This is a genomic window from Solibacillus sp. FSL W8-0474 (assembly GCF_038004065.1).
GTDB classification, from domain to species: Bacteria; Bacillota; Bacilli; order Bacillales_A; family Planococcaceae; genus Solibacillus; species Solibacillus faecavium.
The window spans coordinates 2,706,690-2,764,015 of sequence record NZ_JBBOQJ010000001.1 but is presented as its reverse complement, the minus strand read 5'-3'; the positions used below and the strand labels follow the sequence as shown (position 1 = coordinate 2,764,015).

The following is a 57,326-nucleotide window of genomic DNA, read 5'->3' as shown; positions in this document are numbered from 1 at the left end:
TTAGCGGAAAATGATATTAATGTTGATATTATTGTGCAGGCAGTTATTGACGGGATTAAGCCTACAATTTCTTTTACAATTTCAAAAGAAGAATTTGCTGATGCTTTACGTGTATTAGAGTCGAGTAAATTGTCACTTGGATTTAGTTTTGCAGATTTTGAAATCGGGTTGGCTAAAGTATCGATTATTGGATCAGCAATGGCTTCAAACCCTGGAGTCGCAGCACGTATGTTTGCGCGTCTGGGACGTGAACATATTCCGGTTAAAATGGTTAGCACATCTGAAATAAAAGTGTCTGTCGTCGTGCCACAAGAAGAAATGGTGCGCGCTGCAAATGCTTTGCATGAGGAATTTAATATAGCAATGAAGGAAGTTCCCGCTTCTTAAAGTGGAGAGCCATTACTAGTGCTAATCAAGAATGATATAACTATTTTTCTATGTTAAAAAAACTAAAAACTGCTAGCTTTTATAAAGCAGCAGTTTTTATTTGCGCTCAAATCTTCTCTTTTAAATCCCACTTTAAAATGAATTTGACGTAATTCTTCTTTTCAATTTTTTCTTCATAGCATTCTGTTAAATAGCCAAGTTGTTTTTGCTTTTGCTCAGCCAAAAAGCCTGCTTCTAAACGAAAACAGCGCTGCTCAATATTAATCGACATTTCCTCGGTCGTCATAAGTATGTAATGAAGTTCATCCTTTATTTCTTTCTCCAAAATTAACTGACCCCAGCCGGCCTCCCCGAAAAATGAAGGAAGCTCATCCATGGAAAATAGCGGAAATTTACGTGCTAGTTCTTTCCCTGCCCAATATAAAACATCTTCCTCATGCTTACCTAAAATCGATGGTAGAAGATGATCGCGAAGGATTTCATATCCAAAACTTGGAATCGTTTTCATTTTGTACCCCTCCATATTAAAAACCTCTTTCATAAATTTTCTTATAATTTTCATTCTTTCAGGAAGAAAATAGTTATAAGTAGAAAAAACTGGACTTAAAATAGCAAAAATCCGTCTTTAAAATGATTATAAAATATCCCTCGTTACCTTGACGCTAGTATCTGTTGAGAGTACAATGGACATGTCATAATATTGTACCATGATGAAATGCGCAGTCAATAACACAACGTTTACAAATTTGAGGCGTTGCACTTGTGTATTTCAAGTACTAAGGGGGGTAACAGTTTTGTCGAAAGATCGTGAATTTTTATGGCGCCGCTTACACTCGTTATTAGGTGTAGTTCCTGTCGGGTTGTTCTTGGTGTTCCACTTGTCTTTGAACTTCACTGCAGTTGGTGGTGAAGAGGTTTACAATAACGCAACAGGTATGATGGAATTAGTTCCGCACTCGTTATTGTTAGCAATGGAATGGATTATTATTTATATTCCATTAATGTTCCACGGATTCTATGGTGTGTTTATTGCATTTACATCTACACACAATACGGGCCGTTTCAGCACATTCCGTAACTGGATGTTTGCTTTACAACGTTTCACAGGAATCTTCCTTGTAATCTTCATTGCATGGCACATTTTCCAAACGCGTGTTCAAAAAGCATTTGGCGCTGAAGTTAACTTTGATATGATGGTAGAAATCGTAGATAACCCATTAATGTTGGCATTCTATATTGTCGGTATCGTATCAGCAGCATTCCACTTAGCGAACGGTCTATGGTCATTCTTAGTGAGCTGGGGTATTACACAGTCTAAAAAATCTCAACAGATTACAACTTATGTTACGTTATTATTCTTCGTAATTTTAGCAATCATAGGTGTTGCAGCTATCATTTCATTCGCTGTTTAGTTTAACTTGACCACTAATATACAGTTATTAAGACAGTTCAGATGAATTATGAGTAAAAGTAATTAGCAATTGATGAGGAGTGAGAAATAATCATGGCAAAGAGTAAAGTAATCGTCGTTGGTGGCGGTTTAGCAGGCTTAATGGCTACGATTAAAGCAGCTGAAGTTGGTACTGCAGTTGAATTATTCTCGTTAGTTCCAGTAAAACGTTCACACTCTGTATGTGCACAAGGCGGAATTAACGGAGCAGTAAATACAAAAGGTGAAGGGGATTCTCCATGGATCCACTTTGACGATACAGTTTACGGTGGAGACTTCTTAGCGAACCAACCACCAGTTAAGGGTATGTGTGATGCAGCCCCTGGAATTATCCACTTAATGGACCGTATGGGTGTAATGTTCAACCGTACGCCAGAAGGTTTACTTGATTTCCGTCGTTTCGGCGGTACGTTAATGCACCGTACAGCATTCTCAGGTGCTACAACAGGTCAACAATTATTATACGCACTAGATGAGCAAGTTCGTGCACAAGAAGTTGCTGGTTTAGTTACAAAATATGAGCACTGGGAATTCCTTGGTGCTGTGCTTGATGATGAAGGCGTTTGCCGTGGTATCGTAGCACAAGATCTAAAAAGCGAAGAAATCCGTTCATTCCGTGGTGATGCAGTTATTATGGCTACTGGTGGACCTGGTATTATCTTCGGTAAAACAACGAACTCTGTTATTAACACAGGTTCTGCTGCATCGATTGTTTATCAACAAGGTGCAACATATTCAAATGGTGAGATGATTCAAATTCACCCAACTGCAATTCCTGGCGATGACAAAAACCGTCTAATGTCAGAATCTGCTCGTGGTGAAGGTGGACGTGTTTGGACTTATAAAGACGGTAAGCCATGGTACTTCCTAGAAGAAAAATACCCTGCTTACGGTAACTTAGTACCACGTGATATCGCAACACGTGAGATTTTTGATGTGTGTGTAAATCAAAAACTGGGTATTAATGGCGAAAACATGGTATACTTAGACCTATCCCACAAAGATCCACATGAATTAGATATTAAATTAGGTGGTATCATTGAAATCTACGAGAAATTCGTAGGGGATGACCCACGTAAATTACCGATGAAAATCTTCCCGGCAGTTCACTATTCAATGGGTGGATTATGGGTCGACTATGACCAAATGACTGAAATCCCTGGATTATTTGCTGCGGGTGAATGTGATTACTCACAACACGGTGCAAACCGTTTAGGTGCTAACTCACTATTATCAGCAATTTACGGTGGTATGGTTGCGGGACCAAATGCTGTGAAGTACATTAAAGGACTTCAAAAGCATGCTGAAGATTTACCAGAAGAAATCTACACTCGCCGCGTACAAGAAGAAACAGAAAAATGGGAAGCTATCTTAAACATGGATGGTACAGAAAACGCTTACTTACTTCATAAAGAGCTAGGTGAGTGGATGACTGACAACATGACTGTTGTACGTGTGAACGCAAAATTAGAAGAAACTTATGCGAAATTAACTGAGCTACAAGAGCGTTGGGAAAACATCAACATTAACGACACTCAAAAATGGTCGAATCAAGGTGCCCACTTCACTCGTCAGTTAAAGAACATGCTATATTTAGCTAAAGTTATGACTAAGGGTGCATTATTACGTAACGAATCTCGTGGTGCTCACTATAAGCCAGAATTCCCAGAACGTGATGATGAAAACTTCTTAAAAACAACTATGGCGAAGTTCGACCCTGCAACGGGCGAACCAATTATTTCTTATGCAGAAGTAGACGTTTCGTTAATTCCACCACGTAAACGCGACTACTCAGCGTAGAAAGGGGAACTAAAAAATGGAAACAGTAAATACTGAAAGAACAGTTAAGTTAGAAATCGTTCGTCAAGATAGTGAGAACGGTGCTACACGCGTTGAAAAGTTTGAAGTTCCTTACCGTCCAGGTATGAACGTTATCTCTGCGCTAATGCATATTCAAAAATACCCTGTTACTGCTGACGGTCAAAAAACGACACCGGTAACTTGGGATATGAACTGTTTAGAAGAAGTTTGTGGTGCATGTTCAATGGTTATTAACGGACGTCCACAACAATCTTGTTCAGCATTAGTAGATAAATTAACTCAACCAATTCGCCTAGAGCCAATGAAAACTTTCCCAGTTGTACGTGACTTACAAGTAGACCGTGAGCGCATGTTCAATGCACTTAAGAAAGTTAAAGCATGGGTACCAATCGATGGTACTTATGATTTAGGTGAAGGTCCACGTATGCCTGAGCGTAAACGTCAATGGGCATATGAGCTATCTAAATGTATGACTTGTGGTGTTTGTATGGAAGCATGTCCAAACGTGTCTGAAAAAGCTTCATTCATGGGTCCAGCACCATTATCACAAGTTCGTTTATTCAACACTCACCCAACTGGTGCAATGAATAAAGACGAGCGTTTAGCAGCAATTATGGGCGACGGTGGTCTTGCAAACTGTGGTAACTCTCAAAACTGTGTAGCTGCTTGTCCAAAAGGAATTCCTTTAACAACATCTATCGCTGCACTTAACCGTGCAACAACAGTTCAAATGTTCAAGAACTTCTTCGGTTCTGACCATATGGTTGACTAATCTAATAGATTTAAAAGACTCCCGCTTTGGTGGGAGTCTTTTTTTTTACTTCTGTATGAATAACTCCTTTTATCGTGCTCTCGTATTTAAACGAAATTACAAATTATGCTATAATGAATGCATATTCATTATCAGGGGATGATGATTTATTTAAAAAGGGGGATGTTTTTATGCGAGCTACATATATTCAAGATGTGAAAGAGTGGATGGCTGGATTTTCTTTTTCGACAAAAGTACGTGTCCGCTTTTCGGAAACAGACATGTATGGTCATGTAAATAATACGAAAGTGTTTGCATATTTAGAGTATGCAAGAATTGAGTACTTTAAAGCAATGGGTTTTAATTTCATAGAAGGATCAGATGATACAAGTATGTTTGTAGTAGCAGATATTCAATGTGATTATTTGAAGGAAGTGTTTTTTGATGAGGAATTGACAATTTTCGTTAAAACGGCATCAATCGGCACATCATCACTTGATTTGCATTATATGGTGACGAATAAAAAAGATGAAATATGCTACACAGCACGTGGAACGCTTGTACAATTGAATCATAATACGGGGAAAGGTGTCCCTTTATTAGAGGACCAAAAAAAATTATTGCTCGGGAAATAGTTAAATGCCCTCACCTGCTTTGTATATTCGACATAATGTACAAGGAAGAAGATAGGAGGGTGTTGCAAAATGAATCGTCCGCAGCATCGTTCGCTGTTAACAAAAAGAGAACGCGAAATTTTTGAGCTTTTAATAAAGGACTATTCAACTCGGGAAATCTCGGCAAAGTTAGGTATTAGTGAGAAAACTGTTCGAAATCATATTTCCAATACGATTCAAAAGCTGGGTGTATCAAGTCGTACTCAAGCAATTCTGGAGCTGTTAAGACTTCAAGAATTGTCAATATACTGATTGAAGACTTGCTATTTCACAAAAAAAACTTCAAAATAGAACTATGAAACGCATCGAGGAGTGAATGGAGTAGATGAAAGATCACAGCACACATAGCTCTGAATCTGTAGCAATCCTAGAAAAAGAATTAAGATATATTTCACACTTAATTAAACAAAAAGGTCGCGAAATACTAAGCAATTATACAATTACCCCACCGCAGTTTATTGCATTGCAATGGTTGCATGAATCTGGTGATATGACGATTGGTGACTTGTCGACGAAGATGTATTTAGCTTTTTCGACAACGACGGATTTAGTAGACCGGATGGAAAAAAATGAATTGGTACAACGTGTGCGTGACGAAAATGACCGCCGTGTTGTACGTATTCATCTTTTATCCGAAGGCGAGCGAATTATTCAAGAAGTGATTCTTAAGCGTCAAGATTATTTACGGGATATTACAGAGGAATTTAACGAAGAAGAATTCGAGCAATTATCACGAACTTTACAAAAACTACATTTATTAATGAAATAGGATAGAGGCGGTACAAGTGAATGCCCCAATTGGTGTAATCGATTCTGGAGTTGGCGGTTTAACAGTGGCAAAAGCGATTATGGAGCTATTGCCAAATGAAACAATATACTATATAGGTGATACGGCGCGCTGTCCATATGGACCTCGCACGAAACAAGAGGTACGTAATTTTACATGGCAAATGGCAAAAGTACTTGAAAAGAAAAATGTGAAAATGCTTGTCATAGCATGTAATACTGCGACAGCCGTTGCATTGGAAAGTTTACAAAAGCATATGCCATTTCCTGTTCTAGGTGTAATTAATGCTGGGGCACGAGCTGCAATAAAAAAGACAAAGCGTAATGAAGTAGTAGTACTCGCAACAGAAGGCACGATTAAAAGTGGCGCTTATGAACAGGCGGTAAAATCGTTAGCAACAAAAGCAACGATTATTCCACTCGCCTGTCCGACATTTGTTCCTCTTGTTGAAAGTGGCGAGTATGAAGGTCAGTTTTCATATGATCTTGTCGCAAAAGGATTAAAGCCATTGGAAGATGAGCGATTTGATACAGTCATTTTAGGCTGTACACATTATCCTATTTTACAAAAACAAATTGAAGCAGCAGTTGGTCCACATGTTCATGTTTTGTCATCTGCTGAAGAAACTGCCAAAGATGTCGAAGCAATTTTAAGCTATAAAGGGCAGTTGCGAACAGATGAGGAACCACCAAAACATATATTATATGCTTCCGGTTCCGTTCCGATTTTCCGTTCCATTGCAGAACGTTGGTTGGAGAATGATGAACTGGATATACGCAAAATTACATTTGAAAAGTAATTAAAGGTTCAGATTAGGCATTTTGTCTAATTTGGGCCTTTTTCCTTCTATGTCTTGCGTTTACACTTTTGACCGTTCTGAAAGTGTGTTAAGATTAGTGCGCGAACAAATTGAGGAGGTCAAGAATGACTAGACATGACTTACGAGCTGTGAATGAATTACGTCCAGTTCAAATTGAAAATAATTATTTAATGCATCCGGAAGGCTCGGTACTAATTACGGTTGGACAAACGAAAGTAATTTGTACAGCTACGATAGAAGAAAGAGTACCAGGTTTTTTACGTGGACAAGGTAAAGGCTGGATTACGGCTGAATATTCAATGTTACCACGCGCTACAGAGCAACGCACACGCCGTGAAAGCTCTGCAGGGAAGGTAAGTGGTCGCACAATGGAAATTCAACGCTTAATCGGCCGTGCATTGCGTGCTGTCGTAGACTTAGAGGCATTGGGCGAAAAAACAGTTTGGATTGACTGTGATGTTATTCAAGCCGATGGTGGAACTCGTACAGCTTCGATTACTGGAGCATTTGTAGCGATGACACAAGCGATAGCCAAATTAGATGCTGAAAAACCATTCGCAAAATTCCCTGTGACTGATTACTTAGCTGCTACAAGTGTAGGGAAACTAGCTGAAATTGGTGCAGTATTGGATCTAAACTACATTGAGGACTCAGCAGCCCAAGTCGATATGAATATTATCATGACAGGTGCTGGCGAATTTGTTGAATTACAAGGTACTGGAGAGGAATCGACATTTACTCGTTCAGAGTTGAATGAACTGCTTGATTTAGGCGAATCAGGAATCTCAGAATTGATTATTATTCAAAAAAATACTTTAGGTGAAATCGCACAACTGATTGGGAAGGTGGAACCAAAATGAAACAGGTAGTCATTGCAACGAAAAATAAAGGTAAAGCAAAAGACTTTGAAGCGCTCTTTGAACCATTCGGCTATAAGGTTGTTACAATGTTTGATGTAGCACCAGATGTGGAAATTGAAGAAACAGGAACAACATTTGAAGAAAATGCGATTTTAAAGGCGGAGACATTAGCCAACCTATTAGGTCAAATTGTGATTGCAGATGACAGCGGTTTAGCTATTGATGCATTAAATGGTGAACCGGGTGTCTATTCTGCACGCTATGCTGGAGACCATGACGATGAGGCGAACATGGTAAAAGTACTGGAAAACATGAAAGATGTACCGGAAGATGAGCGTACAGCTCGTTTTTGCTGTGCGTTGGCGATTGCAGGTCCTAATTTAGAAACGAAGACAGTATTTGGAACATGTGAAGGTGTGATTGCGCATGAGAAGAAGGGAACTAACGGTTTTGGTTATGACCCGATTTTTTATGTACCTGCCTTAGAAAAGCATATGGCCGAACTTTCAGCCGAAGAAAAAGGCGCTATATCACACCGTGGTAATGCGATTCGCAAGCTTGCTTTACAGTTAGCTGAATTTCTTAAATAAGTAGTACTTTTCTTGCATTGTAAACAACTGTTAATAGAATTGTGCAATAACGATTGAATTTTTGATTCATTCCTGTCACAATATGTATATAAATGGAAAGGATGTGGTTACGAAATGAAGCTATTGATAATGAGTGATACACATGGTGACGAGGATATCATTGAACGTGTAAAGGGCTACCATCCAGACGCATATAAAATAATCCATTGTGGCGATAGCGAATTACCGTATACCCATCCATCGATGCAAGAAATTGAGCGTGTGAAAGGTAACTGTGACCATGATCCGAATTATTTAGAGGAGATTCTATTCCAAGTAAATGGAGACCGTGTGTATGTGACACATGGACATTTATATGATGTGAAAAACTCTCCGATGAAGTTAGTCTATCGGGCTCAGGAAGTTGGTGCCCAAATAGTGTGCTTCGGTCATTCACATGTGTTAGCCGCGGAGTATATAGAAGATACTTTGTTTATTAATCCAGGTAGCTTATTAAAGCCTCGGGGCATTAAAGAAAAATCCTTTGTTACACTAACAATTACTCCTACACACTTTACTTTAGATTGCTATGATGATAATAATAATTTAATCGATCAAATGTTTTTTGAACGTTAGATTGAAGAAGCGAAGTCCACTTTTTATCAAGGGGGCTTCACTTTTTTATAATTACTCCTGGAAAGTGAATTTTATTTTAGTTGAATAATAATTTTTATGAAATTGATTGTTGACTTTCTAGTTAATGTACCATATAATAAAAATTGTCTTTAATACCAATTACGTTATTGAAGCAGTTGTCTCCATAGCTCAGCTGGATAGAGCACACGCCTTCTAAGCGTGCGGTCGTAGGTTCGAATCCTACTGGGGACGTATATAATTTGTGGTTTAGACCACGCAAAATTAACCTTCTAACTTAATGTTAGGGGTTTTTTTGTGTTTACAAAAAGAAGGTACGAATGATCGTTTAAAACGTACTTAATCAAAATCTTTAATGAAGAACAACAAACATTATTTAGATCGATTTAATGCTTATATCACTCCAAAAGCATTATCTAATCTATTTGCTATAGTTGAAATGTCTTCATTAACTAATATGAATGTGAATGCATCTCTAATCCTTACATAACTTTCAACAGCTTGTTCTAGGTCCTCGTCTTCTTCAAGTATCTCTTCTAACTCTTCACTAATATCATAACTATTAGAAATTTGATCATAAATACAGTCTTCTACTTCACTATCAATGCCCATTTCTGTAAAATATTCAGCCATTTGTTTCATTAAAAAATCTAATTTTTTATCAGAATAAAAATTATATAAATTGCCATCACGCATCTCAATATATAAATATTTGAAACTATATTCACTCCAAAGTTCATCCTGATTAAGCAATATGAAAAAAAAACGTTCCTCTTCCGTATCATTTCTATGATACAGTTCATCAGAATTTATCTCGTACCTATTAATTCCTTTTAGAAGAATTCTTTTGTTGTCTAGTACCATAACACTCATTTAATAATCATCCTTTTTACATTGATTTATAAATTATGAGTATTCTAACCTTAAAAGGTTTTTTTTATTCGTTTCATAAATTAACATATGTCGAATATAACGGATTAAATACTTAATAATTATAGAGCACTTATTATAGATGATTAACGCTTTTCGCCTTGGTATAACATTCAATTCGTTTTTTCAACTTCTTTCGCGTTTTATTGAATTGTGCCACGTTATAGAAAAGGGAAGTTAATTATATTTTCCGTTAAATGGAATATAATTGATTAGAAGGATTGGCTAATACGAATAGGTAAGATAAAACTTTGAACAAGAGCCGCTAAAAACAGCTAATGTATTAAGGGGAGGGATACAAAATGAAAATTGCATTAATCGGTGACAGTTTAACTGAAGGTCGTCCAGGGGTGCCTTTTCATACGATATTAGAAGATAAATTTCCAAATATCACTTTTGTTAACCTTGGTAAACCAGGGGAAACAGTGAAAAGTTTATATACGCGCCTTTTAGAAAAAAAGTTAGAGGATAATTATGATCTTTCTTTCCTATGGATTGGGGTAAATGATGTCTATTCAAAACTGCTTAGCGTTCAAGCGCAGCCGATTGCGAAAGATTATGATGAATTTCAGACTTACTATGAGAAAGTCTTAGAGCTAGTTATAGAATCGTCAAATAATGTCGTAACAGTTACCCCGACTATAGTTGGTGAAAATACTAATAATGCTCCCAATAATGAAATTAAAGAATTGAATCACCTTATCCAATCCATTGCACATAAACAGACAAATGTTGGTTTTCTAGATGTCCAAACAGCTTTCCTGAATCATCTTTCAGCAGTGAATAGCTCGAATTACATCAGCACAAAAGTATTGAGTGTTATGACCGACGTTCTTTTTTATAAGAAACCTTCAAAAATTGATAAAAAATCCAAAAAACGAGGGCTACATCTTACGTTAGATGGTATACACCTTAATAGTACTGGGGCACAACTTGTTGCAGACATATATGCGACTGAAATAGAGCGCTTGCTTTACAGTGATTAAAATTTTGTCGAAATGTGTAATTTTTTACGGAAAATAAATAATCAGTACTTGCAATTAAATTAGTAAATATATTAATATATAAACAGGAACAATAAATTTAATAAATGCAAGACAAGGTGGAGTCGTAGTCAGCTACGGCACCGCCTTGTCTTTTTTGCATTTGAAAGGGGAAATTTATGTTTATTTTACAAATTGTTATTATTTTATTTGCTACAAAATTGGCAGGGCACTTAGCTGCTAGGTTAGGCCAACCATCAGTATTGGGAAAAATAATTGTTGGTATCATTCTAGGGCCGGCATTACTTGGATGGATCCACGATACAGAATTATTAACGGTATTTAGTCAAATTGGAGTTTTATTATTAATGTTTTTGGCAGGACTTGAAACAGATCTTCAGGAAATGAATAAAAATAAAAAGGCAGCGATATTTGTTGCATTAGGCGGTATTATTTTACCGATTATTTTAGGTTACGCGGGAGCCCAATACTACGGAATGTCTGTAGGAGAATCTATTTTTATTGGACTATTGCTTTCTGCTACATCTGTAAGTATATCTGTTCAAGCAATGCGTGAACTAGGTTGGTTAAATAGTAAAGAAGGTTCAACGTTACTGGGCGCTGCTGTATTGGATGATATAGTAGTCGTAATTTTAATTGCCATTGCAATGAGTTTCTTTGCAGGTTCGGATACGAATATTGGATTATTAATAGGGAAAAAAATACTGTTCTTTGTAATTTTAATCGTACTTGCAAAATGGTTTATTCCACATTTTATCCGTACATTTAAGAAATTTAGAGTTACAGAATCAATATTGAGTGCAGGTTTGATTATTTGCTTTGGTTTATCGTACTTTGCAGAATTTTTAGGTATAGCGGGAATTATCGGTGCATTCTTTGCCGGAATTGCCATTGCACAAACAGAATTTAGAAAAGAAATTGAGCACAAAGTTGAACCAATCGCGTATGGAATTTTTGTACCGTTCTTCTTTGTAAGTATCGGATTAGCGGTTTCATTTGATGGAATTGGAAATCAAATTGGGTTTATAGTCGTATTTTCAATTATTGCAGTTGTTTCCAAATTTGTTGGTTCAGGATTAGGTGCCAAACTAGCTGGTTTCAATACGAAATCATCGATGGGTGTTGGTGCAGGAATGGTTTCCCGAGGTGAGGTTGCACTTATATTAGCTGCAATGGGACTTGAAGGTGGATTATTACCAGCAAATTATTATACTTCCGTTATTATCGTCATTATTGTAACGACAATTGTTACTCCGCCTTTACTAAAAGCAATTTTTGGAAAGAGAATTGTCATAGAGTAAGAAGAGGCCAGGACATAATTAGGCCGTGCCCGTGAGTAATCAAAACGAAAAACAATTATCCTACAAAATACAATTTTTCTCTCCGGAGAAAAATTGTATTTTTTTTACACACCTAGATTAAAAAGATCAGAAATAAAAATGAATTAATACTAACTCGCATAGTATGTTAAAAACATTAGAAGAAAGGTGGGAGGTATGTATTATCCACAAATGAAGTATCAGCCATTACCTACTTCACGGGAAATGACAGTTTCGGGTAATGGGGAAATAACGCTTCAACCAGATTATGCGCAAATTCAAACTGAAGTGCGTACAGAAGGAGATAATGTCAGTTCTGCTCAACATGAAAATGCGATTATTATGAATCGGGTTATTGAATCGCTCTTGAATTTAAATATTCGGAGAGATGAAATGCAAACGTCAGCTTATAATATATTTCCAACCTATGACTATATTGATGGAAAACAAGTATTAAGAGGCTATGAAGTTCAAAATGCAATTACTGTAAAAATAGTGAATATTAATCAAGTTGGTACGGTTATCGATACAGCGACACGAAATGGGGCGAACCATGTATCGGGCATACAATTTAAAATAGAGCACGTAGATACTTACTATCGTCAGGCACTTCAGTATGCCCTGATTGACGCGTTAGGTAAAGCAAAATCAATGGCTGAAACGATGCATGCAACTTTAGAACCGTTACCTATAGAAATAATTGAAGAGACAAATACTGCTACTCCTATTCCATACAAAATGCTTCAACTAAGTAACCAACAGGCTGTTACACCGATTGAACCAGGTTTGATAACAGTAACAGCTACTGTAAAAGTCAAATTTCAGTATTAGCGCAGTAAGTTAGATATTCTAATTTTAAATTCCGTTTTCTATCAAATAAAAAATAGAAATGAACCAAACTGTTAAGGACTTTTTCAGTTTGGTTTTTATTTTGTATTGCTTATTCTTTCATGTAAAAGCATGATTGGATCCTTTGTATACATAAAGTAACAATGATAAAAAGTGAAATAAAGAAGGTGCGTATTGAAAAAGAGTATACAAATTGCAGGTACATTTGTCAGTTTGGTAGTCGGTGCAGGTTTTGCTTCTGGACAGGAGATTATGCAGTACTTTACAAGCTTTGGACTAGTAAGTGTGTTTGGTTGTATTGTTGCTGCGGTCATTTTTGCTTTCTTAGGCATGACACTTGCGCAGATCGGATCGGACTTGCAGACGACTTCCCATAAGGAGGGCATTCATTACATTGGCGGTCGTGCTTTTGGTCCGGTGCTGGATGTATTAATTTCTATTGTATTATTTGGGATTGCGATTGTTATGTTCGCGGGTGCAGGAGCTACATTTAATCAAATGTATAATATGGAGCCGTCATTTGGAAGTATGTTAATGACTCTCGCAGTAGTTTTTACACTTTTACTAAATGCGAATAGCATTATCAATATGATTGCGGCATTAATGCCATACTTACTGGGCGTTATTTTTATTCTTTTGATTTATTCTTTATTTACAATCGATTACTCAATAAGCGAGCTGAATATTATAGCAAAAAAACAACCATCTGCAAGCTCTCATTGGCTAACGAGCGCGGTATTGTATGTTTCATATAATATTGCTGCAGGGGCGGCTATGCTTATTTTAATGGGAGGAACGACAAAAGATAGAAAAGCAGCAAGAATGGGTGGTGCTTTAGGAGGGGGAGTACTTGGCTTATTAATATTGCTCATTAATTTAGCTCTTTTTGCGAAAATGGATATTGTGGCAGGCGTGGATATGCCAACGCTTGAGCTAGCAAAACAAATTCATCCAACAGTAGGGAATCTTATGTCCATCGTTTTACTAGCAATGATATACAGTACAGCGGTAGGCACACTATATATACTGGCAGTAAGAATTGTAAAGAAAGAAAATCTCATGATGAAAATCATTGTGATACTGCTTAGTTTAGTAGGTTTTGCAGCTAGCCTCATAGGCTTTACAACATTAGTCGGTAAACTGTATACCATTATGGGCTACCTCGGGATGGTGTTAATAGTGGCTATTGTATTGGCGCAAATACGTATTTTACGTACCAACAAGAGAAAAATATAAAAACTAAAATGCTGAATTCCTCAGCTAGGTAAATTTAACTCTTAAATTGCTGCTTCAAGGCGGGCAATGATTGCTCGAATTGATTCGATTTCTTGACGGATTTTATCCATCATATCCGACAGTGCGGCAAATACGTTATTCAATTGTATATTTTGTATAGCTTCATAGCTGTTAAGAATTCCGTTGTTTCGAATATCATCAAATCGTGTTGCTAAACTTCCATTCCATGTCATTGTTGTTAATTCAGGTTTTGTCATAAGGTGCTTATTGTTGGAAAATTCATTTTGCTTTCCTGTTAATTGACTATTGCACGTTTCCAAACGGTTTAAATGACTTTGCTTTTTATTCAACTCAGAATACCAATATCCTAACGACATTTCGTCACCTCATAATCTATTAGTTTTTGCGGATTAGCTTTTAAAATTAACTATTTTAGTTAATTTTAAGTTCTAAAATATGACTCCAATTCGAACTATACCTCATTAATATATCACAATTAAAAAATCTTAAACTGATATAGTTTGCTTATTTTATTAATTTAAAATTAGTATAAAACTCCTTTTTTACTCAAATCTTGTTGACCTTGTTATTTTTTGGTTTATAAAATTAAAATACGGGTATTAAATTGCAGGATATATTTTACAATTTATACCTAAATAAACAAGAAAAAGGAGAGAAATTTATGTCAGGAATTATTCGTGTAACCCCAGCTGAGTTAGAAGCAATGTCCAATCGTTATGGAACTGAAAGTGCACAGGTTGAAGAACAAATTTCACGATTAGATAATATGATTCAAGAATTACAGTCTATGTGGGAAGGTGAATCAAGTCGCGCCTTTGCAGATCAATACACGACTTTACGTCCATCAATTCAAGATATGCAACGACTTTTACAGGATGTTTCTGTACAACTGAAAAATACTGCACATGCTCTTGCAGATGCAGATCGTCAAATTGCAGGGCAAATTCGCAGTTAAGTTTCATCTAGAATTAAGATTTAAAGAGCGTCGTATTCAGATGAAGGCGCTCTTTTCATTTGCTGGACAGTTTTGTATTTGTTCCCTATAAAACGACTTTCACTTTGAATTAGTCAACCTTAATTTGATTGAATGAGGTGAATATAAAATGTACATAGAGGTATCTATAGACTTAAAAAACTATAGTGAGGAGTGTTTTGATTTACGTCTGTCAAATTCCTATTCAGTCAAAGAGTTGGTCAATATTGTTTGGCAGGCAAAGTCAATAACATATCCTCCAAAGGAAGGTTATTGGATTCGAATTGTAAATAAACAAACCGTATTATCCGGAAATGACCTATTGGCAAATAGTGGTGTTACTACAGGTGATCGACTAGAAATCTTGTAAGGAGTCAAGCAGATGTCAAAAAAGAAACTATCCTATTTAGAAAAGCAATTAGAGGCTACCCTCAAGTTTGAACAAGATGAGATCACAATTATTTTTCAAAAAGAAAAAATAAAACTAGCAAATGAAATAGAAATTGCACTATTACAAGAACATAACCCTTTCATAAATAAAAGTATCACTTTAACAGATGATGAATTAATCTTCACCTATAAAAAAGAATCAAATTATATGAATTTTGGAGAATTGCGGAAATTAAAAGAACTAAGTCGCTGGATGTTTGCTTCACAAGTTTTAAAAGTGCAAAGCCGCCATTCATTTAACCGGCTCCACCTTATTGTATGCCCGGAAAATGTATTAATCGATGAAAGCTTAATGCCATATTTTCTACATTACGGGGTGAAGGAAAGTATTCCTCCCTATGAAAAAGAAAGTAACCGAATTTGGAATGAAACGAAAGCGCTTATTGCTGCTGCAATTGATCCTAAATATACATTCGAACAATATATTCAGTTCTCTCAATCTATTGAACTTAGTCCCATCGCTGAAAAGGTAATGAGTGCAAAGGATGAAAATGAACTAAATGATACGATAAAAAAACAAATAACTCTACTGAAAAATGAAGAAAAAAAGCTAGTAACAGTTTCAAAAACAAAATGGAGCTGGGTACGTTACGGTATTGCAGGTCTTTTATTGGCACTTATACCTCTAGGAGCATATACAGGATATTCGGCACTAGTGCTTCAACCTCGTCAAGAAGCTTTTGTGGAGGTTCAGAATTCCTATCTTCAAGGAGATTATAGTGAAGTAATTAATAAACTGACAAATTATGATATTGAGCATATGCCTAAAGTTATACAGTATGAGTTATCGCTTGCTTATATCGTAAATGAAACATTGACCGAAGAGCAGAAAGAAAATGTCTTAAAGACAATAACGTTGCAGACAGATCCAAATTATTTTAAATATTGGATTTATATTGGCCGTGGACAGGCAGAGGAAGCTTTAGCCTTAGCCCGACAACTCGAGGATTTGGATTTAATAATGCTAGCTTTACTGCATTATGAGGAAACTGTAAAAGGAAACCTCGATCTGGAAAATGAAGAACGAGAGCAGTTACTAGATAAAATTCAAACTGAAAAAGAGGAAGTAACGGAACAGCTTGAACAATTAAAAGAAGAACTTGAAATAGAGGAAGCAAGTTCTAGTAATAAAGATTCAAACAAAAATGAGGAAATAAAGTCTGAAAAACCAAGCACCAACAAACCAACCGCAGAGGAAAATAAGGAAGACACTGCGGGTTCTACAGATACAGAAAGCGCGGATAATTCTACAGAAGAATAATTGAATTTAATAAAGTTATTCCAGCACTAATCTATTTAGTAGTAAAAGTCCCTATTAGAAGGTGATTTAATGAGTACGCTTTTGTTTTTTTATGATAACTATTACCAAGCGATACAACTGGATCAGTTGAAAAGTAAAACCGTTACAGTTGGTCCCGATTCATCGCATACAGTGACGATTCAAAACTTACCATTTACAAATGGCTCACTACTGATTACCGAAGATTCCTTTGGCTTTACAGTAAAACAGCATGAAAAACTGCTTGGCAAAGTAAATCCGAAGCAATTTTTTGAATGGCAAGATGAAAACAGCAATAAAAAATTGAAAATCATTCTCTTTTTAGCCGTAACAAACAGCAATACTTATTTCATTGGAAATAGACAGGAAATTCTGTTTTCAACTAAGTTTGAAGAAGCAGATATTTTCTGGGAAGAAAATTACGGAAATACGCAGTCGTTCTCACTAATAAGAGCGGAGAAAAAATGGCTCCTCGAAATATCGAATGAGAATCACCTATATATAAATGGTCAAAGAAAGTTTGCAAGTAAGGAAATACAAATTGGGGATATTATATTCACACCTTTTTTGATTATTCGACTTTTGGAAGAGGACGTACTCGAAATTAGCAGTTTTGAAAACTTCGATTCAACGCTTTCCAATATTATCGAACCTGCTTCAGAAATGAAAAAAAAGTATCCAATTTATAGAAGGACTCCAAGGATGGTATATGAGCTTCCGAGTGAAAAAGTAACACTTTCTTTTCCTTCGCAAGAAAATGATCCTTCAGGTAGAGGGTTGTGGATAATAATTTTACCGCCGCTTGTAATGTTGATTGTTATGGGAATTGTAGCCGTTATTCAACCTCGTGGAATTTTTATTCTAATTACGATGGTTATGTTCGTTATGACATTAATTACATCATCAGTGCAATATTTTAAAGATCGCAGCAACGAAAAAAGAAAAAAAGAAAAGCGAATCCGTGTGTACACAGCTTATCTTGAGAACAAACGCCATGAACTTCAGGAGCTGGCAGATAAACAGAAGTTCACAATGGAATTTCACTTTCCTACGTTTGAACGGATGAAGTATTTAACAAATCAAATATCCGATCGAATTTGGGAACGATCTGTAGAAAGTGAGGATTTTCTTCAGTTTCGATTAGGAACTGGTATTGTTCCGTCGAGCTTTTCCATTTCATTAAATTCAAATGATATGGCCAATCGCGAAATGGATAATTTAATCGAGCAGTCTCAGAAACTTGAAAAAGTGTATAAAGAAATCGCTGATATGCCAGTTATCGCAAATTTAGCGAAAGGACCGATTGGATTAATTGGTAAGGATCGAGTAGTAAAAAAGGAAATACAACAGCTAATTGGTCAACTCGCCTTTTTTCATAGTTATCATGATCTCCGTTTTATTTTTATTTTTGATGAAGAAGATTATGCTCAGTTTGAATGGATGAAGTGGTTGCCGCATTTTAATATACCTAATATGTATGCAAGGGGACTCATTTATAACGAAAAAACGAGGGATCAGCTGCTTTCCTCCATTTATGAAATGGTTCGTGATCGTGATCTGAAAGAAGAAAAAGAGCAAATTCAATTTACTCCACATTTGGTGTTTATTGTTACAAATCAACAGCTCATCTCAGACCACGTCATTTTAGAGTACTTGGAAGGCGACCATACTCATTTAAATATTTCTGTCATAACTGCAACTGATGCAAAGGAAAGCTTATCTGACAACATATACACACTCGTCCGGTACTTAAATGATACGGAGGGCGATATTTTAATTCAGAACAAAAAAGCGGTAAATATACCGTTTACATTAGATAGTCACCAAAAGGAAAACAATGAACGCTTTTCACGGATGTTACGTACCTTAAATCATCAAACGGGTATGACAAACTCCATACCAGATAGTGTAACATTCCTTGAAATGATGAGTGTAAGAGAAGTAGAAGAATTAAATATCGCACATAAATGGATGGAGAATAAATCTTCCCAATCTTTAGCTGTACCAATTGGGCTTAAAGGCAAAGATGATCTTGTTTACCTGAATCTGCATGAAAAAGCTCATGGACCCCATGGTTTACTTGCTGGTACTACGGGTTCAGGGAAAAGTGAATTTTTACAATCGTACATTTTATCATTATCCGTTCATTTCCACCCGCATGAAGTAGCATTTTTACTAATTGACTATAAAGGCGGGGGAATGGCACAACCGTTTAAAAAATTACCGCATCTTTTAGGGACGATAACAAATATAGAGGGAAGTGTAAACTTTACAAATCGTGCGCTTGCTTCCATTCGAAGTGAATTAAAACGCCGTCAGCTTCTGTTTGACCGTTATAATGTAACGCATATTAACGATTACACGGATTTATACAAACAACAACTCGCAGAAGAGCCGCTACCTCATTTATTTTTAATCTCTGATGAGTTTGCGGAATTAAAAAATGAAGAGCCTGACTTTATTCGCGAACTAGTTAGTGCAGCCCGGATCGGAAGAAGCTTAGGGGTTCACCTTATATTAGCTACTCAAAAGCCAGGTGGCGTTATCGATGATCAAATCTGGAGTAATGCACGCTTTAAAATAGCCTTAAAAGTTCAGGATGCGACGGACAGTAAAGAAATACTTAAAAATACGGATGCTGCATCAATCACTGTTACAGGTAGAGGTTATTTACAAGTGGGAAATAATGAAGTGTATGATTTGTTCCAGTCGGCCTGGAGTGGAGCACCTTATCTTTCAGAACATTCTGGTGGTGAAGACGAAATAGCTATTGTAACCGATTTGGGGCTCATTCCTTTATCGAATATAGCAGCGAAGGAAAATAAGCAGAAGTCGATTTCCGAAATTGAAGCGGTTGTTTCGAAAATTGAAGAAACACAAAATATATTAGGCGTCAAAAAGCTTAGAAGTCCATGGTTATCACCGCTTGAAGATAGAATTTATAATAATACCTACAATTCGGAGGAGCGATATCAAATTGCGATCGCTTTAGTCGATGAACCGGAAAAACAAAAACAAACGCCTTATTACTATCAAGTGATGGAAGATGGAAATATCGGTATATTCGGTTCAAGCGGTTATGGTAAATCTACGACAGTGCTTACGTTACTATTAACTATCGCACAGAACTATAGTCCCGAAGAAGTGCATTATTATTTAATGGACTTTGGGAATGGATCATTGCTTCCATTAAAACAACTTCCTCATACTGCGGATTTCTTCTTAATGGAAGAAAAGCGGAAAATGGAAAAGTTTATGAGAATGATCCGGGAAGAGATTATCCGGAGAAAACAGCTATTGCAACAGTTGGAAGTTGGTAACATTAAATTATATAACAGTGTTGCAGAGAAAAAGCTTCCGTTAATTTTTGTTGCTGTAGAAAATTTTGACTTTATAAAAGATGAAATGCCCGATTTCGAAACAAATTTCAATCAATTTGTAAGGGATGGACAATCATTAGGAATTTATATGATTTTTACTGCGACTCGTATATCAGCGATTCGCCAAGCAGTAATGAACAACTTAAAAACGAAAATAGTTCATTACTTAATGGACCACAGTGAGGCGTATTCAGTCCTGGGTAAAACAAATCTAGCTCCTGAAACAATTCCTGGAAGAGCCATCATAAAGAAGGATGAAGTACATTTCTCTCAAATATTCCTGCCGGCTAATGGGGCAAATGATTTTGAAATGCTTGAAGCAGTAAAAGAAACAGTTAAATCATTAAAGGCCAAGTACCACGAGTATGCTGCGCCACAGCCTATTCCAATGCTTCCTAATGATTTAACATTAACGAAGTTTTCTGAGTATGTCCGTCTGGAAGGGCAACCACAATTTCTACCAATTGGATTGGACGAAGAATTTGTTCAACCTGTCGCAATTAATCTATTAACAAATAAGCACTGCTTAATAATCGGACAAGCGCAAAAAGGAAAAACAAATGTATTAAAGCTACTTATAACGACCGCTATACAAAAGGGATTAGGACACATTGCTGTATATGATTCTTTCGACAGAGGCTTGGCTACGTTAACAGAGAATGAGTTGGTGACACAACTAGAAGGAAAGGATCAAGTTGAGCAATGGTTGAGCGCAATTGAAGAAGAACTAGCGGCGCGCGAAATGACCTACACTAATACAAATTTCAGTGATCGATCAGAACTCAATTTTGAGCCAATATTATTTGTAATAGATGACTTTGCACGATTCAACGCAGCTATGGATACTAGATTACAAGAACATATTTTAAAACTGATGAAGAATGCTAGTTATTTAGGATTTAACGTTATCGTTACAGGCAATGCGTCAGATATTTTGAAAGGCTATGATTCGCTGTCGGCTGAGGTTAAACAAATTAGACAAGCAGTCTTATTAATGAAGAAGTCCGATCAAACATTGTTCACACTTCCTTATGATCGTAAAGAAGAAGAGATTCAGGCAGGGTTTGGTTATTACGTTTTAAATAACAAAGAAATCAAAATACAACTCCCACTATGTGATGTTGAAAGGAAGATATACTCATGACGTCTCAAAAGAGGTTAATGTTAAAAATTGCAATCGTCATGATTTTGATTATCGGAGCCCCGATTATTTATTTCTTTGCAATAGGTGAAAATCCGTTTTTTGATGAATCAAATGGAACGAAAAATATCGCTGTTGTAAATGAAGATACAGGTGCAGAAAAGGAAGAAAATGCACTGGAATTCGGAAAAGAGGTAGCGACTGTTCTCACGACAGACTCTGACTTTAACTGGTCTGTTGTGAGTCGTAGCGCTGCTGAAAAAGGGTTGGCTGGTCAAGATTACGATGCAATCGTCTATATTCCATCGAATTTTTCAAAAAATATTATGACATATGAGGAACAACAACCAGTTAAGGCTGAATTTAAATATACAGTTGGCGGTCAATTAAATGCAGCAAATCGTGAGAAAGTTTTACGTGAAATTGATAAAGCGACTGCACGTGTCAACGGGAAAATCGCTACTCTTTACTGGAGTTATGTATCTCAAGATTTAGAGAAGGTCCGTAATGAGTTTGATACGATTTTGCAAAAGGAAATAGAATTTTTAAATACAATATCGGAATTTTACCGTCCAAATTTAGCGAGCGTAGTAGGGGATATTGAAAGTCAAAAACAAATGCTAGAAAATCTAGCTTCAACTGTAAGTGGGACTCCAATCGATGGAAGTATTCAGGAAGCTGGAGAATTTGAAGTGCTATTATCCCAATTTGTATCTTATGTAAATGACTACAAAGAATATCATACGACCCAACAACAGCTATTACAGCCACTACAGCAGGAAAGTTTGCTTTCAGTAGTCTTTATGAAAAATGATCAGGAACCTCGATATAATGAAACAAAAAATTATTTGATTGATCACAACGATAGCATTAATGAGAACGTCCAAATGCTTGAAGAACAACTGGCAAAAAATAAGGAGAGTGTAAACAACTTAACTAGCCAGGTCGTTAAACAGAGAGAGGAAATTATCGACCTTTTAAATCAAGTGGAAGGCGAATTACTTGTTCAATATGAAAATCAATTAATTACGTTAAAAGATCAGCTAAATACTAGTTCACCTAGTCAAGTACAACCAATACAGGCTAGAAAAAGTGGAGAAGTAAAAAACAATACGCGCCAATTTATCGCATCCTCTAAAATTGCAGCATTAGATTCTGAAAGAGATAAATTAATAAGCTTAATTCAAAATATTAATTCAGTGAAAGAAGAAGTAGTCATTGCTTCGGGAAATACATCTGAAATAAATGATGAAAATACTAATAAAGAAGTTCTAGCTGTAAATGATCAACTTTCACAGCTGTCTTCTCAGATTGCTGTAATTGAATCAAATATTAATCAAATTCAACAGCAAGAAAGACAACTGCAAGAGGAGTTAATCGAGTCTCAAGAATCTCAGGAAGACGCCAAAGGAGATGAGCTGAAGCCTGAAATAAATGAATTCACAATTGTAGAAGAAGTAAAGAGGAAAGAATCTGAAATTATGAATTCACCATTGATGAATGGGGCGAAAAAGGAAAGGCTAAAAAGTGTTTTCTCTAAAACTATTGATAGTAACAATACAGCAATGCTCATGGAATATTACGGGGCATTAGCGCAATACGAAACCATTTTAAAGACAAATTTAAGTGTAAATAACCTTTTAGTTATGAACAATGAAGGTTCAAGCATTCTAAATGAATTACAACAAGGGGTTCCGGATTCCCAGGAACAGTTAGTAAGTTTAGAGGAAGATGTTAAATCTTTCTTTACAGAGTATACGGCAAAAGTTGACTCTGACTATGAGGCAATTTCATCACAAATACAGGCTGTTGAGACAAGTGCTAACAATATGCAGAAAAGCTTGGATTCATTTATATCGGGTTCCACAGTATTTTCAGTACCACCTGCAGACGGCAATGCATTAGTTTCAAATCAACATAGTATTATTCAAAACTTAACAGCAATGAGTAACTCAATGAACAGCATTATGGATAATCAAGATAACATCATGCTCGTTACAAATGATTTATATGCAAAAGCAGCTAATGTAAACGCAGATACAAATGAACTAAATAATAAGTGGAATGATAACGTTAGTACAACAGAAAAATACCGAAATGATATTCATAACGTATTAAATAATGCGTTTGTGGATGGACAAAGAAATGGGCATATATATGATCATTTATCAACACCGCTTACATCTACTAGCTTAAATGCAACGGTAGAAGAGAATAAAGTACCGCCAGTCATCGTACTTGTCATTGTATTAATTAGTAGTTTATTAATCGGCTACTTCTGCTACTATTTCAACAATAACAAACCGGGCGTACGTATCGCGTTATTCTCTTTATTAAACTTAATCGTCGGGTTGATTATAAGTATTTACGGCATGGAAATTTATTCTCTAAATGAAACAGGAACAATCGAGTGGACGATTTTCACTATTTTATTATTAGCTGCTGTATCGACAATTATTTTTGCAAGCTTCTCGATTGGACCTTTAATCGGTTGGTTTGTAAGTGTGGCAGTGATCGCGTTTTTCGTAACACCAATGTTGACATTGTTAGCTTCGAATCTAGATTATGAAGATCCGATGTCAAAAGTTTATTTATCGATTCAATACGGTCCGGAATCATTAATTATCCCTGCAAGTATCGTTCTATTGGTGATTATTGGAGTGTCTGCATTAATACCGTATATCGCAGGGAAAATCAAAAACCGTTCCAATGAACAAGACGAGGAACCTATGTATGAAATGTAAGGTAATAGTTGGTTTCTTTAGTTTATCTCTAATTTGGGGAGCTGGATTCATATTTGAAACCAGCTTCCCGTTGGATTTAAAAGTTGGAATGACTGTCTATGCATCTACCGACCTGTATAAATTGAATCCAAACGAATATAAAGAAAAAGAGTTTAAACATAATAAGGAATACCTTCATAATGAGGCTTTATTAGAGATTCGCAAAAATATTCGAGAAGAGCAAAAAAAACTGGATTTCCTGCCAAAGGATAAAAACTCCAATGAAAAAATAAAGGAAGAACTCTTTATTAATAACTTTGAAAACCGTAAAACAATTGCTTACGAATCAACAAAATATCAATTATTCTCAAGCGAATTAAATGCTGCTAAAGAAAAAGTTTCAAATGCAACGACCATTAACCAAAGTAAAAGTAAAAATTTACGAATTATTTATATTGGTATATTAATAGTAAGTATTTTAGTTGTGCTAATTTGGCTTGTACCTAAAATGGTGCAAAGTGAGAAAAAATAAGAAATGGTAGGAGTAATGTCTAGATTCCATTAGAAAGGAGAGAGTACATTTGTCAAATGAAGTGAAAATCGTCTATGCGGATGTAGAAGAACAGCTATCTGTGATTGAAAATGCAGCTTCATCACTTAAGCCTACTGCAGAACTTCCAATTGAAGGAAATACATTAGATGTAGTAACAAAGTTAAACGAGCTCTCTATACAATTAGAGCAAATCTTAACAAGTTACCAAGCGGTGCTGCAAAATAATATTCAGACTACAAGAAATTCTGTTCAATATATGAAGGAGCAGGATCAACGTATTTCGACGAATATTAATGGCACCGTTTCTGGTCCGAGGAGGCTAATAGATTAATGAAAATACTAGATTCGAGTAATTTCCACAGTGGTATTTCACGAAATCTAACTATGCTAACAAGACTTGAGACAGAAATGAAAACAGTTGAAACATCCCTTCAAGAGCTAATTCAGCTTGAGGAATCATTAAAGGGGCAAGGCGGCAGTGCAATACGAGCATATTATCAGGACTGTCATGTGCCCTTTTTGCAATTTTTCTATTTAGTTAAAGGCAATTTCCAGGATATTCTTACGCAAATGCAGTCAGCACTTGATAGCCTAGAACCTGATCGTAATGGTTATATTCAACAATCATTCCTTGAAAATAATGTGGAGCAAGGCTTGAACAATGCAAAACAAATTACAGAAAGCCTAACAAATGAAACAAATACAATAATAGGTAGCGTTTCAGATATTGTATCGCTTCCGCAATTAAATGATTCCGAAGTTCATAATGAAATTCAGGTAGCAAAAAAGCATCGCGATACAACAGTAGAAGATCTAAATACATTTGACAATAGCCAAACGTCCGCTCTGACAGCTGTTGAGAGTGACTTTTTAGCAATGAATACATGGATTAAAGATTTGGAAACGATGATAGCGGAAGGCTTAACAGATGTGAATTTCCCTAAAGAGCTTTGGGCACAGTATGCTTCAACGACAGCGCTTCTTACGGGGTTAACGAGTAGAACCAACCCATTAGATGGAGTAACAGAAGGGGCACCTGGAGAGCAGACCGGTAATGTCTCATCAGCTGATGAAACAATTATGGGATATAAGGAAGACACAGGTAATTTTAGGAGATTTAATACGGCTTTAAATGGAGCAGTTGAAAGCTTTGGAATGTTTATGGCGGGTAAAAAGGGTGGTTTGAAAATGGAGTTAGTACGTGATACACGTACTGGTCGACCTGCTTACCGTTTACGTGCTAGTAAAGAGGCACTTCACTATTTGAGGGTTACTCCAGATGCAAGAGCGTTAAGAGAGCTAAATTATAAACTACCAAAAGGGGACAAACCATGGAAGCCGCAACACCATCAGCAGCAAGCTAATAACAGTGCAATTTTAAAATTCGGCACACAAAAGAAGGGGCAATCCGGCTGGTCAAAAGTGGGAGAAGCCGCATTAAAGGACCACTCTTCCCTTAAGTACTGGAATGATAAAGCAAGTATTACTGAAAAGGCAAAAACTGTCGGTAAGGCAGCAGCGGCGGGTGCCGGGAAATCATTTAAAGATATTGTAGATGTGAAAGGTATCTTCACGAATGGTTTTACAAAAGGAATTACAAAAGGATTAGCGCCCATTTCAGCCGGATTCAACTATTATGCTAACTATCATAATGCGAAAGATGCCGGGTTATCAGGCGGAGACCTGCATAAGAGTGCCATAAGAGATACAGCGATAGATACAGCAGTCGGCGGTGCGGTTCAGGCTGCCAGTGTTGCACTTTTCACTGCAGCTGTTCCTATTCCCGGTGTTGGGACTGCAATTGGTGTTACAGCTGGTATATTTATCAATGGTTTGTTAAATAAAAAAGATAAAGAAACAGGGGAATCGGCCATGGATAAAATAAAGGGCTGGTTCCGTTAAAAATAGGAGGCTTCACCTCATGTTAAAAAAACTATCAGAAGAAGATTTCGCTGTATTAAGAGGACCGCTGGAATCTGGTAGACAAAGCCCAAATTCATTAGCTACTGTGTTGATATTAGGTATGTTCATACAGGCATTGGTATTTTATCTTACTTATTATGTTGCTGGTAAGTACACAATCTATCCAAATTTCGAAAGTATTCAAACAATCCATATGTGGTTGACAGCAATTTTAATTTTATTATCCGTTGTTTTTGCGATACCAGCTGTTTTTAAAAGAGCGGAGAAGGTACAGTATTTCTTATCTATTATAGTCACTCAAAATTTCACCGTTTTTTTCTACCTATCTGCGCTTTTTTATCTAGGAGAAAGTGATGATGCAACAGTTGAATCTCTAGTTAACTTAACATGGATTACACTTACGATCGGTGTATTATTATTTCTCGCAACGTTTATTCGATTTTATATACTCCTTCAGAAAGGTTATTATCGCAAAGGATCTAAAAGTGATGAAATGCGCGGAAAATTTGAAACGAAATCTTATATCCCTATTGCAATAATCGGCAGTATTAGTCTTGTTTTTATTATCCAATACGTAATGAAAATGGGATCTTCTGATTTCTTTGATACAGTAATGTTTGTTTTTTTACCATTTGGTCTTTTTTACACATTGATTTTTGTCTTGCCCGAACAGCTCGTTATTCTTTATTGTAAAATTCGTTTTAAAAGCTTTAATTTTGATATAAGTGGCTATTTGTACACGGAAAGAGTAGCTAAAAATAATAGAAAAGTTAAACATAATTAGGAGGCTGGATTTAATGGATATTCGCAGCTTACATTTCGATCATTTAATTACATTTCAAGTAAGAGATAAAAAAGAAAATTGGCTAGAAGGGATTAAGATTTTAGAAGATTTCCCATTAAATCATGAAGTGTATCAAAATGGTCCTGTATTTTTTTCCTATGAAGAAGAAAAAGATAATGAAGGCCTGTTCACATATTATTTACCGATAAATGATGCCGTGGAATTTGAAGAAGGTATTACAGATTTTGAATATATCCACCAATTTAGTATAGAAAAAGCGCTATTAATGCGCCAGGCACAGGAAGAGGAAGATTTTAGTACAGCTATCCAGAAAATCAAAAGTTATGCAGCAACTGAGAATATATCAGTAGATAATTCATTCATTTGCGTACTATTGGATGTTTACGGAGAATATTTAATTGATTTATACGTCCCGTTAAAAGAATGGAGCGAAGTGAAATGATTGTAGAAAATCACCAAATTTCTTACCGGAATGTAGCTTCTAAATATTATAACTTCGTGCCAGAAGAAATTGATCTGGCTTTTGCGGATTTTGATCAAATTCTCTCAAACAATGGTTTTCATATTCAAGACACGATGTTCTTTTCTATTATTAGTGATCCTACTGCTCCTGTAATGACAGCTGAAATATTCCGTTCTATAGAGGAAAGCAATGTTTCGGATTTGAAAGCTGCTGAAGATGTCAATTTTAGAAGCTATTTTTCAGTCAATCGCATGCTTATGACAAGGATTACGAACGAATTTGATGCGCAGTCTCAGGAGAAGTACTGGGAGCTAGTGGAACACTTACAAAAAAATAATTTTAATCAAAGTAGCCCAATCTTTGTGGAGTACAAGCGCAGCCATTCTGGTACAGTATATGCGGAAATGAGTGTAGGAGTAAGGTAATTAATAATTAATGGTTGGCCAATTTAGATGGAACTATTAAAAAGATGGTGATAAATTGAAGGTATTGGATGTAAATGAGTTTCAGCAAGGACTTGAAAGAACTGTTAGTCAGTTAACCCGCCTGGAAAGTGAAATGAAACAAATTGAAAGTGCTGTTCAAGGTCTCACACAATTAGAAGAATCGCTAAAAGGTCAAGGTGGAGAAGCATTACGTGCATATTACGAGAGTTGCCATTTGCCATTCCTCACATTTTTCAATACCTTTAAAAATAGCTTTACTAGTGTTCTTCAAGAGATGAAAACAGCCCTTTCATCGCTTGAACCGGATTCATCAGGCTTTATTCGCCAAGCAGCATTAGAAGGCGAAATCGAGCAAGGCTTAAACCGAGCCAAACAAGTGACAGAAGAGCTGACAGACGAAGCCAATAATATCATGGACCAAGTGTCAGATATCGTGAGCTTGCCAAAACTGGATGATAGTGAAGTCCATCTGGGTGTACATGACGCGAAACGACATCGGGACGAAACCGTTGAAAAACTGATTGAATTTGACGTATCCCAAACAGATGCATTAACGACAATTCAAACAGACATGATGCACATGAAAACATGGATTACCAACATAGAAACGATGATGACAGAAGGGGTAACAGATGTTAACTTCCCGGCAGAACAATGGCAGTCATTCGCTAGTCAGAATCCGTTAATGATTGCACTGGCCTATCGAACGCAATCGCTGGATCAAGTGATTAATATGAATCCACTATTTAATCCTGGAGGAATCGGAGGGGCGAATCCTTACACACTTTCGGGTCTTTATCTAACCAGTCAACAGCCTTTAGGTACTTTCGGTCTGAGTGGTGCGATGGTATCTACGAATTTTGTATCATTTATGAAGCAAAAAGAAAAAGAAGTCGCAAAAGAGCTTTCCGCTACAGCCACAACAGTAGATAATGTGAAAGAAGAGGGGAATGGTTTTCTTAATTTCCTAGGAGACGTCGGAAGTGGCGCTACAAAAGTCGGAAAAGGCTTGTTGGATTTTTTAATATTGGACGACGTGAACACGCTAGCCGATAAAGATGCATCATTACTAGATAAAGGAATTGCATTAGCATCCTTCATTCCAGTAGGAAAAGTTTTGAAAATCCCGAAAGCAATTGATAAAATTGTAGATAGTAACGTGGGTGAGGTTGTTGGTAAGGGTACTAGTAAAGCTAAAAATTTTGAATTCAGAAGTAAGGTGTATTCTCCTGTAGAATATCAAGGAAGAAGGGTTTATCAAAGGAATGATATTGATTGGAACATGGTTGATCCTGATAAAGGTCTTACGAATTTAGAGAGGGCTCAAATGGGATGGGCACCTTTAGGTAAGGATGGTAAAGCTATCAATTTGCATCATATACTACAACAGGAACCTGGACCAATGTTAGAGATTCATCAAACAGTACATCAGAAAAACTATCGAATTCTTCATGGACTTTTAGAAAAAAATAAATTTAAAAGGGTTAAGCCTATTGATAAAATAGCTTCACATGCTAATAAATCTATAGATGAAATTTCAGAGATTAGAAGAGAAAGGAAAATGAGAAAAAAACGTAGTTTTAGGAGTGACCCAGACTTAGATCAAAAATATAATGATTTTCGGGGAGAGTATTGGAAATGGCGGTCAGATGAACTTCTTAAGGATCCAAATAAATAAGGAAGGATGATAGCTTTGAATAAAGAGGCAGTCATTGAATTAATAAATAACGCACCTAAAAAGTTTTTTGTTGGGGCTTTAGAGGAGAGTAAAATAAGTGACATTGAGGAAAGACTTAATGTGAAATTGCCGGAAAGTTATAAGTGGTTTTTGCAAGAATATGGAACTGGAGGAGTTTTTGGGATAGAGATCTTTGGAGGTGGACTTCGCGAGGTGCCAACTTGTGTAAGAGAAACGGAAGAATGGAGAGAATATGGTTTACCAATGGAGTTCGTTGTAATACAGAACTACGGATCTGGTGTTTATTGTCTTGATACTTCAAGGTTAGACAACAATGAATGTCCTGTTATAGACTGGGAGCAAGATGATGAGGATGGAATATATGAATATGAAAATTTCTACACATTTTTAGTAGAACAGTTCTCAAAATAATTCACTAAACCTTAATCAGGTGCTCGTACCTTGTCGAGTTTTTCTTTTCCTTTTATAATTAATCTCATGATAGTTAGCTGACATATGGTATTGGTTATAATGAACAATATAGAAAACCAAGGTATATATTACTCGATTTATATTTCACACGAGAACGGCAGGAGTATTTTATAGAATTAACAACAAGCACTTGATTGCCTTATTAGGAATCAGGTGCTTTAATTTTTCCAAAGGAATGTAAACTTAACAGATTTAAAAAATAGAAATATTAATATGATTGGAAAACTATTTTTGTAGGAATCGATGAAAATTACTTCAGTAAAAATGCTATTTCTGACTATGCGGTAGAGTTGATGGAAAATGGTGATGAAAATGAGTTTGTTAATGAACTTACATGGGGAATATCTATTGAAGATTTAAATAAAGTGATGTTGGAGATAAAGGACATTTATTTCCCACAATTAGATGAAAATAGCGCATTTTTAATAGCTGAGAATAGAAAACTTCGATTTGTTTGTTTATCTAAAATAAAAGAAGAGTGTAAAGAAGATAATGAATTATTAAATAAAATAGCCGAGTTTTATGAAAGTCATCATTACCCAGAAGACATGGTGAGTTTCATAAATTATATGCCTCAAGAAGTCCCAACTACAATAGCAGATATGGTAAAAAGGTTTGAAGAATTTTTAAAATTAGAGAAAGATTTAGTTAGCTCATATTCTTGAAATTTAAATATGGAAGAATTTTCGTTTTCAAGGTGCACTTAAAGCATTTTGTTTCCTTGGAGTGAAAATTTATTGGTTTAAGGAGTTTAAACGGAAAAATATTTAATAGATTTTAAATCGTATAAAAAAGTTCCGAGTGAAATGATTATAAAATATACGAAACTGGTACCAAATGAATTTATAGATTTATGGAGTAATTATGGATTTGGTACATTTATGCAAGGGTATTTTAAAAGTGTAAATTCAGAGGAAATTAAAGAAATTTAGGGGGAGAGTAGTCAAAGATACAAGGATTCAGTTGTATTGTTTGCTACAGGTATTGGTGATCTAGTTATTTGGTCAGATGGATATGTTAGACTACTTAATTACAGGTATGGTGTGGTAAAGACAATTATGTTTACATTTGAATTTTTCTTTATGGTGAGTTGGATTATGATGAGTGCTTTGGCTACACTCCTCTATTAGGTTTAGGTGGAGCAGAAAAAGTAGAGAATTTAAAAAAAGTCAAATTGAAGGAACATATTCTTATTATTACTGAATTTATGGGTCCAGTTCAGTAATGTACAGGAAATATGGTTAGAGTTAACTATGAGCACTTGATTGTCTATATTAGGCGACGAGTGCTTTTTTATGTTTTCAATATTCAGACCGATGTTAACTTCCCGGCAGAACAATGGCAGTCATTCGCTAGTCAGAATCCGTTAATGATTACATTGGCTTATCGTACGCAATCGTTGGATCAAGTGATTAATATGAATCCACTATTTAATCCTGGAGGAATCGGAGGAGCGAATCCATATACCCTCCCTGGTCTTTATCAAAATGGTCAGCAGCCTTTAGGTACTTTCGGGCTAAGCGGTGCGATGGTTTCAACAAATTTCGTTTCATTTATGAAGCAACAAAATAAAAAAGTCGCAAAAGAGCTTTCCACTACAGCCACAACAGTAGATAATGTGAAAGAAGAGGAGAATGGTTTTCTTAATTTCCTCGGAGACGTCGGAAGTGGCGCTACAAAAGTCGGAAAAGGTTTGTTGGATTTCTTAATATTGGACGATGTGAACACGCTCGCTGATAAAAATGCTTCGGGCCTTGATAAAGGTATTGCGTTAGCATCCTTCATCCCGATAGGAAAAGTTTTGAAAATCCCGAAAGCAATTGATAAAATTGTAGATAGTAACGTGGACGAGGTTGTTAAAAAGAGTGAAGTTGATGAGGTTGTTGGGAAGGGTACAGTTGGTCAAGAAGTCAGCAAAGTTAATTCTAAAGTAATAGAAGAACTTGAAGGATCGGTTTTAGATGGAAAACGAGTTGGAAGTGGGAAGAAGGTTGACGAATTAAAGCCAGTTTGGGGAAGAGATGAAAAAGGGAAACCTATTATAGTGAGGGAATTCCCCCATGTAGCAAAGGAACATGGTTTTTCTGATGTTATCGATAATTATTCAAGATTTGCAAAGGAGTTTCCATTAGTTGGTGGGGACCAAGTTGAGAGGGAACTATATCAAATAATAGGAAGTAATAATGGAAAAAAAGGTGTGTTTGAATGGATTGTAGAGCCAAACGGTAATGTGACCCACAGGAGGTTCATAGAAAATGGAGAAATAACTGGTAAACCAAATCAAATTCCAAAAAAGTAGGTTATGAGAAATATGAACTTAACAGATTTAAAAAATAGAAATATTAAATATGATTGGAAAACTATTTTTGTAGGAATCAATGAAAATTACTTCAGTAAAAAGGCTATTTCTGACTATGCGGTAGAGTTGATGGAAAATGGTGATGATAATGAGTTTGTTAATGAACTTGCATGGGGAATATCTATTGAAGATTTAAATAAAGTGATGTTGGAGATAAAGGACATTTATTTCCCACAATTAGATGAAAATAGCGCATTTTTAATAGCTGAGAATAGAAAACTTCGATTTGTTTGTTTATCTAAAATAAAAGAAGAGTGTAAAGAAGATAATGAATTATTAAATAAAATAGCCGAGTTTTATGAAAGTCATCATTATCCAGAAGATATGGTGAGTTTCATAAATTATATGCCTCAAGAAGTCCCAACTACAATAGCAGATATGGTAAAAAGGTTTGAAGAATTTTTAAAATTAGAGAAAGATTTAGTTAGCTCATATTCTTGAAATTTAAATATGGAAGAATTTTCGTTTTCAAGGTGCACTTAAAGCATTTTGTTTGTTTCCTTGGAGTAAAAATTTATTAGTTTAAGGAGTTTAAACGGAAAAATATTTAATAGATTTTAAATCGTATAAAAAAGTTCCGAGTGAAATGATTATAAAATATACGAAACTGGTACCAAATGAAATTATAGATTTATGGAGTAATTATGGATTTGGTACATTTATGCAAGGGTATTTTAAAAGTGTAAATCCAGAGGAATTTAAAGAAATTTAGGGGGAGAGCAGTCAAGGATACAAGGATTCAGTTGTGTTGTTTGCTACAGGTATGGGTGATCTAGTTATTTGGTCAGATGGATATGTTAGACTACTTAATTACAGGTATGGTGTGGTAAAGACAATTATGTTTACATTTGAATTTTTCTTTCAAAATATTAATGACTTGGAATTTAAAGATGAAGATTTGTCTTGGCAACCTTATCCCGAAGCTCTTAAACAATATGGTGAGTTGGATTATGATGAGTGCTTTGGCTACACCCCTCTATTAGGTTTAGGTGGAGCAGAAAAAGTAGAGAATTTAAAAAAAGTCAAATTGAAGGAACATATTCTTATTACTACTGAATTTATGGGTCCAGTTCAGTAATGTACAGGAAATATGGTTAGAGTTAACTATGAGCACTTGATTGTCTATATTAGGCGACGAGTGCTTTTTTATGTTTTCAATATTCATACCGATGTTAACTTCCCGGCAGAACAATGGCAGTCATTCGCTAGCCAGAATCCGTTAATGATTGCACTGGCAAGTCGTACGCAATCGTTGGATCAAGTGATTAATATGAATCCACTATTTAATCCTGGAGGAATCGGAGGAGCGAATCCGTATACCCTCCCTGGTCTTTATCAAAACGGTCAACAGCCTTTAGATACTTTCGGTCTGAGTGGTGCGATGGTATCTACGAATTTTGTATCATTTATGAAGCAAAAAGAAAAAGAAGTCGCAAAAGAGCTTTCCGCTACAGCCACAAAAGTAGATGATGTGAAAGATGAGGGGAATGGTTTTCTTAATTTCCTAGGAGACGTCGGAAGTGGCGCTACCAAAATCGGAAAAGGTTTATTGGATTTCTTACTATTGGACGATGTGAACACGCTCACTGATAAAAATGCTTCGGGTCTTGATAAAGGAATTGCGTTAGCATCCTTCATTCCAGTAGGAAAAGTTTTGAAAATCCCGAAAGCAATTGATAAGATTGTAGATAGTAACGTGGGTGAGGTTGTTAAGAAGAATGATGTAGATGAGGTTGTTGGTAAGGGTACGGGTAATATCGGAAATAAGACCAGAGATCAGGCCAGACATACTGCTCAAAATCTACTGAAAAATGGAGAAGTTAGTATGTCTAATCTGGAATCAATGATTCCTTCGAATATTCCAAATTCATTTAAACCAACCGATACTATTACTGATGGTGCAAAGTATGAATTTACACTTGCCGATGGACAAAAGGCTATAATTAGATGGCATTCTCCAGACCCTGTAGCGGCAAGCAAATATCCAGGATCAGCATCAGGTTCAAGATGGACTGCACAGATAAAAATCGGAAATAAACAGCTAAAATCAGATGGAACATGGACAAAAAATCAATCTTTAAATGAGGTTCATATCCCGATAGAAGGGAAATAAAATATGGATATAAATGAAATTAAGAATCTACCTGATAGAATACCAAGTGAAACACTAATATCATTGTTTCAAAATGTATTAGATCAATTTAGAAATAATAAAATTGAAAAAAATGATTTTTTATTAATACTTAATCAACTTACAGACAGGCAAGTTATGACATACGAGTTATTAAGAAGTGATATAAGAAATGATATTGATAGAACTCTCTCTAAATTATGGAATACAGATTCCTATGATGAAGTAGATATTATTCTTTCTATTGTAGTAAATCTCGGTCTAGAAATTTGCTTTAATAAAATAAAAGAATCACTGGAACAGTATAAGGATATAGATAAATCAATCCTAGATGAAATACAGGAAACAATAGATGAAGTAGGCGAGAATATCTCTAATCCGTATTATAGTTTGGAAAAATTTAAATAGTCTGTTACGTTTTTTAGAGAAAATAAAATAGAAGCAGTGTTGGTTAATGTTAATGAAGTATTTAGTCACTTAAATGAAATTATTGAGTTAACAAAGTTTTCAGTTAGATATGGAGATTTTCTCCTAATTGCAGAAGATTTTAATTTTGGTTTGTATTGAACGAACGGAATATTTTTATGAGTTAAGTGTTTGGGGACTTTCATAAGGAAAAATATGAGAACCTTGATTGGCGCAAATGCCTTTCAAGGTTTTTTACTTTAATTTATACTAAATCAGCTGATATTTGAGTGAGACAATAAGAAAATGATTCGTTTGAGAATCGAGAGCTCATGATGGTAGTACCATCAAGGCGTTTTATTTTAATACATGGCTAGGAAGAAGTGTGATAATTTGGTGAGATGACATTTTACATAGCATGGGTAGTTATGACAAGGATTGGATAACAAACTAACGAGAACGACAAAGCTTGTGACGATAAACAATGGGTAAAGTGAAAGAGAGTTGTTTTATTGCCTTTGCATTTTGGGTTGTATTTTTACTAAAGACGGTCGTATAATACTCGCTATTCGTTAAAAAAGCGTTACCAAAATTACAATTTATTTAACGGGAGGGTGAAAAGTTGAACGTTGTTGGGTATATACGAATCTCAACTCAAGGGCAGCCAAGAGATGGATTTAGCTTGAAATATCAAGAAGAGGAAATTAAAGCACGTAGATATTTTAGGAGTGGCTAAGTCTAATATTGCTACTGTTGTTATAGAAACGAAGCGTTATAGGGATTTAGGAATGAGTGAGAATTTAGTAGTTATTGAAGATATAGATGAATATGCTTATTGTTTGGATACAAGCAATGTGGAGAATAATAATGAATGCCCAGTAATAGCGTGGAATAAGCAAGGAGGCCTTGATGACTATAATTCGGCAGAAAATTTTTATGAGTTTTTATCACAAAGGTTATTTGATGCAAAAGAAGCTTGGGAAGAAGATTTTTAAGATAGATAATTAGCAAGAATTATAAATGAAATTAAAGAAAATCAAAAACTCTTGTTGGTTGTACCATCAAGAAATTATATAACAAGAATAAAAAAAGCTATGAAAATTATAGTGGGGGAAGAAGAGAAATAAGGTTAATTTTTATAAACAAGTTGGAGTACAGCTACTTTATGAATTTATGGATTCAGTTAACTATGAGCACTTGATAGTCTATATTAGGCGACGAGTGCTTTTTTATGTTTTCAATATTCATACCGATGTTAACTTCCCGGCAGAACAATGGCAATCATTCGCTAGTCAGAATCCGTTAATGATTGCACTGGCCTATCGTACGCAATCGTTGGATCAAGTAATTAATATGAATCCACTATTAAATTTTGGAGGAATCGGAGGAGCGAATCCATACACACTCCCTGGTCTTTATTAAAATAGTCAGCAGCCTTTAGGTACTTTCGGTCTCAGCGGTGCGATGGTTTCAACAAATTTCGTTTCATTTATGAAGCAAAAAGAAAAAGAAGTCGCAAAAGAGCTTTCCGCTACAGCCACAACAGTAGATAATGTGAAAGATGAGGGGAATGGTTTTCTTAATTTCCTAGGAGACGTCGGAAGTGGCGCTACAAAAGTCGGAAAAGGTTTGTTGGATTTTTTAATATTGGAACAGTTAAAGTTAGTGGAAAGGAAGTAGATGTATCCAGAAGAGTTTACTAAATTGAGATTGATAAAAATTATGTACCTAATAATCCGAAGGCACTAGGAAAGTCGAATAGGAGTGAGTTAATTTATGGATGAAAGAATTATAAAGATGATCGAAAATTATGGTGAAGAAGATGATTTTTTTGGAGAAATATCAGAAGAATATATTAATAAGGCTGAAGAAAAACTTAAAGTTAAATTCCCTCTAAGTTATCGCAATTTTATAAAAAAATATGGTTCGGGAGGAATATGTGGAGTTGAGCTTGAAGGTGTTCAGGGTAATTTAGGAGCATCTGTAGTTGATGCAACAGAGAGATGGAGAAAATTAGGGTTGGGCATGAACTTAATTGTTTTAGAGGACTCGGGAGAATTTGCTAGATGTATGTATTGTGCAGATATTAATGATGACAGAATATATAGTTTGGAAAGGGGAGGGATAGATTTACACCCGCGATATAATACATTTGATGACTATTTAATAGACATATTTCAAGAAGGAATTGATAATTGGTAAAAAACAATAAGGTTAATCCGGGGGATACTTATGAATCAATTAACGGACCAGAACAAACTCATAAGTTTAATGCAGTAGTAGTAACGCCCCTTCAATAGGTTCCCAATGGAGATATAGAATTGATATTGTTGATGAACAAATAAGGGGAATGGCAAAAAATATGCCACCTGAGCAACTAAAAAGTACCTATTTAAATGTTAAACTGACATACTAAGGAGATTTTTTTATGGAGAAAACATTAAATGATTTTAAGACACACAGTAAAGTTCCTAAAGAAATAATAGAAAAATATAAAAACCTTGTTCCAAAAGAAATAATAGACTTGTGGCAGGAATATGGATTTGGAACATTTATGCAAGGATATTTTAAAAGTGTTAACCCAGAAGAGTACATTGATATTTTACAAGAGTGTAGTCAAAGATATAAGGATTCTATAGTGTTATTTGCTACTGGTATGGGAGATTTAGTATTATGGGCTGACGGTTATGTAAGATTGCTTAATTTTAGATATGGAGTACTTAAAACAGTTATGCCAAACTTTTTGTATTTTTTCAAAAGTGTGGATTCAGAAAAATTTCGGAATGAGTATTTAAAGTGGAAACCATATCCTGAAGCTGTGGATCATTGGGGAGAACTATTTTATGAAGATTGCTTCGGTTATACCCCTCTATTAGGTTTAGGTGGAGCAGAAAAAGTAGAGAATCTAAAAAAAGTCAAAATGAAGGAGCATATTCTTATTATTACTGAATTTATGGGACCAATTCAGTAATATTCGGGAGTATGTTATAGAATTAACAATAAACACTTGATTACCTAATTTGGAATCAGGTGTTTTAATCTTTCCTTAGTAATTTCTATTTTTGGTACATTTGCAAATGCTTCGGGTCTTGATAAAGGGATTGCGTTAGCGTCCTTCATTCCAGTAGGAAAAGTTTTGAAAATCCCGAAAGCGATTGATAAAATTGTTGATAGTAACGTGGGTGAGGTTGTTAAGAAGAGTGATGTAGATGAGGTTGTTGGTAAGCCTAGGGGTGAAGATGTTGAGCGTCGTAAGAAGGCTGATATATTAGCTCAGAATCGGGCGAAAGGAAGAGCTTTTGAAGAAGCACAATTACTAGAGTTTGAGAAAACTGCAGATTATATAGTAGAACAAGTAACTATAAAAACAAATCAAGGGACAAAAATTAGAGTTGATGCAATAGGTACTGATAAATCCACTGGTAATATAGTAATTCAAGAATATAAATCATCAACTACAGCACCATTAACTAAAAATCAAGTAAAAGGATTCCCTGAACTACAAAGTGGTGGGGGCAACGTAGTAGGAAAAGGAAACTTTAAAGGTGGTACTCCTATATCTCCTACAAAAGTTGAGATTATCAGACCGGATTAGAGAGGAGAACATTATGTCTATATTAGAAACTAATAAGATTGATGCTATGGGTATCAGCAAGGACGGAGAAGGCTTGATATTGATGCTTGCAGATCATTTGGATTGGAAAAATGAATCGGAACATTTAACTCTTTTGCAAGATAAAATTAATGCATATATAGGCTTTATTGAATCAAATCAGTATTCAGATAACTATCCAGACAGAGTTTTTGAATATTATGTTATTGATGTAAGGTTTAAATATAAAGCAACCGAGAATTACTTAAAATTTTTCGAGGTGATTAATACTCAATTAAGAGAGTATAATATTCAATTGGTAAATAGTGACGTTTAAAATGGATGGAGCAAGAGGCATGAGCAAAAATCAAAAGAACCAAGAACACGAGAAAATCATATTGACTAATATAAAGCATGAGGCGAAAAAACAAAATTTTAAAATAATATCTAATTGTATTTATAAAAAGATAGATGGGGCCTGCGGTAGCTGGAACTTTTGATAAAACAACAGGTAAGTATTACTTTGGAATCAATAATACTTCAGGTAAGATTCCAGAAGAGTTACACCATTTAATAGAACAACGGATTATCAATATGCCAAAAAATATTAAAGAAGGATATACATTTACGTATGGGGCAGGATCTCACGCGGAAGTTTACTCATTAAATCAAGCGGTACTTGCAAACCCACAAGCGAGTACTTCAAATTTTATCACCCATGTAGTACGGTCTGGTAAAAAATTAAAATCGGCAGCTATGATGATGCCAACCTGTCCACATTGTAATTTTATTACTGAAGGATTTGAATCTAGTTCAGAGGTGAAAAAGATTGGAAAATCAAATTGATATATTAAGTAAAGAATATGTTATGGAACATGGGACTAACTTTGACGAAGAGTTATGGTTTACATCCTACAGTGATGAAGTTTTAGATAATCCTGAGGATGAGAATGGGAAACCTTTTACCGGTTTAGCTTATGAATTATATGATAATGGTAACTTGATATACTATACAAATTATGTAAAAGGTTTTATAGAGGGAGAGTTAATAGAGTTTTATAAAAATGGCAATTTAAAATCAGAGAAAAATTTAATTCATGGACAAAGTAATGGTACCGAAAGAATCTGGTATGAAAGTGGAGAATTAAAATTTGAAAGAGAATATAAATTTGGTATAGCTTTTCATTATATAGAATGGGATACTGAAGGTCGTATCATAAAACAAAAACTTTCTCCTACAGAAACAGATTTAAAAGTGATTGAATCTTTTTTTAAAAGTGATACTCAATGAAAAAGGTAGATTTAAATAATATGAAATTGATAAATGAATTAACCAATATTCAGAATGAATTGTTACCCAAAGTAAATCTTGAGAATAGCTTTGACGTTAATGAAATCAAAACCATTGCGGGAGTAGATCTAGCTTATTGGGATGTAAATAACACGACGTATGGTACATGCTGTATTGTTATGATTGATTATTCTACAAAGGAAGTTGTCGAAAAAGTATATAGTTATGGAGAAATAAATGTTCCTTATATTTCAGGCTTCCTCGCTTTTCGTGAGTTGCCTTTAGTACTTGAAGCTGCGAAGAAATTATCTAATGAACCTGATTTATATATGTTTGATGGAAATGGGTATTTACATTATCGTCATATGGGAATTGCTACTCATGCTTCAATGTATTTAAAGAAACCAACAATTGGTGTGGCAAAAAGTTATCTTAAAATCCAAGGTGTAGACTCGATTATGCCAAAAAATATAAAAGGATCTTATACCAATATTGTAATTAATAATGAAATATATGGTCGAACTTTAAGAACAACAGAAAATGTAAAACCCATTTTTATTTCCTGTGGGAACTGGATTGACATAGAAACAAGTACTGAAATTGTTCTGAACTGTATTAATAATATGAGTCGTTTACCTATTCCCGTTAGATTAGCAGATATAGAAACCCATAAAATTAGAAAACAATTAATAGAGAATGATTTGGGAGGATAATCTCTATATACAATAAGACATAATGACTAATAAATAATATTTCAGCTAATAAAGTGTTTTCATAGTAATTAACAAGGAAAACAAATAGATTTTTAAGCACTTGAGTGTCTAATTTAGGCGACATGTGCTTTTTTGTTTTCAATATTCCTGGCGAGTGTTAACTTCCAGGTAGAATGCTGGCAATCCTTCTCACCCCGGAATCCGTTAATGATTGCACTGGCCTAACGTATGCAATCGTTGGATCAATTGATTAATATGAATCCATTATTAAATCTTGGAGGAATCGGTGGAGCGAATCCGTATACCCTCCCTGGTCTTTATCAAAATGGTCAGCAGCCTTTAGTTACTTTCGGTCTCAGCGGTGCGATGGTTTCAACAAATTTCGTTTCATTTATGAAGCAAAAAGAAAAAGAAATCGCAAAAGAGCTTTCCGCTACAGCCCCAACAGTAGATTGGACGATGTGAACACGCTCGCTGATAAAGATGCATCATTACTAGATAAAGGAATTGCCGGAGCATCCTTCCTCCCAATAGGAAAAGTTTTGAAAATTCCGAAAGTATTTGGTATGAAGCAACGAAATAAAAAAGTCGTAAAAGAGCTTTCAGCTACAGTCCCAACAGTAGATGATGTGAAAGAAGAGAGGAATGGTTTTCTTAATTCCTTAGGAGATATCGGAAGTGGCACTACAAAAGTCGAAAAAATTTTGTTCGATTTCTTAAAACTTCTTGGAAAAAGGCTTTAGAATCAGGCAAAACAGTTGAAGTTAAAATTGAACCTATTTATAAAGTTAATTCTTCCCGTCCTTCAAAATTTGAAGTTGAATACAAAATTAATAGCAAGAAGTATGAAGTTAATTTAAGCAATTATAATAGAGGTGTTAAATTTAGAGACAAAACAGATGGAAATTGGACTAAAAGGGATAATGAGAATTTGATTAAAGGGGAAGTTCCAATCAAATATATTAAGGTTACGTCAAAGGAGTGAGAATTTTGAAACTATACTTTTTAAATGAGTTTTAGGAGATATATGCAATATTAGTGTTGAGGGAATGTGGATTAATGCTCAGATTAACCCTTCGAAAAATATCGACAAATTCAACGATTTTTTTGCAGCGATTGTTGATGAGGAAAAAGATTTTAATGAAAATATTTTTAACGAAGAATGGTTAAATGATAGTAATTGGCATATTATCGATAATAAAAATAGGAAAAAGGGTATATACATACCTGCAGTTTATCCTGGTAGGGGAAATTAACTGGAGGTGGAGATAATTTATAGATAGAATAAAACATACTTTGAGTGGTTTTACGCCTTTTTTGTTTAACGGAGTAAGACTAAAAGAAATACATTATCAAGATTAGAGGTGAAATATAGATGACAGTAGGAATATTAGTAGATTGTTTTTATTACGAATTAGGTCATAGCGATTTTGTACATTCTTTCTTTTCAACAATCTCATATCATTTAGAAAAAGAAGGATGGGGGACAAAATACCCTTTAATTATGAATGAGTTGTATAATGACACACTAAATTGGGATGATGTTTCTGTTGCAAAATCTAATTTAAATGAAATTGAACAGAAATTATCAAAACACTCTCAAGAACATGTTATATGGGATATTGATGATTTATCACAAGAACCTCCGTGGGGGGATAAAATAAGTTCCAAAGTAACTAATCTTGCGAACTATTATGCAACAACGGATGGGAAAACATTCTTTGAAGTGATACGAACAGCGATGGATATGGCAGAAGAAGATAAATGTGATTTGAAAATTCATAAACTATAATTTTTTTAAACCATGGGACGCTATCCCATGATTATTTTATGATACGGAGTGTCGAATACATCACTCTTTATTCTGATAGTAAAGCTAAACTTTATAAGCCCTATTTGAGGCTAAGAGTTTCTAGATGAACACAATAATCCAGACCATTGCCGACCTGAATTACCATCTTCAAGCCATAAAAGTAAAGACTGATCGACGATTATTTCAGAGATAAAAATTGTAAAGATGGATAAGGAGGTTTACTTTGAGTATTTCTAATGAGAATAAAATAATTGCAAAGACAGCTCTACATGCTTTTGGGGGTAAAACTTGTGTCTCAAAATACTGGGACGAAAATAATGTCAGTAACATTGATATGCTTTCAACGGTTAATAGACCCTTTGACGGTGTATCATCATACTCAACTATTGGACTATCTGACCATTCAATTGAATTGACTGTTGAAAAAACGCCTTTGCGAATAGAAATAGTTGGCGCAATAGCAACAGGTTATAAGCAATATCCTAATATATTGGCAAGCTGTGCATTTTGTATTATTAACTCAAAATTTTCAGTTTCCCATGGTTCAGTATTTCGAGATATAATAAAGATGTATTATCCCAATACTGAAATGAAACATGTGTTATTTGTGTCACCTTTCTTGTGGGAAGATTTAAATACAATTGAATTTCCAAACAAAAAAGTGGCTTGGCTGCTAGCTGTTCCAATATCTGAGAATGAATATCTATTTGCTCAAGAAAAAGGAACAGAAACATTAGAAGAATTATTTGAACAGGAAGAAATAGATATCTTTGATTTAAGAAGAGAATCAATATTGTAATTTTCTAGTTTATTGACCTTGATTGACTACATTGTCTTTCAAGGTTTTTATATTTTTTTACCCAATATTTGAATCGAAAATTCCTAAGACGATTATTTGGATATTCTAGAGAGATAGGAAAAGTTTTGAAAATCCCGAAAGCGATTGATAAAATTGTTGATAGTAACGTGGGTGAGGTTGTTATGAAGAGTGATTTGGATGAGGGTGTTGGTAAGGGGAATATAAAGCATTTACCAAGAATAAAAGAAGTTGAAGTTAATTTTAAAAGAAATGATAAACATGACTCCGAAGAATTTGCAAGACAATTGAAAGACCAAGAAAAAGGTATGAATGAACTTACGGTTGATGAGTATTTGAAAAATCGTGAGAAGTATATTGAACAAGGGCGTGCAATTGAAGGTAACGCTGCCCAACAAGCAGCTCGAGAAAAAGCATTAAATAAAAAGATAGAAGAATTGTTCGAAAATGGTATGTCGTGGGAAGAAGCGGAGAAAAATGCAAGTAGTTGGTTGAAATCGCAAGCAGCCTTCCATAATCCTGACCAAATAGCTGGAGGTAAACCGATAAATATTGGAGGTATGGGAGATAAAAGAATAAATTCATCAATTGGATCACAATGGAAGTATAGAATTGATATTGTCGATGAACAAATAGGTGAACTAACTAAATCATTGACATCTGATCAGCGAAAGAATACTTATTTAAATGTTAAGCTTACACAGGAGGTTAACAATTTGAGCTTATTTAAAGATTTTAAAAAAGTAAGTGAAGTTGAGGAATATACAATTAATAAATATAAGAATATGGTCCCAGAAGCTTTAATTGAAGTATGGAAATCATATGGGTATGGTACAATTATGAATGGATACTTAAAAATAATAAACCCTGATGAATTCAGCTCTTTAGTAAATGAGTCTTATTTAAGAAGTAAAGGGACAATACCTATTTTCAGTACATCCATGGGTGATCTAATACTTTTTGAAAAGGATGAAAATCAAGAATCCTATATTGTAACAATAAACTACCGAAAAGGTAAAACAAAAGTTGTAGCTTCAAAATACTCCTTGTTTCTAAGATTTTTAGAGGAAGAGGCTTTTAGACAGAAGGCTTTAGATTGGCTTCCTTATCCAGAAGCAATAGAAAAATATAATGAACCAGAGTATGATGACTGCTTTGGCTATACACCTTTGCTAGGTTTAGGTGGAGCAGAAAAAGTAGAGAATCTAAAAAAAGTCAAATTGAAGGAACATATTCGTATTATTACTGAATTTATGGGTCCAGTGCAGTAATGTACAGGAAATATGGTTAGAGTTAACTATGAGCACTTGATTGTCTATATTAGGCGACGAGTGCTTTTTTATGTTTTCAATATTCATACCGATGTTAACTTCCCGGCAGAACAATGGAAGTCATTCGCTAGTCAGAATCCGTTAATGATTGAACTGGCCTATCGAACGCAATCGTTGGATTAAGTGATTAATATGAATCCACTATTAAATCTTGGAGGAATCGGAGGAGCGAATCCGTACACACTCCCTGGTCTTTATCAAAATAGTCAGCAGCCTTTAGGTACTTTCGGTCTCAGCGGCGAAATGGTTTCAACAAATTTCGTTTCATTTATGAAGCAAAAAGAAAAAGAAGTCGCAAAAGAGCTTTCCGCTACAGCTACAACAGTAGATAATGTGAAAGATGAGGGGAATGGTTTTCTTAATTTCCTAGGAGACGTCGGAAATGGCGCTACAAAAGTCAGAAAAGGCTTGTTGGATTTCTTACTATTGGACGATGTGAACACGCTAGCTGATAAAAATGCTTTGGGTCTTGATAAAGGAATTGCGTTAGCATCCTTCATCTCAATAGGAAAAGTTTTTGAAAATCCCGAAAGCGATCGATAAAATTGTAGATAGTAAAGTGGGGGAGGTTGTTGATAAGGGTACGGGTAATAATTGAATAGATTATTTACGTAATAAAATAAATATGGGGAATTTACTCCAGAAGAATTGAATTAAAGGATTAATTTACGCGGTGAAACACTTAAGGATTTGAAATAATCACGGAGGTTTTAAAAAATGTTAAATGATATATTAACGAAAGAATATATAATACAGAACGGAGTAGAGTTTGAAAATCATTTAGGTTACGGGGGACCTTATAATTTAGGTATAGTAGAGTATACTGATGATAACAAAGAAAAATTGTTTACGGGCATAGCTTACGATATTTATGAAAATGGAAATATAGAGAGTTATTTCTATGTAGAAAATGGTGTTAAACAAGGTAAGTATGTGGAGTTTTTTCTGAATGGTAATATAAAATTAATAGGGAATATGGATAAAAGCTCTGCAGACGGCTATCAGGTTGAGTTTTATGAAAACGGGGCTAAAAAGTATGAGTCTGAATGTATTGCCGGACGTGAGATGACATTTAAAAAGTACGACGTTGAGGGAAATATTATGGAACAAAAAACAGAACCAAGTGAATCCGATTTACTGTATGCCAAAAAGTACAGTAAGTAACCTTAATATTGCCCTCCCTGGTCTTTATAAAACGGTCAACAACCTTTAAGTAATTTTGGTCTCAGCGGCCAGTTAGATGGCTCTCGAAAAGATGCACGAAATTTAGTCACACTTTATCAGACACCTGTAAACTCAACTGTTATGAGAGATTTTGAGAGTTCTGTCCGAGTAGTTATTGAAAAAGGTGTAGTTACTAATTATAAATGAATCAGGCGATGTTATTACAGTTATACCGAAATAATCAATAAAAGGATGAAGACGAATGTCTATAAAGTATGATGAATACGATCTATTAGAACTTTTTCAAAGTGAGCCGGTTAGTATATCAGGTAATATAGTCGATGGAGAATTAATTTATACTTACAAAGATGACCAAAATTTCAAGGTGATTTTAACCTTAGAAGTATATCAACAAACGAGTAGTCTAAGTATTACATTTAATGATTCTATAGTATTTACAGGGGATTTAAATAATGTAACAAGTATAAAAAAAGATGACAAAGTTATGGTAATACATGTGGGGGAAGAAGAAAAATTAAAAGTTAAATTTTATAAACAAGTTGGAGTGGAGTTACTTTAAAAATGTCATATTGTATTTCTAATTGATAAATTTGTTCGCGAAGTAGTGTATCGGCGAAATTTAAGAAGAATATTAAAAGTTGAAATCAATAAAAGTGTTGGCAAACAACCAAGCAATTTATTTAATTTTATACGTCTTAGATAGAATGAATAGATGCATGCCGAAAATGGACGAATCAATAGACGGAGTTGAAACACATGTTATTAGTACCTAAAGCACTTGAGAATATTATTGTAGGGATATTAATTAATAATCATTTCAAATGGTATGTTTCCAAAAAAGATATTTGGTTTTTAGATAGAAAAAAACTAGAAGAGGCATATAAAAAGAAATTTAAAGAAATGGGAATTGCATATACTGGTCCATTTATCGAAGAAGATGATGAAAGGAAAGGCATAGATATATTAGATGAGGATTCATATGCAGAATTTGCGCCAAGAATGGCAAAGTATGCTGTTTCAGCAAAAGAATTAAGAGAAAGGCTTAAGTTAAATTTACTTACTGAAACGAAAGAGGACACTTTTTATAGTTTTATGCCTTCTTTATTCGTAAATTTCGATAAAAGAGAGCTGTACTCTCTTTATTCAGAACCAGCTTCCTACGAGGATTTTGTACCTGAAAATTGGACAGGACGCTACGAAGATTTTTTATCATACATAGATAGAGCAGAAAAGTACTGGTATGATGAAAATGAGATTGTCCTATTAAATTTTGAGGGAGGCAGTTGCAATTGACTGCTTCTTTTTTGTTATCCATAATTATTCGGACGGAAAAATGAGCACCGGTAAAAGGGTAAGTAAAACAAAAGCCGAATTCGCTAAGAAAGCGAATTCGGCTTATTTGTGCACAACAATAGCTGCCTGGTGGAGCCACAGACGGTCATGAATCGGCATACCTAAACCATACTCCAGGATTTGAATGAGCTTTATCATTTGAACATTGAGCTTTAAAAGTTAAGAGCTTTGAATTTTGATATTTCAGCTTTGACCTTTATACTTTGAACTTTTCTATTAAAAATTCATCTATTAATTGTAGGTTGAGTGACTGTTTGGTTGTTTCAACTCGCACACAGTCAAAGCACGAGCGCCGATCCGTTTACTGTTTTCGCTACGCTATGCAAATTATTAGTTAGATCTCAATAAATGTTGTGGCATTTGATTCTGATAATACAGCGTCTACTTCTGACTCAAATTCCTCGATTTTCGCTGCAAGCTCGTCAATGGTTTTCTTTACTTGCATCGGGTCGATCAATTCATATTCATTGCGCTTCATAAAAGTATCAGTATGAAGCTTCACTTCGTCTGAGGATGATTGCTTTTCCTTGCTGCCCAAAATATTAATAAGGTAATTTTCAAGCTTTTCTGGAAGGGCCTCATTCGCAGCTGTTACTTCGTCGATTGCTTCAAAATATTGGCGGCGTAGATGATTCAGTAAATCCTTCTCATATGCAATTGATTGTTTACGTTCAATTGCTTCAGCCACTGTCATTTCATTTGCTCCAATTTTAACGATTGTTTTAGCATTTGATTCAACAACGAGTGCTTTTAGTTTATTGCGGTATTGAATAAGACTAGTGACTTTGTCATACGAACCTTGCATTTCTTTTTTGTATTCATCAATTGACATGCCTTCAATTTTTTCGTTGCTTTTTCGGTTTGCTCGAGCCAGCACTACGCGGTACGTAGCCGATTGGATCCGTTCACCAAGCATTTTTAACTCAGATAGTGCACGATGCAGCGATATTCTTTTCGTCTCCATGATGAACCTCCATACAATAAAAATTTAGTAGATTCTACTATAACATAATGCTGCTCTCAATTTCACTATATAGGGAAATATTAGGGGATACAGAAAGCGATTGAAGGTAATAAACCATTTTCTCGAACCGTGTTAATAATCATTCCCCACATTCATATACTTTTCTATTGATTATTTTATAGAGGGAGGAGCTTTGTGGAGGTTTTTGTTAGACCGGGTGATTCTTTTTGGTATTATAGCCAAGTTTTTAATCTTCCGTATCAGCTAATTATTGATTCAAATCGTAATTTAAATGCACAGGCGCTAATCCCGAACCAACCTGTCCAGATTCCCGGCTATGTAACAAATCCATATACTATTCAACGGGGAGATAGCATTTGGTCGATTGCACAAAGAATTAATTTGCCGATGGATGCAATTTTTCTGCTCAATCCAGGAATCAATCCATATGCGATTCAAGTAGGTACTCAATTATTATTACCTATTCGTATAACATGGCGTGTTGTAAATGGTAAACAAAATTATGATTACAGCACGATGGTACAGGATATTCGTACATTGCAGGCAATCTATCCATTCCTAGTAAATGAGCCGATTGGAAATTCTGTATTAGAAAAAGAAATTCCAGGACTCACAATTGGAAAAGGGCAGAAACGTGTTCATTATAATGCATCATTTCATGCGAATGAGTGGATTACAACAGCGATTGTCATGACGTTTCTAAATGATTACCTATTGTCGCTTACGAATAATGGTTCCATAAGAGGGCTTTATACATTGCCATTATATAATCAAACAAGTTTAAATATCGTGCCAATGGTAAATCCGGATGGAGTGGATTTAGTACTGAACGGACCTCCGGAAGATGCAACAATCCACAATAATTTAATCGAATGGAATGGGGGGAGTACAGATTTCTCTGGTTGGAAAGCAAACATTAATGGGGTTGATTTGAATGACCAGTTTCCTGCTGAATGGGAACTGGAAAGAGAAAGAAATCCGAAAACACCAGGTCCACGCGATTATGGTGGGGAAAGTCCGCTATCTCAACCAGAGTCCATTGCAATGGCCGAGCTAACGGTTGAACGGGATTTTGCTCGTGTGTTGGCTTTTCATACACAAGGGCAAGTTATTTTTTGGGGATTCATGGGATTGGAGCCTCCTGAAACAGAACAGCTTGTCAACGAGTTTGCCAGGGTTAGTGGATATGAGCCGATACAGACAATCGAAAGCTATGCTGGTTATAAAGATTGGTTTATTCAAGACTGGCGTCGCCCAGGTTTTACAGTAGAACTAGGTCTTGGAACGAACCCTTTACCAATCAGCCAGTTTGGTGAAATTTATGAAGAAGCATTAGGGATTTTCTTAAGTGCACTTTATATGTAAATGAAATCCCCCCGTTACCACTTGTGATGGAACGGGGGGATACTTTTATGAATTTAAGTTTTCATCAATTTCCAGGATGTTTTGCTTTAGTTCATCTAGTTTGGATTTATTTTGCTCAACAATATCCATATGTTCCTGTTTTTGTTCTGCATTGGCAAGTGCATTTTCGGTACGCTCCAATGAATTGAATGCATGTTCTACTGCAAATTCTTCTGGGTGGGACATTGCCTGTTTTACTGCTCGCTCTGTTCTTTCAACTGAGTTGGATAGTAAACTAATCGGGTGATTTTGTTTCCAGCTAGGTGTGCCTGAACTTTTTTTAGCCACTGTTCCTCATCCTTTCCGTCTTCGGGACTGTTTTCACTGTTAGTATTGATCCTGACGAGTAATCCATCCGTCAAAAAAATTGCCAGTAAATGAATTCAAAAAGGACTTTGCTTTAAGAATAAATGAAGTAATTCGTACCATACTAATTTGGATTTCACTTTAAACATAGGGAGGCGGAACGAATGAGCAAAAAGGGTGCATTAGATCCGAAATCTCAAAAAATCCACCAAAACTGGACAAGAAATAAGCATCAGAAATCTCAGGTTAATGGTCAAACAGAGGTTACTCTGCAAAACCAAATATTGAGAATTAATGCGAAAGCTAAACAGTTCTAACCTTTGTTAAGAAGTAAATCAGGCCTTCACCAACAGTAGTATTCTGTTGTGAAGGTCCTTTTACTTTTTACTTATAATTTTTTGCAGCGTTACTTTTACCCTTTTCTACAAGGCGATGTAGTTCATTTAATTCATTTGCGATTTCTTCTCTCATTTTGTTTGGAGCAATTTTTTCATTCTTAGGTGTTTGAGGTAACGACCTCTTATTAGTTCCTTTGCTTGTGCTGTCGTCTCTGCCCATTTCGTATTCTCCTTTCGATTGGATTCCTTCTTAATATGGCATGAGATCAGTTTTTTATCACAAAAAGTAAGGAAGTAAACGAAGATGGAAAAAGGCATAAAACCCCCAATACTGAGCACATTAAATCAGTAGGAGGTGGAGAAAATGAGCAAAAACAACAAAAAGACATTGAATGAAAGAACACATAATCCTTTTGCTACTTATAAAGAACTGCATCATAACAAAACAAGTCATGATCGAAATCCAGAAGACAATGTAGCTGAATTTGCAGAAGAATTTGATTCCAAACTAAAAAATAAAAACAATAAAACAAATCATGACAAAAATCAGCAGTCCAACAAAAAATAGTTAATCTTGATTTTCTTTTCAAATAAAAAAGAGCCTTAATTAAAGGCTCTTTAATAATATGGAGAAAGGTAAAACTATCCCATATATACACTTTCACATGTTCCGGCTACAGGCTCGTAAAAACAATGTTGTTTAAATTGCCCTGTAAATGGTTGCCCATACCATGTAGGAGGACATTCCCCTGAAGGATTAAAATACCAGAGGGCATATTTTGCTGGATGGTCTCTCCAAAAATCTAATGTTTGCCTTGCCAAACGTTGTTCAGTAGGTCTTGCGCGCTGATAAAACATATTTCCTTTTTGAACTGCTTCAAAAGAATAGTTATTTCCCTGAACTTGAAAAATAACCTGCTCTACTGTTCTGACGTCTCTAAAGTCTAAACAATCCGCAACAACTCGATTTACAATTACATTCCCAACATATAACATCCCTTGCTTGCCTTCACCTTCAGCCTCAGCTCGCATCATTCTTGCCATCAAATCGACATCTGCATCGCGGTACTTAACTCTTGGCATTTTTTCACCTCACATTTATAGTATGAAAAAGTTTGCTACGTTGCGCATATCTTAATTAGTTTTGTATAAAAATTATTTCAAAAAGTGCTCTTATTCATTTATGACTTTTTCTCTCGCATTAATAGAGCATTAAGTTCATAAATTAGTATATAGAAAAAGGAGGACCGACAATTCAAATTCATGTTGTACAGCCAGGAGAATCGCTATGGGGAATTGCGCAAGCTTATGGAACGACGATACAGAATATTGTAGATGCCAATCAAATTCCTGAGCCTAATCGCTTAGTTGTAGGGCAAGCGCTTGTGGTTCCAGTAAATGGTCAATATTATATTGTTCAACCAGGGGATAGCTTATGGTCAATAGGACAACGTTTTAACGTGAATTATTTGACACTTGCACAAGTAAATGGTTTATCTCCTAACGCGTTATTAATGATAGGAACACGTTTATATATTCCACCCGCTGCGAAAACATCTGCTGAAATTTTTGCTTATGTTGAACCAAGAGGCGACGAAGTAAGTGAGCTACTAGTAAATCAAGTTCGTGAAACGAGTCCCTATTTAACGTATTTAGCCCTATTCAGCTATGAAGCAGGACGGGATGGTTCATTAAAGGCACCAGTAATTGAACCATTACCTAGTTTGGCGGCAGAAAATAATGCGAGTATTGCAATGGCGATAACGAATTTAGAAGATTATCAGTTCAGTAGTGAGCTAGCACGTGATATTTTTCAAAGTAAAGCAGTACAAAACTTACTTTTTGACAATATTATTGCAGAAGCAAAAAGAATTGGGAATGTTTCGGATATCCATTTTGATTTTGAGAGAATACCAGGTGACCAAAGGGAAGCCTATAATAATTTCTTGAGAAGCGCGGTAGAGCGTATGCATGCTGAAGGTTATACAGTTTCCACAGCACTGGCGCCAAAATCGAGTGCGAATCAGCCAGGTGAATGGACGGTCGGTCATGATTATAGAGCTCATGGGGAAATAGTAGATTTTGTTATGCTAATGACATATGAGTGGGGGTATTCAGCAGGACCTCCTCTGGCTGTCTCCCCGCTCCCTCAAGTTGAACAAGTAGTTCAATATGCTTTAACGGAAATTCCGGCAAATAAAATTTTACTTGGGCAAAATTTGTATGGGTATGATTGGACGTTACCTTTTGTGCAAGGGGGAGAATATGCAGAAGCATTAAGTCCACAGCGTGCAATTGAAATAGCCAAACGTTATAATGCAGCCATTCAATATGACTATACCGCACAGGCACCTTACTTTAACTATTATGATGAGCAAGGACGTTCACATATTGTATGGTTTGAAGATGCACGTTCCATTCAGGCAAAATTTAATCTAGTAAAAAGACTGAATTTACGGGGTGTCGGTTACTGGAAACTTGGTTTACCTTTCCCCCAAAACTGGCAACTTATCGGTTCAAACTTTAATGTCGTTAAGAAATAAAATAGGAATAAATAAAAACTCAGATGAAATGCTTATAGCTCATCTGAGTTTTTATAAGTGATGTGGCAATTTACAATTGTACTTCGCATTAGAAAGTATATTATGAATCTGAAAATTTACCATTTACTTGCTATGTAAATTTTATTCTGATACACTCGACGTAATTAAATGCATTTGCAGGGGGACACATTTGTGTTGAGAAGGTTAAAACCTGACCCTTAGAACCTGACCGTTAATACGGACGTAGGGAGCAAAGTACAATTATACATATGTACTTACTAAGACCCCGCGTATTTTACGTGGGGTCTTTCTTTTGCAGTGTCACTTAATAATATTTTTATTAGGAGTGGTAAAAATGATTGCATGTACTATAGCAGGATCCGATAGTGGGGGCGGGGCTGGCATCCAAGCTGATTTAAAAACCTTTCAAGAGCTTCGAGTATTCGGTACATCAGTGATTACAGCTTTAACGGCTCAAAATACAAAAGGGGTGCATGGAATCTATCCTGCTACTGCTGATTTTGTAAAGGATCAATTAAATGCAGTAATCGATGATTTTGATTTAAAAGCTGTTAAAACAGGTATGCTGTTTAATGCAGAGATCGTAGAAACAATTGTCTCGGTATTGGAATCTAAAGAAATACCACTTATTGTAGATCCAGTAATGATTGCAAAAGGCGGTGCTAGCTTACTGAAAGAGCAAGCAACAATAGCTTTAAAGGAAAAACTACTTCCGGTTGCTACGGTTTGTACACCGAATATACCCGAAGCAGAAGTATTGACCGGGCTAACGATCAAAACCGAGGAGGAAATAGAGCTTGCAGGGGAATATTTATTAAATTTAGGTATGCAATGTGTAGTGATAAAAGGTGGTCATTTAGCGGGTAAGCATGCGATTGACACGGTGTTTATTCGAGGGGAAAAGCCTTTTAAAATGAAAACAGAAAGACTGAAAACAATTCATACACATGGAACAGGATGTACATTTTCAGCAGCAATTACTGCAGAAATTGCGAAGGGGAAGCCATTAAAAACAGCGATCATTGAAGCAAAAAAGTTTGTCCAATTAGCAATTCGTTACCCACTGAATATTGGTCATGGATTTGGTCCTACAAACCATTTTGCCTACCAGGAGCACCGAGGAATTTTCGATGTGCAAGTAATTTAATTAATTTATTGAGTAAATTGTACCCGTTTCTTGAAGTGAATAGCTTGTGGCATTTTTTTAACTCTCAAAAAGTACTACTTGCCTAGATATAGTAATGTATCAATTTGCTCTTTTCTACTATTCTGGCAATTTAGTATGATGGACTTGTTGAACAATTTAGATAATAGGAGTGAAAAAAATGTGGAAAAAACTTTCTGCTTCGGCCCTTACATTAACACTTTTAACTAGTGGAATGGCTGGGGTATCAGCGGCATCTACTTCCAACAATGAAGAAATGACACGCGGAGATTTTGTGAAGGCAGTCATTGATGCATTAGGGGTAGAAGTAGGTTCTGGACAATCCGTTAAATTTAAGGACGTACCCGATTCACTGAAGCCATATATTGAAAAGGCTGTGGAACTAAAGTTAATTAAAGGTAAAACACCGACACAATTTGCACCAAATGAAAAATTGACACGCACACATGCCTTCCTTATTGCAGCTAGGGGTATACAGGATGAAAAACAATATTCCGAAAATGTATTAAATCAATTTAAAGATGCGAATAAAATTGGATCTGGGAATCGTCAAGAGATGGCAAAGGCAGTAGAGTTAGGCTTATTAACAGGCTATGAAGACGGGACGATCAAACCGAATGAGTTTGTCACGAAAATGCAAATGCAAAAGATTCTGCAGCGGTTTTTAGCGGAATATAACCCAGTTGAAGCAAATACGACCGTGGCATTGCGCATTTTAGGTACGACGGATATTCATACTAATATTATGAACTATGATTATTATAAAGATGCGCCAACGAATAGTTTAGGCTTGGCAAAAACTGCGCTGCTCATCGAAAAAGCCCGTGAGGAAAACCCGAATACGGTATTATTTGATAATGGAGATGCCATTCAAGGAACGCCTCTTGGCTCTTACATTCAATCCGTGAAAAAATTAAAAGAAGGAGAAGTCCATCCTTCTATTGCATCAATGATTGCGCTAGATTATGATGCAGCGACTTATGGCAATCATGAATTTAATTACGGTTTAGAATTTATTGATGAAGTAACAGATGATGCACCATTCCCGTATGTTAATGCGAATGTACGAAATGCTTTAACTAAGAAAATAATGTATGAACCGTATGTCATGATTGAAAAAGAAGTACTTGATTCTACAGGAAAAAGTACGATGATTAAAATTGGTGTAACAGGCATTGTCCCTCCACAAATTTTAAAATGGGATAAAGCAAATTTAGAAGGAAAAGTAACGGTAGATGATTCTGTAGAAGCGGTAAAAACAATCGTTCCAGAGATGAAGAAAGCTGGCGCGGATGTAGTAGTTGTACTGTCGCACTCAGGTATGGGTGATGATACACATGAAATCGGTGAGGAAGATGTATCCTATCTATTAACAAAAATCAGCGATGTAGATGCGGTTATAACAGGACATGCCCATGATGTATTCCCAGGAAAAGTAGATAGCACTTTACCGAATGTGGATATTGATAATGGAACAATGAACGGTGTACCTATCGTAATGGCAGGTAAATTTGGTAGCCATCTAGGAGTAATTGATTTAGAGCTTGAGAAAAAAGCTGAGTCTTGGGATGTGATTTCAGGAAAAGGTGCCGTGCGTGAAATTGCAAAAGATAATGAAAATGTAAGCAGTGCAGTTGTGGAAAGCGTAAAAGAAGCCCATGAAGGGACAATTGATTATGTGCGTCAGGCAGTAGGAACAACTACAGCAAATATACATAGTTATTTCTCACAAGTGCAGGATGACCCTTCCATTCAAATCGTAACAAATGCCCAAGCGATTTATGTAAAAGATAAAATTAAAGGAACACCATTTGAAAGTCTACCTGTATTATCAGCGGGTGCGCCATTTAAAGCAGGAACGAGAAGTGATCCAGAGTACTACACATTCGTACCAAAAGGTGAGTTGGCAATTAAGAATGTTGCAGACCTATATTTATATGACAATACATTAGCTATGTTAAAAGTGACAGGTGCTGATGTGAAAGAATGGCTTGAAATGTCTGCTGGTCAATTCCACCAAATCGATATAAATAAAGAAGATGAACAACAACTAATTAATGCTGAGTACAGATCATATAACTATGATGTCATTGATGGCGTCACTTATGAAATTGATGTAACACAACCAGCCAAATATGATGCTAGTGGAAATATAGTTAATGAAAAGGCTTCCCGCATTGTAAACTTACAATATGATGGAAAGCCGATCGATTTATCACAGGAGTTCATTGTAGCGACAAATAACTATCGTGCGAATGGAACATTCCCAGGTGTACGAAACGCGACTGCAGTTGAAGTATATCCAGATGAAAACCGTCAAGCAATTATCGACTATATTTTAGCTGAAAAAACAATTGATCCAAGTGCAGATGGTAACTGGAAATTTGCTGCGTTTCCAGAAAACGTGAAAGTGGTATTTGAATCGTCGAAAAAAGCAGTCGATGTGTTAGATGAAAATAGTAAAATTCATTATATTGGTGAAGGTACAGATGGTTTTGGTAAATATGGATTAAAAAATAACTAAAAATTTTAATAGTAGAAGTTCCTCACACAAAGAGAAACTTCTGCTTTTTTGTTTATGGGTGTATAGAATCGGAGAATTAGAATTTTGTCAACACCATATGGAATGAAAGTTTCGGAGTTAGTGGTAACTATTGGTCAACTTTTATATCACAAAACACCATTTTAATAGCATTCGTAATTCGCAATGGGTATCGTACCAAATTATAGGTGAAAAAATTTAATAAAAAGTATTTTACGATAGGGGTACGAAAGGAGGCGTACAAAATGAAAAAAAGCTTTATCACATTTTGTGCATTTGCACTTTTAGCTACTCAAGCTCCAGCAGCTAACGCAGCATCATCAACTGGAGGAGAGGTAACACCACAATATAAATCTACTCAAAATTATGAATATAAAAAGATAGCATCTAATAAATATTTTAATAATGGGAACTCGGTGTTTAACTTTATTGAGATTAAAAATGATCATTTTAAAGATGGAAAAATTTCAATTAAAATTAAAAAAGTTAAAAAGTCTGTTTCCAATAAAAATGAAAAAGGTACTGTTGAAGAGGTGCCAGTTGAACAACTAAAAGCTCCAGTGAAGGAAGCAACACCAGAACAACCAAAAGCTC

General features: G+C 35.5%; 67 protein-coding genes, 1 tRNA gene, 8 pseudogenes and 1 riboswitch (2 of these 77 cut by a window edge). Of the genes and pseudogenes, 69 read left to right on the top strand and 7 right to left on the bottom strand.

The window, feature by feature from the left end:
* Positions 1–387: the 3' end of an aspartate kinase gene (locus NYE67_RS14005; RefSeq protein ID WP_340730916.1), read on the top strand. 846 nt of this gene lie to the left of the window's left edge; only the last 387 of its 1,233 coding nucleotides appear in the window; its start codon lies beyond the left edge, outside the window; the stop codon is at positions 385–387.
* 106 nt (positions 388–493) lie between these two features.
* Here the strand turns inward: NYE67_RS14005 and NYE67_RS14000 are convergent, their stop codons facing one another.
* Positions 494–910, bottom strand: coding sequence for a YslB family protein (locus tag NYE67_RS14000; RefSeq protein ID WP_191700668.1), 417 nt, complete (start codon positions 908–910; stop codon positions 494–496).
* 271 nt (positions 911–1,181) lie between these two features.
* Between NYE67_RS14000 and NYE67_RS13995 the strand changes: the two genes are divergently transcribed.
* From NYE67_RS13995 to NYE67_RS13945, 11 genes are all read left to right on the top strand, one after another.
* Positions 1,182–1,799 carry a succinate dehydrogenase cytochrome b558 subunit gene (locus NYE67_RS13995; RefSeq protein WP_191700498.1) on the top strand — a complete coding sequence of 206 codons (618 nt, stop codon included), beginning with the start codon at positions 1,182–1,184 and terminating at the stop codon, positions 1,797–1,799.
* 92 nt (positions 1,800–1,891) lie between these two features.
* Complete coding sequence (gene sdhA, locus NYE67_RS13990) at positions 1,892–3,637, top strand: succinate dehydrogenase flavoprotein subunit (RefSeq protein ID WP_191700497.1); 1,746 nt, start codon at positions 1,892–1,894, stop codon at positions 3,635–3,637.
* A gap of 16 nt (positions 3,638–3,653) precedes the next feature.
* On the top strand, positions 3,654–4,430 hold the full coding sequence (gene sdhB / locus NYE67_RS13985) for a succinate dehydrogenase iron-sulfur subunit (protein ID WP_191700496.1): 777 nt from the start codon (positions 3,654–3,656) through the stop codon (positions 4,428–4,430).
* Between the two features lie 170 nt (positions 4,431–4,600).
* Positions 4,601–5,044, top strand: a complete 444-nt coding sequence (locus NYE67_RS13980) for an acyl-CoA thioesterase (RefSeq protein WP_191700495.1) — start codon at positions 4,601–4,603, stop codon at positions 5,042–5,044.
* A gap of 69 nt (positions 5,045–5,113) precedes the next feature.
* Complete coding sequence (locus NYE67_RS13975; RefSeq protein ID WP_191700494.1) at positions 5,114–5,335, top strand: helix-turn-helix domain-containing protein; 222 nt, start codon at positions 5,114–5,116, stop codon at positions 5,333–5,335.
* Between the two features lie 73 nt (positions 5,336–5,408).
* The gene (locus NYE67_RS13970) at positions 5,409–5,852 is read left to right on the top strand and encodes a MarR family winged helix-turn-helix transcriptional regulator (RefSeq protein ID WP_191700493.1); all 444 of its coding nucleotides are present in this window, start codon (positions 5,409–5,411) and stop codon (positions 5,850–5,852) included.
* Between the two features lie 16 nt (positions 5,853–5,868).
* Positions 5,869–6,669, top strand: coding sequence for a glutamate racemase (gene racE / locus NYE67_RS13965; RefSeq protein WP_339213376.1), 801 nt, complete (start codon positions 5,869–5,871; stop codon positions 6,667–6,669).
* Positions 6,670–6,794: 125 nt separating this feature from the next.
* Positions 6,795–7,550, top strand: coding sequence for a ribonuclease PH (gene rph, locus NYE67_RS13960; protein WP_191700491.1), 756 nt, complete (start codon positions 6,795–6,797; stop codon positions 7,548–7,550).
* Positions 7,547–8,140, top strand: coding sequence for an XTP/dITP diphosphatase (locus NYE67_RS13955; protein ID WP_191700490.1), 594 nt, complete (start codon positions 7,547–7,549; stop codon positions 8,138–8,140). The genes rph and NYE67_RS13955 overlap by 4 nt, the downstream gene beginning before the upstream one ends.
* A gap of 114 nt (positions 8,141–8,254) precedes the next feature.
* Positions 8,255–8,755, top strand: coding sequence for a metallophosphoesterase family protein (locus NYE67_RS13950; protein ID WP_340730298.1), 501 nt, complete (start codon positions 8,255–8,257; stop codon positions 8,753–8,755).
* Between the two features lie 178 nt (positions 8,756–8,933).
* Positions 8,934–9,007: transfer RNA gene (locus NYE67_RS13945), tRNA-Arg, on the top strand.
* A 159-nt stretch (positions 9,008–9,166) separates the two neighbouring features.
* On the opposite strand, the gene NYE67_RS13940 is transcribed toward NYE67_RS13945, so the two are convergent.
* Positions 9,167–9,646, bottom strand: a complete 480-nt coding sequence (locus NYE67_RS13940) for a DNA polymerase III subunit alpha (RefSeq protein ID WP_340730297.1) — start codon at positions 9,644–9,646, stop codon at positions 9,167–9,169.
* Positions 9,647–10,005: 359 nt separating this feature from the next.
* Between NYE67_RS13940 and NYE67_RS13935 the strand changes: the two genes are divergently transcribed.
* The 4 genes from NYE67_RS13935 to NYE67_RS13920 all read left to right on the top strand — a co-directional run bounded on the left by NYE67_RS13935 (position 10,006) and on the right by NYE67_RS13920 (position 14,111).
* Positions 10,006–10,689, top strand: coding sequence for an SGNH/GDSL hydrolase family protein (locus NYE67_RS13935; protein ID WP_340730296.1), 684 nt, complete (start codon positions 10,006–10,008; stop codon positions 10,687–10,689).
* A 176-nt stretch (positions 10,690–10,865) separates the two neighbouring features.
* Positions 10,866–12,008: a cation:proton antiporter gene (locus NYE67_RS13930; protein WP_340728612.1), complete on the top strand. Its 1,143-nt coding sequence runs from the start codon at positions 10,866–10,868 to the stop codon at positions 12,006–12,008.
* A 195-nt stretch (positions 12,009–12,203) separates the two neighbouring features.
* Complete coding sequence (locus NYE67_RS13925) at positions 12,204–12,857, top strand: SIMPL domain-containing protein (protein ID WP_339213366.1); 654 nt, start codon at positions 12,204–12,206, stop codon at positions 12,855–12,857.
* 192 nt (positions 12,858–13,049) lie between these two features.
* Entirely contained in the window at positions 13,050–14,111 is a 1,062-nt protein-coding gene (locus NYE67_RS13920; RefSeq protein WP_339213363.1) for a YkvI family membrane protein, read from the top strand.
* 41 nt (positions 14,112–14,152) lie between these two features.
* On the opposite strand, the gene NYE67_RS13915 is transcribed toward NYE67_RS13920, so the two are convergent.
* On the bottom strand, positions 14,153–14,488 hold the full coding sequence (locus NYE67_RS13915; RefSeq protein WP_339213361.1) for a YwqH-like family protein: 336 nt from the start codon (positions 14,486–14,488) through the stop codon (positions 14,153–14,155).
* A gap of 305 nt (positions 14,489–14,793) precedes the next feature.
* On the opposite strand from NYE67_RS13915, the gene NYE67_RS13910 reads away from it, so the two are divergent.
* The 46 genes and pseudogenes from NYE67_RS13910 (at position 14,794) to NYE67_RS13695 (ending at position 47,368) form a co-directional block, all read left to right on the top strand.
* Positions 14,794–15,087 carry a WXG100 family type VII secretion target gene (locus tag NYE67_RS13910; protein WP_191700482.1) on the top strand — a complete coding sequence of 98 codons (294 nt, stop codon included), beginning with the start codon at positions 14,794–14,796 and terminating at the stop codon, positions 15,085–15,087.
* Between the two features lie 148 nt (positions 15,088–15,235).
* Positions 15,236–15,475, top strand: coding sequence for an EsaB/YukD family protein (locus tag NYE67_RS13905; protein ID WP_191700481.1), 240 nt, complete (start codon positions 15,236–15,238; stop codon positions 15,473–15,475).
* A 12-nt stretch (positions 15,476–15,487) separates the two neighbouring features.
* Positions 15,488–16,816, top strand: a complete 1,329-nt coding sequence (gene essB / locus NYE67_RS13900; protein ID WP_339213357.1) for a type VII secretion protein EssB — start codon at positions 15,488–15,490, stop codon at positions 16,814–16,816.
* 69 nt (positions 16,817–16,885) lie between these two features.
* Positions 16,886–21,358, top strand: a complete 4,473-nt coding sequence (essC, locus tag NYE67_RS13895; protein ID WP_339213356.1) for a type VII secretion protein EssC — start codon at positions 16,886–16,888, stop codon at positions 21,356–21,358.
* Positions 21,355–24,099 (top strand): type VII secretion protein EsaA, encoded by a 2,745-nt coding sequence (esaA, locus tag NYE67_RS13890; RefSeq protein WP_340730295.1) that lies wholly within the window; start codon positions 21,355–21,357, stop codon positions 24,097–24,099. The genes essC and esaA overlap by 4 nt, the downstream gene beginning before the upstream one ends.
* Positions 24,089–24,610: a type VII secretion protein EssA gene (essA, locus tag NYE67_RS13885; RefSeq protein ID WP_339213354.1), complete on the top strand. Its 522-nt coding sequence runs from the start codon at positions 24,089–24,091 to the stop codon at positions 24,608–24,610. The genes esaA and essA overlap by 11 nt, the downstream gene beginning before the upstream one ends.
* A gap of 49 nt (positions 24,611–24,659) precedes the next feature.
* The gene (locus NYE67_RS13880; protein ID WP_191702800.1) at positions 24,660–24,962 is read left to right on the top strand and encodes a YwqI/YxiC family protein; all 303 of its coding nucleotides are present in this window, start codon (positions 24,660–24,662) and stop codon (positions 24,960–24,962) included.
* On the top strand, positions 24,962–26,533 hold the full coding sequence (locus NYE67_RS13875) for a ribonuclease YeeF family protein (RefSeq protein ID WP_340730294.1): 1,572 nt from the start codon (positions 24,962–24,964) through the stop codon (positions 26,531–26,533). Before NYE67_RS13880 ends, NYE67_RS13875 begins: the two co-directional genes overlap by 1 nt.
* Positions 26,534–26,552: 19 nt before the next feature.
* A complete protein-coding gene (locus NYE67_RS13870) occupies positions 26,553–27,338 on the top strand; it encodes an ABC transporter ATPase (RefSeq protein ID WP_191700474.1) in 786 nt (261 codons plus the stop codon).
* Positions 27,339–27,351: 13 nt separating this feature from the next.
* A complete protein-coding gene (locus NYE67_RS13865; protein WP_191700473.1) occupies positions 27,352–27,801 on the top strand; it encodes a biotin carboxylase in 450 nt (149 codons plus the stop codon).
* Positions 27,783–28,247 carry a DUF5085 family protein gene (locus NYE67_RS13860; protein ID WP_340730293.1) on the top strand — a complete coding sequence of 155 codons (465 nt, stop codon included), beginning with the start codon at positions 27,783–27,785 and terminating at the stop codon, positions 28,245–28,247. The genes NYE67_RS13865 and NYE67_RS13860 overlap by 19 nt, the downstream gene beginning before the upstream one ends.
* Positions 28,248–28,302: 55 nt before the next feature.
* Positions 28,303–29,946 carry a T7SS effector LXG polymorphic toxin gene (locus tag NYE67_RS13855; RefSeq protein ID WP_340730292.1) on the top strand — a complete coding sequence of 548 codons (1,644 nt, stop codon included), beginning with the start codon at positions 28,303–28,305 and terminating at the stop codon, positions 29,944–29,946.
* A gap of 15 nt (positions 29,947–29,961) precedes the next feature.
* Complete coding sequence (locus tag NYE67_RS13850) at positions 29,962–30,378, top strand: SMI1/KNR4 family protein (protein WP_339213344.1); 417 nt, start codon at positions 29,962–29,964, stop codon at positions 30,376–30,378.
* Positions 30,379–30,645: 267 nt separating this feature from the next.
* Positions 30,646–31,103: pseudogene (locus NYE67_RS13845) on the top strand (DUF2247 family protein).
* Between the two features lie 141 nt (positions 31,104–31,244).
* Positions 31,245–31,663 (top strand): annotated as a pseudogene (locus NYE67_RS13840) (T6SS immunity protein Tdi1 domain-containing protein).
* A 183-nt stretch (positions 31,664–31,846) separates the two neighbouring features.
* Positions 31,847–32,737, top strand: a complete 891-nt coding sequence (locus NYE67_RS13835) for a WXG100 family type VII secretion target (protein WP_340730915.1) — start codon at positions 31,847–31,849, stop codon at positions 32,735–32,737.
* 12 nt (positions 32,738–32,749) lie between these two features.
* Complete coding sequence (locus tag NYE67_RS13830; protein ID WP_339213328.1) at positions 32,750–33,238, top strand: DUF2247 family protein; 489 nt, start codon at positions 32,750–32,752, stop codon at positions 33,236–33,238.
* 109 nt (positions 33,239–33,347) lie between these two features.
* A pseudogene (locus tag NYE67_RS13825) lies at positions 33,348–33,875 on the top strand (T6SS immunity protein Tdi1 domain-containing protein).
* A gap of 60 nt (positions 33,876–33,935) precedes the next feature.
* Positions 33,936–34,910 carry a hypothetical protein gene (locus tag NYE67_RS13820; RefSeq protein WP_340730291.1) on the top strand — a complete coding sequence of 325 codons (975 nt, stop codon included), beginning with the start codon at positions 33,936–33,938 and terminating at the stop codon, positions 34,908–34,910.
* Positions 34,911–34,913: 3 nt separating this feature from the next.
* Positions 34,914–35,336: a hypothetical protein gene (locus tag NYE67_RS13815; protein WP_339213324.1), complete on the top strand. Its 423-nt coding sequence runs from the start codon at positions 34,914–34,916 to the stop codon at positions 35,334–35,336.
* A gap of 36 nt (positions 35,337–35,372) precedes the next feature.
* Complete coding sequence (locus NYE67_RS20815) at positions 35,373–35,495, top strand: YxiF family protein (protein ID WP_445190571.1); 123 nt, start codon at positions 35,373–35,375, stop codon at positions 35,493–35,495.
* A 460-nt stretch (positions 35,496–35,955) separates the two neighbouring features.
* Positions 35,956–36,045 (top strand): annotated as a pseudogene (locus tag NYE67_RS13810) (recombinase family protein); the annotation flags it as partial.
* A gap of 1 nt (position 36,046) precedes the next feature.
* Positions 36,047–36,328, top strand: a pseudogene (locus NYE67_RS13805) (SMI1/KNR4 family protein); the annotation flags it as partial.
* Between the two features lie 178 nt (positions 36,329–36,506).
* Positions 36,507–36,755, top strand: a complete 249-nt coding sequence (locus NYE67_RS13800) for a hypothetical protein (RefSeq protein ID WP_339213322.1) — start codon at positions 36,507–36,509, stop codon at positions 36,753–36,755.
* A gap of 69 nt (positions 36,756–36,824) precedes the next feature.
* On the top strand, positions 36,825–37,013 hold the full coding sequence (locus NYE67_RS13795) for a hypothetical protein (RefSeq protein WP_340728596.1): 189 nt from the start codon (positions 36,825–36,827) through the stop codon (positions 37,011–37,013).
* Positions 37,014–37,109: 96 nt separating this feature from the next.
* Positions 37,110–37,535 (top strand): SMI1/KNR4 family protein, encoded by a 426-nt coding sequence (locus NYE67_RS13790; RefSeq protein WP_339213318.1) that lies wholly within the window; start codon positions 37,110–37,112, stop codon positions 37,533–37,535.
* An 88-nt stretch (positions 37,536–37,623) separates the two neighbouring features.
* A pseudogene (locus tag NYE67_RS13785) lies at positions 37,624–37,749 on the top strand (polymorphic toxin type 15 domain-containing protein); the annotation flags it as partial.
* Positions 37,750–37,761: 12 nt separating this feature from the next.
* Positions 37,762–38,304 carry a T6SS immunity protein Tdi1 domain-containing protein gene (locus NYE67_RS13780; protein WP_339213316.1) on the top strand — a complete coding sequence of 181 codons (543 nt, stop codon included), beginning with the start codon at positions 37,762–37,764 and terminating at the stop codon, positions 38,302–38,304.
* Between the two features lie 165 nt (positions 38,305–38,469).
* The gene (locus tag NYE67_RS13775; protein WP_340728594.1) at positions 38,470–38,928 is read left to right on the top strand and encodes a toxin; all 459 of its coding nucleotides are present in this window, start codon (positions 38,470–38,472) and stop codon (positions 38,926–38,928) included.
* Between the two features lie 13 nt (positions 38,929–38,941).
* Positions 38,942–39,262, top strand: coding sequence for a DUF6572 domain-containing protein (locus tag NYE67_RS13770; RefSeq protein ID WP_339213312.1), 321 nt, complete (start codon positions 38,942–38,944; stop codon positions 39,260–39,262).
* A gap of 134 nt (positions 39,263–39,396) precedes the next feature.
* On the top strand, positions 39,397–39,771 hold the full coding sequence (locus NYE67_RS13765) for a YwqJ-related putative deaminase (RefSeq protein WP_340728593.1): 375 nt from the start codon (positions 39,397–39,399) through the stop codon (positions 39,769–39,771).
* Entirely contained in the window at positions 39,755–40,216 is a 462-nt protein-coding gene (locus tag NYE67_RS13760) for a toxin-antitoxin system YwqK family antitoxin (RefSeq protein WP_340730290.1), read from the top strand. The genes NYE67_RS13765 and NYE67_RS13760 overlap by 17 nt, the downstream gene beginning before the upstream one ends.
* Positions 40,213–40,929: an endonuclease V gene (locus NYE67_RS13755; protein ID WP_340728591.1), complete on the top strand. Its 717-nt coding sequence runs from the start codon at positions 40,213–40,215 to the stop codon at positions 40,927–40,929. Before NYE67_RS13760 ends, NYE67_RS13755 begins: the two co-directional genes overlap by 4 nt.
* A 237-nt stretch (positions 40,930–41,166) precedes the next feature.
* Complete coding sequence (locus NYE67_RS13750; protein ID WP_340730289.1) at positions 41,167–41,394, top strand: hypothetical protein; 228 nt, start codon at positions 41,167–41,169, stop codon at positions 41,392–41,394.
* Entirely contained in the window at positions 41,382–41,672 is a 291-nt protein-coding gene (locus NYE67_RS13745; RefSeq protein WP_340728589.1) for a hypothetical protein, read from the top strand. The genes NYE67_RS13750 and NYE67_RS13745 overlap by 13 nt, the downstream gene beginning before the upstream one ends.
* A gap of 26 nt (positions 41,673–41,698) precedes the next feature.
* Positions 41,699–41,914, top strand: coding sequence for a hypothetical protein (locus NYE67_RS20810; protein ID WP_445683386.1), 216 nt, complete (start codon positions 41,699–41,701; stop codon positions 41,912–41,914).
* Between the two features lie 64 nt (positions 41,915–41,978).
* Positions 41,979–42,185, top strand: a complete 207-nt coding sequence (locus tag NYE67_RS13740; protein ID WP_339213304.1) for a hypothetical protein — start codon at positions 41,979–41,981, stop codon at positions 42,183–42,185.
* Positions 42,186–42,304: 119 nt separating this feature from the next.
* Positions 42,305–42,721 carry an immunity 70 family protein gene (locus NYE67_RS13735; RefSeq protein ID WP_339213302.1) on the top strand — a complete coding sequence of 139 codons (417 nt, stop codon included), beginning with the start codon at positions 42,305–42,307 and terminating at the stop codon, positions 42,719–42,721.
* Positions 42,722–42,835: 114 nt separating this feature from the next.
* Positions 42,836–42,954, top strand: a pseudogene (locus tag NYE67_RS13730) (hypothetical protein); the annotation flags it as partial.
* Between the two features lie 11 nt (positions 42,955–42,965).
* On the top strand, positions 42,966–43,541 hold the full coding sequence (locus tag NYE67_RS13725) for a suppressor of fused domain protein (protein ID WP_340730288.1): 576 nt from the start codon (positions 42,966–42,968) through the stop codon (positions 43,539–43,541).
* 182 nt (positions 43,542–43,723) lie between these two features.
* A pseudogene (locus NYE67_RS13720) lies at positions 43,724–44,248 on the top strand (polymorphic toxin type 15 domain-containing protein); the annotation flags it as partial.
* A gap of 27 nt (positions 44,249–44,275) precedes the next feature.
* The gene (locus NYE67_RS13715; protein ID WP_339262605.1) at positions 44,276–44,830 is read left to right on the top strand and encodes a T6SS immunity protein Tdi1 domain-containing protein; all 555 of its coding nucleotides are present in this window, start codon (positions 44,276–44,278) and stop codon (positions 44,828–44,830) included.
* 183 nt (positions 44,831–45,013) lie between these two features.
* Complete coding sequence (locus NYE67_RS13710) at positions 45,014–45,433, top strand: hypothetical protein (protein WP_340730287.1); 420 nt, start codon at positions 45,014–45,016, stop codon at positions 45,431–45,433.
* 174 nt (positions 45,434–45,607) lie between these two features.
* Positions 45,608–46,054 (top strand): toxin-antitoxin system YwqK family antitoxin, encoded by a 447-nt coding sequence (locus NYE67_RS13705; protein ID WP_340730286.1) that lies wholly within the window; start codon positions 45,608–45,610, stop codon positions 46,052–46,054.
* Positions 46,055–46,316: 262 nt separating this feature from the next.
* A complete protein-coding gene (locus NYE67_RS13700; RefSeq protein ID WP_340730285.1) occupies positions 46,317–46,634 on the top strand; it encodes a hypothetical protein in 318 nt (105 codons plus the stop codon).
* Between the two features lie 197 nt (positions 46,635–46,831).
* Complete coding sequence (locus tag NYE67_RS13695) at positions 46,832–47,368, top strand: hypothetical protein (protein ID WP_340730284.1); 537 nt, start codon at positions 46,832–46,834, stop codon at positions 47,366–47,368.
* Positions 47,369–47,762: 394 nt separating this feature from the next.
* Here the strand turns inward: NYE67_RS13695 and NYE67_RS13690 are convergent, their stop codons facing one another.
* Positions 47,763–48,392 carry a hypothetical protein gene (locus NYE67_RS13690; protein ID WP_014823221.1) on the bottom strand — a complete coding sequence of 210 codons (630 nt, stop codon included), beginning with the start codon at positions 48,390–48,392 and terminating at the stop codon, positions 47,763–47,765.
* Between the two features lie 195 nt (positions 48,393–48,587).
* Here NYE67_RS13690 and NYE67_RS13685 point away from each other — a divergent pair, with 195 nt between their 5' ends.
* On the top strand, positions 48,588–49,778 hold the full coding sequence (locus NYE67_RS13685; RefSeq protein WP_339213277.1) for a M14 family metallopeptidase: 1,191 nt from the start codon (positions 48,588–48,590) through the stop codon (positions 49,776–49,778).
* A gap of 45 nt (positions 49,779–49,823) precedes the next feature.
* Here the strand turns inward: NYE67_RS13685 and NYE67_RS13680 are convergent, their stop codons facing one another.
* A complete protein-coding gene (locus NYE67_RS13680) occupies positions 49,824–50,105 on the bottom strand; it encodes a hypothetical protein (RefSeq protein WP_191700419.1) in 282 nt (93 codons plus the stop codon).
* 182 nt (positions 50,106–50,287) lie between these two features.
* Between NYE67_RS13680 and NYE67_RS13675 the strand changes: the two genes are divergently transcribed.
* The gene (locus NYE67_RS13675) at positions 50,288–50,440 is read left to right on the top strand and encodes a YpzG family protein (RefSeq protein ID WP_191700418.1); all 153 of its coding nucleotides are present in this window, start codon (positions 50,288–50,290) and stop codon (positions 50,438–50,440) included.
* A 67-nt stretch (positions 50,441–50,507) separates the two neighbouring features.
* Here NYE67_RS13675 and NYE67_RS13670 read toward each other — a convergent pair whose 3' ends face one another.
* The gene (locus NYE67_RS13670) at positions 50,508–50,681 is read right to left on the bottom strand and encodes a hypothetical protein (RefSeq protein ID WP_339213274.1); all 174 of its coding nucleotides are present in this window, start codon (positions 50,679–50,681) and stop codon (positions 50,508–50,510) included.
* A gap of 144 nt (positions 50,682–50,825) precedes the next feature.
* Here NYE67_RS13670 and NYE67_RS13665 point away from each other — a divergent pair, with 144 nt between their 5' ends.
* Entirely contained in the window at positions 50,826–51,029 is a 204-nt protein-coding gene (locus tag NYE67_RS13665) for a hypothetical protein (RefSeq protein ID WP_191700416.1), read from the top strand.
* 74 nt (positions 51,030–51,103) lie between these two features.
* Here the strand turns inward: NYE67_RS13665 and NYE67_RS13660 are convergent, their stop codons facing one another.
* On the bottom strand, positions 51,104–51,544 hold the full coding sequence (locus NYE67_RS13660) for a cell wall hydrolase (protein WP_191700415.1): 441 nt from the start codon (positions 51,542–51,544) through the stop codon (positions 51,104–51,106).
* A 170-nt stretch (positions 51,545–51,714) separates the two neighbouring features.
* Between NYE67_RS13660 and NYE67_RS13655 the strand changes: the two genes are divergently transcribed.
* The 4 genes from NYE67_RS13655 to NYE67_RS13640 all read left to right on the top strand — a co-directional run.
* Entirely contained in the window at positions 51,715–53,004 is a 1,290-nt protein-coding gene (locus NYE67_RS13655; protein WP_340728789.1) for a glycoside hydrolase family 18 protein, read from the top strand.
* A 168-nt stretch (positions 53,005–53,172) separates the two neighbouring features.
* A riboswitch (TPP riboswitch) is annotated at positions 53,173–53,271 on the top strand.
* 88 nt (positions 53,272–53,359) lie between these two features.
* Positions 53,360–54,172, top strand: coding sequence for a bifunctional hydroxymethylpyrimidine kinase/phosphomethylpyrimidine kinase (gene thiD, locus NYE67_RS13650; RefSeq protein ID WP_340730283.1), 813 nt, complete (start codon positions 53,360–53,362; stop codon positions 54,170–54,172).
* A gap of 178 nt (positions 54,173–54,350) precedes the next feature.
* Complete coding sequence (locus NYE67_RS13645) at positions 54,351–56,714, top strand: bifunctional 2',3'-cyclic-nucleotide 2'-phosphodiesterase/3'-nucleotidase (RefSeq protein ID WP_340730282.1); 2,364 nt, start codon at positions 54,351–54,353, stop codon at positions 56,712–56,714.
* 263 nt (positions 56,715–56,977) lie between these two features.
* Positions 56,978–57,326, top strand: partial view of a CAP domain-containing protein gene (locus tag NYE67_RS13640; RefSeq protein ID WP_191700412.1) — the start only. Its footprint extends 524 nt past the window's final position; 349 of the gene's 873 nt are visible here — the first part of the coding sequence; its start codon is at positions 56,978–56,980; the stop codon falls past the right edge of the window.

Excerpts from the sequence above, each read along its gene's own strand:
- NYE67_RS14000 (WP_191700668.1), bottom strand. The coding sequence starts at position 910 with ATGGAGGGGTACAAAATGAAAACGATTCCAAGTTTTGGATATGAAATC.
- sdhA (WP_191700497.1), top strand. The coding sequence starts at position 1,892 with ATGGCAAAGAGTAAAGTAATCGTCGTTGGTGGCGGTTTAGCAGGCTTA.
- sdhB (WP_191700496.1), top strand. The coding sequence starts at position 3,654 with ATGGAAACAGTAAATACTGAAAGAACAGTTAAGTTAGAAATCGTTCGT.
- NYE67_RS13980 (WP_191700495.1), top strand. The coding sequence starts at position 4,601 with ATGCGAGCTACATATATTCAAGATGTGAAAGAGTGGATGGCTGGATTT.
- NYE67_RS13975 (WP_191700494.1), top strand. The coding sequence starts at position 5,114 with ATGAATCGTCCGCAGCATCGTTCGCTGTTAACAAAAAGAGAACGCGAA.
- NYE67_RS13970 (WP_191700493.1), top strand. The coding sequence starts at position 5,409 with ATGAAAGATCACAGCACACATAGCTCTGAATCTGTAGCAATCCTAGAA.
- rph (WP_191700491.1), top strand. The coding sequence starts at position 6,795 with ATGACTAGACATGACTTACGAGCTGTGAATGAATTACGTCCAGTTCAA.
- NYE67_RS13955 (WP_191700490.1), top strand. The coding sequence starts at position 7,547 with ATGAAACAGGTAGTCATTGCAACGAAAAATAAAGGTAAAGCAAAAGAC.
- NYE67_RS13950 (WP_340730298.1), top strand. The coding sequence starts at position 8,255 with ATGAAGCTATTGATAATGAGTGATACACATGGTGACGAGGATATCATT.
- NYE67_RS13940 (WP_340730297.1), bottom strand. The coding sequence starts at position 9,646 with ATGAGTGTTATGGTACTAGACAACAAAAGAATTCTTCTAAAAGGAATT.
- NYE67_RS13935 (WP_340730296.1), top strand. The coding sequence starts at position 10,006 with ATGAAAATTGCATTAATCGGTGACAGTTTAACTGAAGGTCGTCCAGGG.
- NYE67_RS13930 (WP_340728612.1), top strand. The coding sequence starts at position 10,866 with ATGTTTATTTTACAAATTGTTATTATTTTATTTGCTACAAAATTGGCA.
- NYE67_RS13925 (WP_339213366.1), top strand. The coding sequence starts at position 12,204 with ATGTATTATCCACAAATGAAGTATCAGCCATTACCTACTTCACGGGAA.
- NYE67_RS13915 (WP_339213361.1), bottom strand. The coding sequence starts at position 14,488 with ATGTCGTTAGGATATTGGTATTCTGAGTTGAATAAAAAGCAAAGTCAT.
- NYE67_RS13910 (WP_191700482.1), top strand. The coding sequence starts at position 14,794 with ATGTCAGGAATTATTCGTGTAACCCCAGCTGAGTTAGAAGCAATGTCC.
- NYE67_RS13905 (WP_191700481.1), top strand. The coding sequence starts at position 15,236 with ATGTACATAGAGGTATCTATAGACTTAAAAAACTATAGTGAGGAGTGT.
- essB (WP_339213357.1), top strand. The coding sequence starts at position 15,488 with ATGTCAAAAAAGAAACTATCCTATTTAGAAAAGCAATTAGAGGCTACC.
- essC (WP_339213356.1), top strand. The coding sequence starts at position 16,886 with ATGAGTACGCTTTTGTTTTTTTATGATAACTATTACCAAGCGATACAA.
- esaA (WP_340730295.1), top strand. The coding sequence starts at position 21,355 with ATGACGTCTCAAAAGAGGTTAATGTTAAAAATTGCAATCGTCATGATT.
- essA (WP_339213354.1), top strand. The coding sequence starts at position 24,089 with ATGAAATGTAAGGTAATAGTTGGTTTCTTTAGTTTATCTCTAATTTGG.
- NYE67_RS13875 (WP_340730294.1), top strand. The coding sequence starts at position 24,962 with ATGAAAATACTAGATTCGAGTAATTTCCACAGTGGTATTTCACGAAAT.
- NYE67_RS13870 (WP_191700474.1), top strand. The coding sequence starts at position 26,553 with ATGTTAAAAAAACTATCAGAAGAAGATTTCGCTGTATTAAGAGGACCG.
- NYE67_RS13865 (WP_191700473.1), top strand. The coding sequence starts at position 27,352 with ATGGATATTCGCAGCTTACATTTCGATCATTTAATTACATTTCAAGTA.
- NYE67_RS13860 (WP_340730293.1), top strand. The coding sequence starts at position 27,783 with ATGGAGCGAAGTGAAATGATTGTAGAAAATCACCAAATTTCTTACCGG.
- NYE67_RS13830 (WP_339213328.1), top strand. The coding sequence starts at position 32,750 with ATGAACTTAACAGATTTAAAAAATAGAAATATTAAATATGATTGGAAA.
- NYE67_RS13815 (WP_339213324.1), top strand. The coding sequence starts at position 34,914 with ATGGATATAAATGAAATTAAGAATCTACCTGATAGAATACCAAGTGAA.
- NYE67_RS13800 (WP_339213322.1), top strand. The coding sequence starts at position 36,507 with ATGGATTCAGTTAACTATGAGCACTTGATAGTCTATATTAGGCGACGA.
- NYE67_RS13795 (WP_340728596.1), top strand. The coding sequence starts at position 36,825 with ATGAAGCAAAAAGAAAAAGAAGTCGCAAAAGAGCTTTCCGCTACAGCC.
- NYE67_RS13790 (WP_339213318.1), top strand. The coding sequence starts at position 37,110 with ATGGATGAAAGAATTATAAAGATGATCGAAAATTATGGTGAAGAAGAT.
- NYE67_RS13780 (WP_339213316.1), top strand. The coding sequence starts at position 37,762 with ATGGAGAAAACATTAAATGATTTTAAGACACACAGTAAAGTTCCTAAA.
- NYE67_RS13770 (WP_339213312.1), top strand. The coding sequence starts at position 38,942 with ATGTCTATATTAGAAACTAATAAGATTGATGCTATGGGTATCAGCAAG.
- NYE67_RS13765 (WP_340728593.1), top strand. The coding sequence starts at position 39,397 with ATGGGGCCTGCGGTAGCTGGAACTTTTGATAAAACAACAGGTAAGTAT.
- NYE67_RS13755 (WP_340728591.1), top strand. The coding sequence starts at position 40,213 with ATGAAAAAGGTAGATTTAAATAATATGAAATTGATAAATGAATTAACC.
- NYE67_RS13740 (WP_339213304.1), top strand. The coding sequence starts at position 41,979 with ATGTGGATTAATGCTCAGATTAACCCTTCGAAAAATATCGACAAATTC.
- NYE67_RS13735 (WP_339213302.1), top strand. The coding sequence starts at position 42,305 with ATGACAGTAGGAATATTAGTAGATTGTTTTTATTACGAATTAGGTCAT.
- NYE67_RS13705 (WP_340730286.1), top strand. The coding sequence starts at position 45,608 with ATGTTAAATGATATATTAACGAAAGAATATATAATACAGAACGGAGTA.
- NYE67_RS13700 (WP_340730285.1), top strand. The coding sequence starts at position 46,317 with ATGTCTATAAAGTATGATGAATACGATCTATTAGAACTTTTTCAAAGT.
- NYE67_RS13695 (WP_340730284.1), top strand. The coding sequence starts at position 46,832 with ATGTTATTAGTACCTAAAGCACTTGAGAATATTATTGTAGGGATATTA.
- NYE67_RS13690 (WP_014823221.1), bottom strand. The coding sequence starts at position 48,392 with ATGGAGACGAAAAGAATATCGCTGCATCGTGCACTATCTGAGTTAAAA.
- NYE67_RS13675 (WP_191700418.1), top strand. The coding sequence starts at position 50,288 with ATGAGCAAAAAGGGTGCATTAGATCCGAAATCTCAAAAAATCCACCAA.
- NYE67_RS13670 (WP_339213274.1), bottom strand. The coding sequence starts at position 50,681 with ATGGGCAGAGACGACAGCACAAGCAAAGGAACTAATAAGAGGTCGTTA.
- NYE67_RS13665 (WP_191700416.1), top strand. The coding sequence starts at position 50,826 with ATGAGCAAAAACAACAAAAAGACATTGAATGAAAGAACACATAATCCT.
- NYE67_RS13660 (WP_191700415.1), bottom strand. The coding sequence starts at position 51,544 with ATGCCAAGAGTTAAGTACCGCGATGCAGATGTCGATTTGATGGCAAGA.
- thiD (WP_340730283.1), top strand. The coding sequence starts at position 53,360 with ATGATTGCATGTACTATAGCAGGATCCGATAGTGGGGGCGGGGCTGGC.
- NYE67_RS13645 (WP_340730282.1), top strand. The coding sequence starts at position 54,351 with ATGTGGAAAAAACTTTCTGCTTCGGCCCTTACATTAACACTTTTAACT.